General features: G+C 67.3%; 51 protein-coding genes and 1 pseudogene (1 of these 52 cut by a window edge). 29 read left to right on the top strand and 23 right to left on the bottom strand.

Annotated features, from left to right (window positions below):
• The 5 genes and pseudogenes from NFU08_RS20930 to NFU08_RS21050 all read right to left on the bottom strand — a co-directional run.
• Positions 1 to 416, bottom strand: the 5' portion of a protein-coding gene (locus tag NFU08_RS20930) for a hypothetical protein (RefSeq protein ID WP_309296845.1). The gene continues 55 nt to the left of window position 1, outside the view; 416 of the gene's 471 nt are visible here — the first part of the coding sequence; its start codon is at positions 414 to 416; its stop codon lies beyond the left edge, outside the window.
• A complete protein-coding gene (locus tag NFU08_RS18540) occupies positions 413 to 2395 on the bottom strand; it encodes an amino acid transporter (RefSeq protein WP_251425240.1) in 1983 nt (660 codons plus the stop codon). Before NFU08_RS18540 ends, NFU08_RS20930 begins: the two co-directional genes overlap by 4 nt.
• Before the next feature lie 152 nt (positions 2396 to 2547).
• Positions 2548 to 3219: a response regulator gene (locus NFU08_RS18535; RefSeq protein ID WP_251425238.1), complete on the bottom strand. Its 672-nt coding sequence runs from the start codon at positions 3217 to 3219 to the stop codon at positions 2548 to 2550.
• Positions 3204 to 4715: a DUF4118 domain-containing protein gene (locus NFU08_RS21055; RefSeq protein ID WP_397426177.1), complete on the bottom strand. Its 1512-nt coding sequence runs from the start codon at positions 4713 to 4715 to the stop codon at positions 3204 to 3206. The genes NFU08_RS18535 and NFU08_RS21055 overlap by 16 nt, the downstream gene beginning before the upstream one ends.
• A gap of 84 nt (positions 4716 to 4799) precedes the next feature.
• Positions 4800 to 5762, bottom strand: a pseudogene (locus tag NFU08_RS21050) (universal stress protein); the annotation flags it as partial.
• A 124-nt stretch (positions 5763 to 5886) separates the two neighbouring features.
• Here NFU08_RS21050 and NFU08_RS18520 point away from each other — a divergent pair.
• Complete coding sequence (locus NFU08_RS18520) at positions 5887 to 7695, top strand: hypothetical protein (RefSeq protein ID WP_251425235.1); 1809 nt, start codon at positions 5887 to 5889, stop codon at positions 7693 to 7695.
• A 92-nt stretch (positions 7696 to 7787) separates the two neighbouring features.
• Here the strand turns inward: NFU08_RS18520 and NFU08_RS18515 are convergent, their stop codons facing one another.
• Positions 7788 to 8132: a hypothetical protein gene (locus NFU08_RS18515; RefSeq protein WP_251425232.1), complete on the bottom strand. Its 345-nt coding sequence runs from the start codon at positions 8130 to 8132 to the stop codon at positions 7788 to 7790.
• Positions 8133 to 8328: 196 nt separating this feature from the next.
• Here NFU08_RS18515 and NFU08_RS18510 point away from each other — a divergent pair, with 196 nt between their 5' ends.
• The 4 genes from NFU08_RS18510 to NFU08_RS18495 all read left to right on the top strand — a co-directional run bounded on the left by NFU08_RS18510 (position 8329) and on the right by NFU08_RS18495 (position 11859).
• A complete protein-coding gene (locus tag NFU08_RS18510) occupies positions 8329 to 8763 on the top strand; it encodes a hypothetical protein (RefSeq protein ID WP_251425229.1) in 435 nt (144 codons plus the stop codon).
• A gap of 154 nt (positions 8764 to 8917) precedes the next feature.
• Positions 8918 to 10135: an MFS transporter gene (locus tag NFU08_RS18505; protein ID WP_251425226.1), complete on the top strand. Its 1218-nt coding sequence runs from the start codon at positions 8918 to 8920 to the stop codon at positions 10133 to 10135.
• A 15-nt stretch (positions 10136 to 10150) separates the two neighbouring features.
• Positions 10151 to 10855, top strand: a complete 705-nt coding sequence (locus NFU08_RS18500) for a triacylglycerol lipase (protein ID WP_251425223.1) — start codon at positions 10151 to 10153, stop codon at positions 10853 to 10855.
• The gene (locus NFU08_RS18495; protein WP_251425220.1) at positions 10852 to 11859 is read left to right on the top strand and encodes an LssY C-terminal domain-containing protein; all 1008 of its coding nucleotides are present in this window, start codon (positions 10852 to 10854) and stop codon (positions 11857 to 11859) included. Before NFU08_RS18500 ends, NFU08_RS18495 begins: the two co-directional genes overlap by 4 nt.
• On the opposite strand, the gene NFU08_RS18490 is transcribed toward NFU08_RS18495, so the two are convergent.
• Positions 11856 to 13274 carry a hypothetical protein gene (locus NFU08_RS18490; protein ID WP_251425217.1) on the bottom strand — a complete coding sequence of 473 codons (1419 nt, stop codon included), beginning with the start codon at positions 13272 to 13274 and terminating at the stop codon, positions 11856 to 11858. The two genes, NFU08_RS18495 and NFU08_RS18490, sit on opposite strands and share 4 nt — an antisense overlap.
• Before the next feature lie 102 nt (positions 13275 to 13376).
• Positions 13377 to 13850, bottom strand: a complete 474-nt coding sequence (locus NFU08_RS18485) for a hypothetical protein (RefSeq protein ID WP_251425214.1) — start codon at positions 13848 to 13850, stop codon at positions 13377 to 13379.
• A gap of 291 nt (positions 13851 to 14141) precedes the next feature.
• Here NFU08_RS18485 and NFU08_RS18480 point away from each other — a divergent pair, with 291 nt between their 5' ends.
• On the top strand, positions 14142 to 14585 hold the full coding sequence (locus tag NFU08_RS18480) for a DUF302 domain-containing protein (RefSeq protein WP_251425211.1): 444 nt from the start codon (positions 14142 to 14144) through the stop codon (positions 14583 to 14585).
• A gap of 5 nt (positions 14586 to 14590) precedes the next feature.
• Positions 14591 to 15283 (top strand): class I SAM-dependent methyltransferase, encoded by a 693-nt coding sequence (locus NFU08_RS18475; protein WP_251425208.1) that lies wholly within the window; start codon positions 14591 to 14593, stop codon positions 15281 to 15283.
• A gap of 334 nt (positions 15284 to 15617) precedes the next feature.
• On the opposite strand, the gene NFU08_RS18470 is transcribed toward NFU08_RS18475, so the two are convergent.
• On the bottom strand, positions 15618 to 16523 hold the full coding sequence (locus tag NFU08_RS18470; protein WP_174180145.1) for a phosphatase PAP2 family protein: 906 nt from the start codon (positions 16521 to 16523) through the stop codon (positions 15618 to 15620).
• Between the two features lie 183 nt (positions 16524 to 16706).
• Here NFU08_RS18470 and NFU08_RS18465 point away from each other — a divergent pair, with 183 nt between their 5' ends.
• The 3 genes from NFU08_RS18465 (at position 16707) to menD (ending at position 22145) form a co-directional block, all read left to right on the top strand.
• Positions 16707 to 17708: an o-succinylbenzoate synthase gene (locus tag NFU08_RS18465; RefSeq protein WP_251425205.1), complete on the top strand. Its 1002-nt coding sequence runs from the start codon at positions 16707 to 16709 to the stop codon at positions 17706 to 17708.
• 220 nt (positions 17709 to 17928) lie between these two features.
• Positions 17929 to 19998: a PhoX family phosphatase gene (locus NFU08_RS18460; RefSeq protein WP_251425202.1), complete on the top strand. Its 2070-nt coding sequence runs from the start codon at positions 17929 to 17931 to the stop codon at positions 19996 to 19998.
• A gap of 458 nt (positions 19999 to 20456) precedes the next feature.
• The gene (menD, locus tag NFU08_RS18455; protein WP_251425284.1) at positions 20457 to 22145 is read left to right on the top strand and encodes a 2-succinyl-5-enolpyruvyl-6-hydroxy-3-cyclohexene-1-carboxylic-acid synthase; all 1689 of its coding nucleotides are present in this window, start codon (positions 20457 to 20459) and stop codon (positions 22143 to 22145) included.
• Between the two features lie 19 nt (positions 22146 to 22164).
• On the opposite strand, the gene NFU08_RS18450 is transcribed toward menD, so the two are convergent.
• From NFU08_RS18450 to NFU08_RS18425, 6 genes are all read right to left on the bottom strand, one after another.
• Positions 22165 to 23013, bottom strand: a complete 849-nt coding sequence (locus NFU08_RS18450; RefSeq protein ID WP_251425199.1) for a VOC family protein — start codon at positions 23011 to 23013, stop codon at positions 22165 to 22167.
• The gene (locus NFU08_RS18445) at positions 23010 to 24224 is read right to left on the bottom strand and encodes an aminotransferase class I/II-fold pyridoxal phosphate-dependent enzyme (protein WP_251425196.1); all 1215 of its coding nucleotides are present in this window, start codon (positions 24222 to 24224) and stop codon (positions 23010 to 23012) included. The genes NFU08_RS18450 and NFU08_RS18445 overlap by 4 nt, the downstream gene beginning before the upstream one ends.
• Positions 24225 to 24467: 243 nt before the next feature.
• A complete protein-coding gene (locus tag NFU08_RS18440) occupies positions 24468 to 25268 on the bottom strand; it encodes an amino acid ABC transporter ATP-binding protein (protein WP_251425193.1) in 801 nt (266 codons plus the stop codon).
• A 12-nt stretch (positions 25269 to 25280) separates the two neighbouring features.
• The gene (locus tag NFU08_RS18435) at positions 25281 to 26072 is read right to left on the bottom strand and encodes an amino acid ABC transporter permease (RefSeq protein WP_251425190.1); all 792 of its coding nucleotides are present in this window, start codon (positions 26070 to 26072) and stop codon (positions 25281 to 25283) included.
• Positions 26073 to 26222: 150 nt separating this feature from the next.
• Positions 26223 to 27023 (bottom strand): ABC transporter substrate-binding protein, encoded by an 801-nt coding sequence (locus NFU08_RS18430; protein ID WP_174180129.1) that lies wholly within the window; start codon positions 27021 to 27023, stop codon positions 26223 to 26225.
• A 166-nt stretch (positions 27024 to 27189) separates the two neighbouring features.
• Positions 27190 to 28593 carry an isochorismate synthase MenF gene (locus NFU08_RS18425; RefSeq protein WP_251425187.1) on the bottom strand — a complete coding sequence of 468 codons (1404 nt, stop codon included), beginning with the start codon at positions 28591 to 28593 and terminating at the stop codon, positions 27190 to 27192.
• Between the two features lie 87 nt (positions 28594 to 28680).
• Between NFU08_RS18425 and NFU08_RS18420 the strand changes: the two genes are divergently transcribed.
• The 5 genes from NFU08_RS18420 (at position 28681) to NFU08_RS18400 (ending at position 33961) form a co-directional block, all read left to right on the top strand.
• Positions 28681 to 29493, top strand: coding sequence for an alpha/beta fold hydrolase (locus NFU08_RS18420; protein WP_251425184.1), 813 nt, complete (start codon positions 28681 to 28683; stop codon positions 29491 to 29493).
• Between the two features lie 20 nt (positions 29494 to 29513).
• Entirely contained in the window at positions 29514 to 30290 is a 777-nt protein-coding gene (locus tag NFU08_RS18415) for a demethylmenaquinone methyltransferase (RefSeq protein WP_251425281.1), read from the top strand.
• Positions 30291 to 30293: 3 nt separating this feature from the next.
• The gene (locus NFU08_RS18410; protein ID WP_174180122.1) at positions 30294 to 31625 is read left to right on the top strand and encodes a geranylgeranyl reductase family protein; all 1332 of its coding nucleotides are present in this window, start codon (positions 30294 to 30296) and stop codon (positions 31623 to 31625) included.
• On the top strand, positions 31622 to 32722 hold the full coding sequence (locus NFU08_RS18405) for a polyprenyl synthetase family protein (protein WP_174180120.1): 1101 nt from the start codon (positions 31622 to 31624) through the stop codon (positions 32720 to 32722). The genes NFU08_RS18410 and NFU08_RS18405 overlap by 4 nt, the downstream gene beginning before the upstream one ends.
• Before the next feature lie 417 nt (positions 32723 to 33139).
• Positions 33140 to 33961 carry an endonuclease domain-containing protein gene (locus tag NFU08_RS18400; RefSeq protein WP_251425180.1) on the top strand — a complete coding sequence of 274 codons (822 nt, stop codon included), beginning with the start codon at positions 33140 to 33142 and terminating at the stop codon, positions 33959 to 33961.
• A 140-nt stretch (positions 33962 to 34101) separates the two neighbouring features.
• On the opposite strand, the gene NFU08_RS18395 is transcribed toward NFU08_RS18400, so the two are convergent.
• Together NFU08_RS18395 and NFU08_RS18390 are read right to left on the bottom strand one after the other, a co-directional pair.
• A complete protein-coding gene (locus NFU08_RS18395) occupies positions 34102 to 34527 on the bottom strand; it encodes a hypothetical protein (protein ID WP_174180116.1) in 426 nt (141 codons plus the stop codon).
• Between the two features lie 63 nt (positions 34528 to 34590).
• The gene (locus NFU08_RS18390; RefSeq protein ID WP_174180114.1) at positions 34591 to 35247 is read right to left on the bottom strand and encodes a trimeric intracellular cation channel family protein; all 657 of its coding nucleotides are present in this window, start codon (positions 35245 to 35247) and stop codon (positions 34591 to 34593) included.
• A 61-nt stretch (positions 35248 to 35308) separates the two neighbouring features.
• Here NFU08_RS18390 and NFU08_RS18385 point away from each other — a divergent pair, with 61 nt between their 5' ends.
• From NFU08_RS18385 to NFU08_RS18325, 13 genes are all read left to right on the top strand, one after another.
• Complete coding sequence (locus tag NFU08_RS18385; RefSeq protein WP_251425176.1) at positions 35309 to 36190, top strand: sirohydrochlorin chelatase; 882 nt, start codon at positions 35309 to 35311, stop codon at positions 36188 to 36190.
• Positions 36191 to 36244: 54 nt separating this feature from the next.
• Positions 36245 to 37990: a nitrite/sulfite reductase gene (locus tag NFU08_RS18380; RefSeq protein ID WP_251425173.1), complete on the top strand. Its 1746-nt coding sequence runs from the start codon at positions 36245 to 36247 to the stop codon at positions 37988 to 37990.
• Positions 37991 to 38115: 125 nt separating this feature from the next.
• Positions 38116 to 38835, top strand: coding sequence for a phosphoadenylyl-sulfate reductase (locus NFU08_RS18375; RefSeq protein ID WP_251425278.1), 720 nt, complete (start codon positions 38116 to 38118; stop codon positions 38833 to 38835).
• A complete protein-coding gene (cysD, locus tag NFU08_RS18370) occupies positions 38832 to 39779 on the top strand; it encodes a sulfate adenylyltransferase subunit CysD (protein ID WP_174180110.1) in 948 nt (315 codons plus the stop codon). The genes NFU08_RS18375 and cysD overlap by 4 nt, the downstream gene beginning before the upstream one ends.
• Positions 39779 to 41200 (top strand): sulfate adenylyltransferase subunit 1, encoded by a 1422-nt coding sequence (locus NFU08_RS18365; RefSeq protein ID WP_174180108.1) that lies wholly within the window; start codon positions 39779 to 39781, stop codon positions 41198 to 41200. Before cysD ends, NFU08_RS18365 begins: the two co-directional genes overlap by 1 nt.
• A gap of 229 nt (positions 41201 to 41429) precedes the next feature.
• On the top strand, positions 41430 to 42209 hold the full coding sequence (locus tag NFU08_RS18360; RefSeq protein WP_251425170.1) for a hypothetical protein: 780 nt from the start codon (positions 41430 to 41432) through the stop codon (positions 42207 to 42209).
• A gap of 218 nt (positions 42210 to 42427) precedes the next feature.
• Complete coding sequence (locus NFU08_RS18355; protein WP_251425168.1) at positions 42428 to 43594, top strand: RtcB family protein; 1167 nt, start codon at positions 42428 to 42430, stop codon at positions 43592 to 43594.
• A gap of 146 nt (positions 43595 to 43740) precedes the next feature.
• Positions 43741 to 44895: an ABC transporter substrate-binding protein gene (locus NFU08_RS18350; RefSeq protein WP_251425275.1), complete on the top strand. Its 1155-nt coding sequence runs from the start codon at positions 43741 to 43743 to the stop codon at positions 44893 to 44895.
• Between the two features lie 28 nt (positions 44896 to 44923).
• Positions 44924 to 45649 carry an ABC transporter ATP-binding protein gene (locus NFU08_RS18345; protein WP_104184437.1) on the top strand — a complete coding sequence of 242 codons (726 nt, stop codon included), beginning with the start codon at positions 44924 to 44926 and terminating at the stop codon, positions 45647 to 45649.
• Positions 45639 to 46586: an ABC transporter permease gene (locus tag NFU08_RS18340; RefSeq protein WP_251425165.1), complete on the top strand. Its 948-nt coding sequence runs from the start codon at positions 45639 to 45641 to the stop codon at positions 46584 to 46586. The genes NFU08_RS18345 and NFU08_RS18340 overlap by 11 nt, the downstream gene beginning before the upstream one ends.
• 101 nt (positions 46587 to 46687) lie before the next feature.
• The gene (locus NFU08_RS18335; RefSeq protein WP_251425162.1) at positions 46688 to 47137 is read left to right on the top strand and encodes an SRPBCC family protein; all 450 of its coding nucleotides are present in this window, start codon (positions 46688 to 46690) and stop codon (positions 47135 to 47137) included.
• Between the two features lie 181 nt (positions 47138 to 47318).
• A complete protein-coding gene (gene cobA, locus NFU08_RS18330) occupies positions 47319 to 48590 on the top strand; it encodes a uroporphyrinogen-III C-methyltransferase (protein WP_251425159.1) in 1272 nt (423 codons plus the stop codon).
• Positions 48591 to 48689: 99 nt separating this feature from the next.
• Positions 48690 to 50156 carry an FAD-dependent oxidoreductase gene (locus NFU08_RS18325; protein WP_174180095.1) on the top strand — a complete coding sequence of 489 codons (1467 nt, stop codon included), beginning with the start codon at positions 48690 to 48692 and terminating at the stop codon, positions 50154 to 50156.
• 146 nt (positions 50157 to 50302) lie between these two features.
• Here the strand turns inward: NFU08_RS18325 and NFU08_RS18320 are convergent, their stop codons facing one another.
• Genes NFU08_RS18320 through NFU08_RS18310 form a run of 3 tightly spaced genes read right to left on the bottom strand, consistent with a single transcriptional unit; the run spans position 50303 to position 52714 of the window.
• Positions 50303 to 51562 carry an SRPBCC family protein gene (locus NFU08_RS18320; protein ID WP_251425157.1) on the bottom strand — a complete coding sequence of 420 codons (1260 nt, stop codon included), beginning with the start codon at positions 51560 to 51562 and terminating at the stop codon, positions 50303 to 50305.
• Positions 51563 to 51592: 30 nt separating this feature from the next.
• The gene (locus NFU08_RS18315) at positions 51593 to 52420 is read right to left on the bottom strand and encodes a DUF1206 domain-containing protein (RefSeq protein ID WP_174180093.1); all 828 of its coding nucleotides are present in this window, start codon (positions 52418 to 52420) and stop codon (positions 51593 to 51595) included.
• 3 nt (positions 52421 to 52423) lie between these two features.
• Positions 52424 to 52714 (bottom strand): hypothetical protein, encoded by a 291-nt coding sequence (locus NFU08_RS18310; RefSeq protein ID WP_174180091.1) that lies wholly within the window; start codon positions 52712 to 52714, stop codon positions 52424 to 52426.
• Positions 52715 to 52868: 154 nt separating this feature from the next.
• On the opposite strand from NFU08_RS18310, the gene NFU08_RS18305 reads away from it, so the two are divergent.
• Positions 52869 to 53405, top strand: coding sequence for a hypothetical protein (locus NFU08_RS18305; protein ID WP_174180089.1), 537 nt, complete (start codon positions 52869 to 52871; stop codon positions 53403 to 53405).
• Positions 53406 to 53503: 98 nt separating this feature from the next.
• Here the strand turns inward: NFU08_RS18305 and NFU08_RS18300 are convergent, their stop codons facing one another.
• From NFU08_RS18300 to NFU08_RS18290, 3 genes are all read right to left on the bottom strand, one after another.
• Entirely contained in the window at positions 53504 to 54736 is a 1233-nt protein-coding gene (locus NFU08_RS18300) for an AI-2E family transporter (RefSeq protein WP_174180087.1), read from the bottom strand.
• A 117-nt stretch (positions 54737 to 54853) separates the two neighbouring features.
• Positions 54854 to 55534: a FadR/GntR family transcriptional regulator gene (locus NFU08_RS18295; protein WP_174180086.1), complete on the bottom strand. Its 681-nt coding sequence runs from the start codon at positions 55532 to 55534 to the stop codon at positions 54854 to 54856.
• A 5-nt stretch (positions 55535 to 55539) separates the two neighbouring features.
• Positions 55540 to 56784, bottom strand: coding sequence for an MFS transporter (locus NFU08_RS18290; protein ID WP_251425272.1), 1245 nt, complete (start codon positions 56782 to 56784; stop codon positions 55540 to 55542).
• Positions 56785 to 56806: the final 22 nt, after the last annotated feature.

Below are 56806 nucleotides of genomic sequence, written 5' to 3'. Positions count from 1 at the left end.
AGCAGTGCCAGCAGCGTTGCCAAGGTCATGATGCCGAATCCGCCCACCTGGATGAGGCCCAGGATGATGCCCTGGCCGAAGGGAGTCCAGAACGTTGCAGTATCCACGGTGATGAGGCCCGTGACGCAGACGGCAGAGACGGACGTGAACGCAGCCGGCATGAACCCTTCGGCCCCGCCGTCTGTCCGGGCAGCGGGGAGCATCAGCAGCCCGGTGCCCACGATGATGACCATCAGGAACGCCACCGGCACCGCCCTGACCGGATGGGACATCAGCCGGCTGACGACGTTTTCCCTGCCGGTGCCTTTTCCGTTCCTGGCGTCGCGGAGCATCTTCTGGACGGCGGCAACACTCGCTGTGTCCTGGCCAGTCTTCGGGGTGCCCGGCGCCGGCGGGCCGCTCCTGCGCAGGCTCATCCCACGTGGATGCCCGGGCGGGCGTCCGGGCAGGGTTCGTTTTCGCGGATGATTTCGCGGACCACCGGGGCAGTGTCTCCGCGGCCCAGGAGGAGGTACCGCATCAGGTGGGCCAGGGGATTTCCCTCAGACCACTCGAAGTAGGCGTGCGGCCGCACGCCGGTGCCGTCCCGCAGGGCCAGGAGGATCGCTGCGATGGCGTTGGGTGCGGCCGGGCTGTTGGCCCGCAGGATTCTGTGGCCGTCCACTTCCACGCCACGGACTTCCAGGATGTCGCTGAACTCGGAGGGGTCCGTGATGTCGATTTCCAGGAAGATGACGTCAGCGGTGCCCGGGACGGGGTTGTTCTCCCGCTGCACCGCTTCCTTGTCCCTGTACTCGGCGCCATCACGGTCCTGCGGACGGTTGGCGATCAGGTTGATCCGGCCGTCGAATTCCAGGGTGTCGCTGATGAAGCGGCGCGCCCCGTCGTCGAACTCAATCTTTTCCACGCGAAGCTCCGTGGTGCGGCTGATGCGGGAGACGAGGGAGACGGCAATGATGCCGAGGATGAAGAACGCGGAGATCGTGATGCCGTCCGGTTTCTCTATCACGTTGGCAGCCAGGGCGTAGAGCATCACCAGCGTGAGGACAGTGAAACCGATGGATGCCGCGCGCTGCTTCCGGCGGATGGCGGAAATGGTGACGGCGATGGCTCCGGAGACCATCATGGCCAGGATTCCGGTGGCGTACGCGCCCGCCTGGGCGTTGACGTCCGCATTGAAGCCGATGGTGATCAGGATGCTGATGGACGTGTAGACCAGTACCACGGGGCGCACGGCGCGGGACCAGTCCGGGGCCATTCCGTAGGAGGGAAGGTAGCGCGGGACGATGTTGATCAGGCCGGCCATCGCCGAGGCGCCGGCGAACCAGAGGATGAGAATGCTGCTGATGTCATAGACGGAGCCGAAGCCGTTGCCGAGCTGTTCGTGGGCAAGGTACGCGAGCGCCCGGCCGTTGGCTTCGCCCCCGTCCTGGAACAGGTCCGCGGGGATCAGCACCGTGGTGACGAAGCTGCTGCCAATCAGGTAGACGCTCATGATCAGCGCGGCTGCGGTCAGGAGCTTGCGGGTGTTCCTGATCCGGCCGGCGAGCTTCTCCTCCGGAGTGGTGCCTTTGGAGGCCACCAGCGGCATCATGCTGACGCCGGTCTCGAAGCCCGACAGTCCCAGCACCAGCAGCGGGAAAGCCATCAGGGCCGGGCCGATGACCCCGCCCAGGCCTCCGCCGGAGGACGTGAGGGCGCCGGTCCAGCCGCTCAAAGCACCGGGGGTAGTGAAGATCTCCACGGCCCCTGCCCCGATGATCACCGCATTCATCAGCAGGAAGACCGCCACCAGCGGGATGGCCACGGCCACGGCTTCCGAGAAGCCCATCAGGAACACCCCGCCCAGGATCAGGAGCAGGACCACGGTGATCGTGACGGCCTGGCCTTCCAGGAAACGGGGCAGGTACGGGTTCTCCAGCAGGTGCACGGTGGCGTCGGCCGCTGACAGGGTGATGGTAATGATCCAGGACGTGGCCACGAAGCCGAGCAGGACCAGCACGAAGACCTTTCCCCGCCAGAACGGCAGGAGCCGTTCGAGCATGGCCACGGACCCCTGCCCGTGGGGGCTTTCCTTCGCCACGCGCCGATACATTGGCAGCATTCCGAGCAGTGTCAGCGCCACGATCAGCAGGGTGGCGAGCGGGGACAGCGCGCCGGCGGCCAGGGCCGCGATGCCCGGAAGGTAGGACAGGGTTGAGAAGTAGTCCACTCCGGTGAGGCACATGACCTTCCACCAGCTCTGCTGCGGGGCATGGGCCTCGGCGGCTTCCGGGCCGACCGGCTGGTGCACCCGGTGTTCAAGGAGCCAGCGGACGAACAGGTTGCCGGGCTCCAGCTCGCGTTCAGGGTTTGGAACGGTAGCGGGAAGGGAGAACTGGGCGGAAGCCGTCAAGGACGTGTCTTTCTTTACGGCCTGGAAACGGGGCACACCGGTCCCGTTTTCAGGCGCGGCACTGTGCTGATAACCACCGGAGCGTAGCACCGGGCCGGCCCTGTCCAGCGGGCGTTTCCGGGGATCTTAATGCTTTCTTAACGCCCGGCCCGTTACTCCCGGAAGCGGTATCCCAGGCCTGTTTCGGTCAGCAGGTGTCGCGGATTGGCGGGATCGTTCTCAAGCTTCCGCCGCAGTTGGGCGAGGTAGACACGCAGGTATGCGGTTTCGCCGGCGTAGCCCGGGCCCCACACATGGGTGAGGATCTCGTCGTGGGACACGAGGGCGCCGCTGTTCCTGACGAGCAGTTCAAGAATGTTCCACTCGGTGGGGGTCAGCCGGACGGCGACTCCCCGCCGGGTCACCTGCTTATCGGGCAGGTCAACGGTGAAGCCCTCGGTCCTGACCACCGGGAGGTCTCCGGGCGCTCCGCGGCGCAGGGCGGCGCGGAGGCGGGCGAGCAGTTCATCCATACCGAACGGCTTTGTCACGTAGTCATCCGCGCCCGCGTCCAGCGCCTCGATCTTGTCATCGGAGCCGTGCCGTGCCGAGAGGACCACAATGGGAACCCTGTTCCAGCGCCTGAGCCTGCGAATGACGTCGACGCCGTCCAGGTCCGGGAGCCCCAAGTCCAGGATGATGATGTCCACCGGATGCTGCGCTGCCTGCGCCAGTGCGTCATGCCCGGTGAGCGCGGTGACCGTGGAATAGCCCCTGGCATTCAAATTGATCTGCAGCGCCCGCAGGATCTGGACCTCGTCATCGACAATCAGGACTGCCGCCACGATGCACCTCCCATGCCTGGCTCCGGCGCGACGCCGGTGGACAGCGGCAGCCGGACCACCATGGTCAGGCCTCCGCCCGGCGTGGGTTCGGCCAGGAGAACCCCGCCCATTGCCTCGGTGAATCCTTTCGCCACGGCAAGACCGAGGCCTATGCCGGTTCCGGGGGTGGTGTCATCGGCGCGCTGGAACGGCCGGAACATGGCCAGGACGTCATCAGCCGGTATGCCGATGCCGTGGTCCACAATGGTGAGTTCGCTGGCTGGTACATCCCCAATCCTGGCGCTGCCTGCACCCCCTACTGCGCCGGCGATCACCACGTTGGAGTCAGGGGCATACTTGAGCGCGTTCTCCACAAGGTTCGCGATGACCCGCTCCAGCATTCCCGGATCGGCATCGACGGGAGGCATGTTGTCCGGTAACAACACCCGAAGGTGCTCCGATTCAACCGCCCGCAGGGCCTCGCCTACAACATCTGCCCAGTAGACCGGGCGGATGAGCGGTGCCACGGAATCGGCCGTGATCCTGGACATGTCCAGGAGGTTGCTGACCAGCCGGTCCAGCCTGTCCGCGCCATGCTCGATCGTCGCGAGGAGTTCCCCCTGCTCGCCCGGTCCGAGGGTAATGGTCTTATCCCGCAGGCTGCTGGAGGCGAGCTTGATACCGGCCAGGGGCGTGCGCAGATCGTGGGACACGGCCCGCAGGATGGATGTGCGCATGGTGTTGCCTTCCGCCAGGCGCAGGTTTTCACGCTGGCTTGCGGAGAGTTCTTCGCGCTGGACCAACGCCAGCAGGTGCGCCCCGAACGCCGGGAGCAGCCGCCTTTCGTCCTGCGACAGTTCCTTACCGGCCAGGGTCAACATCCTGTCGCCGTCCAACTGCTCCGCCGTGTCCGCTGCAGAGACGTCACCCGGCCGCACTTCGCCGGAGAACTCCTGGAGCTTCCACGCGGATCCCCTTCCTGGTCCGGGCCGGTGCCTCACCCACAGTCCTGCCCCCTTGGCCTGGAAATGCTCCCGGACCTGGTCCAGGAATGCGGGAATGCTGTTACCTTCGGCGACTGCACGCCGGCTCAGGTCACCCAGCACCGCGGCTTCCGCCCCGGCAATGTGCGCTTCCTTGCTGAGTTTGGCTGACCGGTCCACCACCAGCGACACAGCGACCGCTACGACAACAAATATCAGCAATGCCAGGACATTTTCCGGATCAATGACCGACAACGACCCCACGGGCCGGACGCTGAAGTAATTGACGATCAGCCCCGCAACAACCGCCGCCGCGACCGCAGGCCACAGGCCCCCAAGCAGCGCCACCCCCACAATTCCAGTGAGGTGGACCAGCATATCCGTGGAGAGCTGGTCGTGCGGGAGGAGATCGAGGATGAATTGCAGGATGGGGGGAAGCCCCAGGGCCAAGGCGAAGGCCGGGATTTCCCGCCGCCGTCCCAACCGCGGGCGCGACCGCCGTTGACTGTGGGACAGGCCAGGCGGGCGGTTCACCAGGTGCACGTCGGTGGCGCCGGCGTCCCGCAGTACTTCGGCTGCCACCCCACGGCGGCTGCTGAACCGGCGTCGGCGGGAGGGCGCTCCGAGCACAATCTGGGTGGAGTTGATGCTCCTGGCGAAGGCAGAAAGCGTCGAGCCCACGTCCTCTCCTCCAATGGCGTGGAAAACCCCTCCAAGCTCCGACGTGAGCCGGCGCAGCGATTCCAGTTCCAGGTCCTTGCCCGGCTCCGTCCCGTGTCCGTCGCTGCTGGTGCGGACGTGGACCACATGGAGCTCCCCGCCGGCGGCCGCTGCCAGCATTTTCGCGGCCCTGCGCACCAATTCCTGGTCCAGGGCCGTTCCACCCACCCCGACGGTGATCTTTTCCCGTGCAGGCCAGCTGTCGCCGGCTCTCTTCGACTGGTTGTAGCCGGCCAGGTCCGCGTCTACCTGCTGGGCAAGCCACAACAACGCCAGCTCCCGCAAAGATGCAAGGGTGCCGACGCGGAAAACACCGGCCAGGGCAGCATCGGCCTCCTCCTGACTCCCGAAGATCTTTCCGTCAGCCAGCCGCTGGCGCAGCAACTCCGGTGAAGCATCCACCAATTCGATCTGGTCGGCACGCCGCACCACGGCGTCCGGCACCGTGTGTGGTTCCCGCACGCCTGTGACCTCCGCGGCGGCGTCCGACAACGATGCCACGTTCCTGATATCCAACGTGGAGATGACATCCATGCCGGCCTCGAGCAGGGCGTCCACCTGCTTTCAGCGGGCCACGCCGGCCGGTGCTGCAGCGTAGTCGTCAACCAGGACGATTGCCGGTGCACGGACCTTCAGGGCCTGGACGTCCAGCCCGCCTTCCAGGTCCTGGCTTTCCGGTTTCGGGCACAGTTCAAGGCCTGCCAGAAGCTCTTCGTTATCCGTCCGGCCCCGCGGGGCAGCGGCACCGACAACAACATCTGCGCCTTCGCCGGCCAGCCTCCGGCCTTCTTCCAGCAGCGCAAACGTCTTTCCCGCCCCGGGACCCGCCCCAAGAAGAATACGCAGATTACCTCGTGCCATGGGTCCATTGTTCCTCCTGCCTGACGCGCGAGGGCCGCAGGATGATTCCGGCCTGCGGCCATGAATGCTCCGAGGGTGGAGTATCCCCTTCCTCCACCGGTCAGCCCGGGTGGATCATGTACCCATGGGCAAGCGCGCGAGCAGCGGCCTTGGCGGCGCTGACGGTTCCGGGTCCACTGGACGGCCGGAACCGGCTGGACCGCAGGGCCGGCCGGGGCCGCCGGGCCAGCCGGACCATGTGGTGGTGTTCGTCCACGGCATGGGCCGAGCCCTCAAAGGCGGGACCCTGCAGGAATGGGCCCAGCCACTGATGCTGAGCCTGCACGACCTCTCCCTGGACCTGGTCCCCGACAGCACGCACCCGCACCTGGTCATCACCAAGGCGAACGCGGTGGGTGACCCTCCGGAAGTGCTGGCCAAGGTCCTCCGCAGCGCTGCGGACGGTACTCCGGAATATCTCACCGTGCTCATGACAGAGGCGTCCTGGGGCAGGGACTTCGAACCGGCGTCGGCCGCGTCCACGTACTCCTGGGCACTGCGGACCGCCCTGCGCGTGTACCTGCGGTCCCTCCAGCTGATCAAGTGGAACCTGTATCCCGGGCGGCAAAAGAACATCCGGTGGTTCGGGGCCTGGCTGCGGCAACTCGTCCTGACCTCGCTGGCAGCCTTTGCCGGGTTCTTCATCCTGCTGGCGGTGCTGGTGGCGCTGCTGCTGATCATCGGCCTGGCATGGATCCCGGGTCCGGGCCGGTGGATCGGGAAGCTTGTGTCCCTGTTTGCCGACTTCCTGGGCGATCCGCAGGTGTGGAAGCGCAAGCCCCTGCAGGCGGCAGCGATGCGACAGCGGGTGGTGGACACGCTCCAGCGCTGGGACCACTGCCCGGAAACACAGGTCACCGTCGTGGCGCACAGCCAGGGTGCCGCCATCACGGGGCAGGTCCTGTTCCAGAACCAGGCCCGCGCCACCAACTTTGTCAGCGTGGGCAGCGGGCTGGACCTGCTGGGCTATGCGCAGTGGGGCGGGGGAGCGGGCGAGGACCCGGTGACGGACTGGCTGGCCAATCCCCAGCGGCCGCGCTGGATCAACGTCTGGGGGAAGTTCGACTTCGTGCCGGCCGGGCCCATCTCCACGCACGCCCACGGGCCGCGTCCCGTCTTCGGCAAGATCTACGCCCGGGACAGTGAGGGCGACGGCGGCCCCGGTCCCGAGGAACATCCGGTGTACAACAGGTCCGCCCTGATTTATGACCACATTGTCTACTCCAAGAACCGCGTAGAGGTGCTGGACCCGCTGGCGCGGCTGATCCTGGATCCGCCGCCGCCGGATTCCGGCGGGCTGGCCTTGAGGATGCTCGACGGCGACCGGCGGCTCCGCCCGCACCGCGTCATGGTGAAGAGCCTGGGAGTGACGCGGCTGCTCGCTGTCCTCACCTCGGGACTAAGCGCGCCGGCTGCGCTGGCCTGGCTCGGGTCGCAGGACTGGGCGCGGAACCTGGTCCGGTGCGGGCGGCCCGGGGAGGGGCCGGACCCGTGGTGGTCCGCCTGGCTGTGTTCCGGCCCCACCTACCATTGGGCGCACTTGCAGGACTGGGGCGTGCTGGTTGCGGCAACGGCAGTGTTTGCCGGCCTACTGGTGGCGCTCCTGAACGGGCCGGTGTGGGGAGTGCTGCACGACCGGCTCCAGCGGATGCGCCGCCCGTCCTTCACGCAATCGAGCGACCCCACCCGCAACCCGCCGGCCAACCCGTGGTGGTACGTGGCGTGGTACCTGCTGGTCGTGACGGCGGTGGCCGTGGCCGTGCCTTTCCTGCTGGCATGGCCGGACCTGCCGTGGGTGGTGGTTGTTGTACTGGTGGTGGCGCTGTGGGCGTTGTGCTTCACGCGCACCGGCATCACCGGCCTGCCGGCACGGACCGTCCTGCAGGAAGCGTAGCCTGTGGCACCCAAGCCAGTGGCACCCGGGGCGCCGGCCGCCGTCGAACGCAACTTGCCGCCCGCCGTCGAACGCGGCGGACAGCCAGATCCTCACCCCACTGCTTCGGAAAGCCTTCCGGCTGACACCGTGACCGGCGCGGCTGACCAGCGCTCGCGCTCCGGTTCGTAGGAGATGACGACGGCGGTGCTGCTGTCCTTCGCCTCGTCCATGGCAAGCAGCAGGGCGTCCTCCACGTGCCGGGCGTATTCCAGCCGCTCGGCCAGCGAGCCCTGGAGCTCGTCGTCGTCAATAAGCACATGGCCCTTGCCGTCCACGATGACCTTCAGCGAATAGCCCTGGTCCTCCTGGAGGGACCCGCGGGTGGATGAAATTTCGGTGACTCTGTCTGCCCGGACCAGCCCGTTGCCGAGCGTTCGGATCCACACTTCACCCATCGACTGACCTCCCCTTTGGTATGGGCGCGGATCAGCGCCCCATAAGGCGAACGCTACTCCTCCGCGGGGCGTTTGTGACCCCCGATTCGCTTCATTTGCGGGCCTTTCGGCCCTTCCGGACCGGAGTTGCCGCGGGGACGATGTTGGCAGGGGGCACGTCCAATGATTTTGCCGTTATCTGGCTCCGGGAGATGGCATGGCTGACAAGACGGTGACCAGCCGCGGCGGCAACGTTGTGTCTGTCCTGGTTAACGCCGCGATGATGTGGGGGATCAACATCTGGCCGGGCTGGCGGGTGGTGCCGTTCCTGACCCCGGATACGGACCGCGTGCTCGGCATCATCAACGCGTCACTGACCGCAGGCATCGTGGCGAACCTCGTCTTTGTGGTGATCCGCAACAGGGGCATCATGGCGCTGGGAAACCTGGTGGTCCTGGGAATAGGGCTCGCCGCCACGTTCCGCTTGTGGGAGGTCTTCCCTTTCGACTTCGGGGACAGCTGGCCGGGCTGGCCCGTGGTGGTGCGCGTGCTGCTGGGGCTGGGCATCGTGGGCTCCATCATCGGCATGGTGGTGGAAATCGTAGCCTTGTTCAGGTCGCTGGCAGGCTTCGGAGAGCGGGCCCGCCAGTAGTCTCCCGCCGCCGGGGAAATGCGGCTTGGGGTTGTACCGCGCTGCGCGCTGAAGCCCGGGTTCGGTGCGCACGGACAGTCCCTGCGTACTGACGCCGGCATTCGGTGCGCAGGCCGGGCGGCGGCGCCTCGCGGGCGGCCATAAAATAAATCTGATGACTTCCCCCGATGCCCCCCAGTCCTTCAGCCTGCGCGGCATCGCGGTGGCAGCTTTCGGGCCCACGCTGCTCTATGGGATCGGCACGGGCGCCATCCTGCCGGTGGTGGCCCTGACCGCACGGGATCTGGGTGCCTCGGTGGCTGTGGCCGCCCTGATCGTCACCCTGATCGGGCTGGGCTCCTGGTTCTTCAACCTGCCCGCCTCCCTGGTGACGCTCAAATTCGGTGAGCGCTGGTCAATCGTGGGCGCCGCCGTCGCAGCCGGCCTCGCGCTCGCGGCCGCCGGGCTGACGTCGCTGGTGCCCGACGGACTCTGGCTGCTCGCTGCGGCGATGGCCGTCGTCGGAATGTCAGGGGCGGTGTTTGGGCTGGCCCGGCAGAAGTACCTCACCGAGGCCGTGCCCGTGGAATTCCGGGCGCGGGCGCTGTCCACCCTGGGCGGCGTGAACCGGATCGGTGTGTTCATCGGGCCGTTCTTGGGCGCGGCCGTAATGCAGTTTTCCGGCATCGGCGGCGCGTACTGGGTGGGGGTGGTGGCCATGGCGGGCGCCGCGCTGCTGTCACTCACCATTCCGGACCTGGCCGTAGCTCCAGCGCCCGACGGCGGACACAAGGGTCCGGAGCCCACGCTGCGGAGCGTCGCGGTGTCCCACGCAGGTGTGTTCCTCAGCCTGGGCATGGGCATCCTGCTGCTCAGCGCGCTGCGCTCGTCCCGGCAGGTGGTCATCCCGCTGTGGGCGGACCACCTGGGCATGGACGCGACGTCGGCCTCCCTGATTTACGGGCTTTCCGGGGCCATCGACATGCTGGTGTTCTATCCCGCGGGCAAGCTCATGGACCGGAAAGGCCGGCAGTTTGTTGCCGTGCCCTCCACGCTGATCATGGGGACAGCGCTGCTGCTGATTCCTCTTACGGGATCGTTTGTAGGGCTCCTGCTGGCTGCGCTGCTGATCGGGTTTGGCAACGGGATCAGTTCCGGACTGGTGATGACCCTCGGGGCGGACTTTTCGCCGGACCGCGGCCGCGGGCAGTTCCTGGGGCTGTGGCGGTTCATGGCCGATGCCGGGTCTACCGCCGGTCCCGTGCTCCTTTCCGGGGTGACTGCCGTTGCCACCCTGGGCGCGGGGGTCTCAGCCACGGGCATCCTGGGCTTTGCGGCGGCGGCCGTGTTCGCCGTCGTGATTCCCCGCCTGAAGCACCGGCGCAACTACTAGGGATATCCTCGACAGATGAGTGAACGGGGCGTGAGCACTCGGATAAGTCCGTTGCGCAAAGCCATGTGGTGGCTGCAGGACTACCTTTATGCCGCGGGATGGCAGGTCCGGGGAGTGTTGTCGCGGGTCCAGCCAGGGTCCTTCCACCAGGGCCACCGGCGGCCCGTGGTGATCATTCCGGGCGTTTACGAAAACTGGCAGTTCATGATGCCGCTCATCCAGTGCATCCACGACGCCGGCCATCCCGTCCACGTGGTCACGGTGCTGCAGCGGAACAAGCTCGAGGTGCCCGTCGCCGCGCGGATGGTGGCCCAGCACATCGAGGAAGCGGGCCTGCAGGACGCTGCGATCGTGGCGCACAGCAAGGGCGGCCTGATCGGCAAGTACACCATGCTGATGCTCGACCCCGAGCAGCGGATCGACCGGATGATCACCGTGTGCACGCCGTTTTCGGGATCGCGCTATGCCAGGTACATGCTGCTGCCCACCCTGAGGATCTTCTCGCCGCGCAACGCCCTGACGCTGGAGCTCGCCCGCGAGGAAGCCATCAACAGCCGCATCACCTCCGTTTACGGACCGTTCGATCCGCACATTCCGGAGGGCAGCGTCCTTCCCGGTGCCACCAACATCGAGCTGCCCACAGCCGGGCATTTCAGGATTTTGGGTGACCCTGAGACGGCGCGGATCATCGTTGAGCAGCTGAACCCCGACGAGCCGTGACCCCCGATCTGGGCGACCCGGACGTGGGCGGCTCCGGCCCTGAACGCTGGCCCGGCCGCCGGCCCGACGGCGGCGCCGGCTCCCGTCCGGGGCCCGACAGCGGCGCCGACCACTCTGGCCAGGAGCGCGCCGTGCCGGCGGAGCCGGACCACTCACCCTCCAGCAACGCGGTGGAAAGGCGGCAAAGCAGGTGGGCCACCGTCCTGGCGGTGCTGCAGCGGGTGCTGTACCTGGCGGTGACTGTTGCCGTCGGCTGGGCGGTGTACTTCTTCCTGCTGTCGCGGCTTTCGCGCGGTCCCGAGCAGGCGTGGGTGTTCCTGCCGGTCTGGCTGATCCTGGCGTATGCGCTGCTGCCGCGTGTCCATAAAATCCTGAGCAGCCTCTACATCCCGGACTACTTTATTGGCAGGGCCAGGACGGGCGACGGCGTCCTGGGCGATCCCGTGAACCTCGCCGTGGTGGGGACGAGGGAGGAGCTCCGCCGGGCCATGCGCACCGCCGGCTGGATGGAGGCCGACCCCATTACCCCGGCCACGGCCTGGCACACCCTCACTTCCACGGTGCTGGGCCGCAGCTATCCGGCCGCGCCCGTCAGCTCGCTCTACGTGTTCGGCAACCGGCAGGACCTGGCATTCCAGCGCGAGATCGACGGGAATCCGCGCAAGCGGCACCACGTCCGGTTCTGGAAATGCCCGCCCGGATGGCTGCTGCCCGGCGGCCTGTCCGTCGACTGGGTGGGTGCCGGAACGTACGACCGCAGCGTGGGCCTGTCCTTGTTCACGTTCCAGATCACGCACAAGATTGCCGACCGCACCGACGAGGAACGCGACTTCATCATCGCCACGCTGCAGGCGGCCGATGCGGTGCAGTCAGTCCACGTCATCCTCAACTACTCCAGCGGCTACCACCACCGCAACGGCGGCGGCGACGCCATCCGTACCGACGGGCACCTGCCCATCATCGATTTGTACGAGCCGGGACGGCCGGGCGTGGTCGGGTCCTAGTGTGCGTTGAAGGGAGTGCTGGTTGCCGGAGCCAGGCTTCCGCTCGTAGCGGTCAGTGTGCAGGCGGTCGCCTTCCCTGCAATTTCGAGTTCGGGAAACGAAACAGCTCCCGGTGATACGAAGGGGAGCGTGCCTTTGATGCTGCAGTGGGACGCCAGCGTGACCCGGGCAAGGGCATCCGTTTGGTTATCGAAGGCGTCCAGGACGTGAACCGTTACTGCAGGAGTGATGGGTTTGTTTTTCTCAACGTCGGGGCTGATGGCCGTGAAGACGAGTTTCGCTGGCGCCGCTGCGCTTATGGTTGCGGTTATTGGTTCCGGACTTGCCAACCCCGGCGCGGAAAGCCTAAGGGTTGGTGTGCCTGCTTTGGTGTCCCCGTAGAAGAACGACGCCGACGCTGACCCGGCGGGGACAGTCGCAGTGTTGATCCGCGCGCCGTTAGCCGTGGCGGCAAAGATTCCCGTTGCTGTTGAGCTAGTGGACAGGCTTATGGAGAAGGATCCGGCCGTGACAGCATTTCCGTACGCGTCCTGGCGCTCCACTGTGATGGGGCCGAGGAGGGCAGCGGACGACGCTGGCCCCGCAGGATGGTTTCCAGCTGTGAGTACGAGTTTGACTGCAGCTGCGGGGATGACTGTGAAACTGCCGCTGACCGTACCTGCATACCCGGTACTGGACGCGACGAGCGTATAGCCGGCACCAGCCTTGTTGATCGAAAGCCCGTCGAAGGTGGCCGTGCCGGACCAGTCGGTCCTGGCCGTAACCGTTCCAGAGAGCGTCCCTCCCCCGGGGTTGGCACCGATGCCAATCGTGACTGGCACTCCGGATTCCCAGACCTCAAATCCGAAGATGGTCCGCAACTGGACCTTGACGGACGTCATGGGTGAGCCCGCCGTCACCGTGGCGGACGGTTGTGAGCTGAACGTCAGGTCACGCAAGCTGGATACGTTCACGGTGCCGCTTGTTGTACTGGCCGCGGTCCAGGATCGGTAGACGGCGGTGACCGTGTACTTGTGTGTGCCTTCGGGGACGGAGGTGTCCGTGCAAGTGCTGGCGGCGATAGGTGCAACGGGGCTGGAACCGCAGGCTGCGAATGCGGCCGTGCCGGAGACCCGAGTGACGAAGTAGCCGGCTGGGGTGACCGTCCCCGGCGACGGGGTCCAGCTGACAGTGACGTTGGAGTTACTGCTGGCAGGCACGGCTACGTTGGTGGGCGGAAGCAGCGTGGCGACTGACGCCGTCGTGCTTCCCGTTCCTGACGCTTCCCAGAAGGCGGAAGCGGGGACTGCGCCCAGCAAAGCGCCAATGACTACCGTGACGGCGATCGCCGCGCAGGAGTGCAGGACCCTGCAAAACGCCGCCAGCTCCCGTCGAAGCCGGGGGCGGGCTTCGGGGGAGCTGGCGGCGGTGGACATAGGACCTTCCGGACGTCGTCTTCGGGAGCAGTTAGGCGGGCTTTCTCACCATCGGGCCAGGACCCTGACCGTCTGTGTCAGTAATGCCAGTCCCTGCCCTCTTCAGCTTGCCGAGAAGTACAGGGGGACTGAGGCGTTCTTGCAGCCGTCCTGGTTGGTATCCCGGTTGATCATCTGCAGCGTTACTGTTCCTGTTGTGGTGCCGCCATTGGGGGCAATTTCGACGGGAGTGAAAGTGGGAGACACGATCTGGAAATCCGCCGCGGAGCAGCCGGAGGTGGGTGTCCAGGCGCTGTTGTTGTCGTCGGCGATAGTAACAACAACGTTTGAGAGCTTCTGGACGCCTGTGCCCGGGTTCGTCACCGTATACTCAACGGTCTGGATCGGGCCGCCAGGGGAGAGTGGTTCCCCCGTGATTTTGCTGGTGATGGTGAAGTTTTTTGACGTGTCAGCATTTGTGGTGGCACTCCCGGTTCCAGCGGCAGTCCAGTATGCGAAGGCGGCGCCGCCGCCGATGGCTACCAGTGCCACCGTGGTTCCGATGATGCGCTTCTTACGTCCAGCAACCTTGGCCATGTGAATCCCCTTGAAGAATTTGTGCGGTGTACGCAGAGACCTTGTGAGCCCTGAGCGGCTCCGATAGGAATACCTTCGCGGGGATTCATCAACTTACACCCGAGTAATTCCTCAATTTTAAGTCAAGAGTTCCGACGTTTCCGCAGGTCAAGGGCCTGCCAATTGCTTGTGGAGGGCTGCCCGCCGGATGCGACGATCCACTGACCGCGAAGAACTCCGTAGCCATAACACCCCCGGGGGTATACGATGGCGAGGTACCCACCAGCAGGAGCAACTGCCTGAGGAGGCACCATGAGCTACACGCACACCATCACCGTTCCGCTTGCCTGGGACGAGGCGCTGCAGCAGACCAAGGACGCCCTGGCCGAGCAGGGTTTCGGCATTCTTTCGGAGATCAACGTCCGGGCCACCTTTGAAGCCAAGCTGGGGCCAGAGGCGGCCGCATCCCTTGGCGACTACATCATCCTCGGCGCCTGCAACCCCAACCTGGCCAGCCGTGCCCTCGCAGCCGAGCCGGACATGGGTGCCCTGCTGCCCTGCAACGTTGTGGTCCGCCGCAGCACCGACGCCAGTGAAACCACCATCCAGGCGATCGATCCGCAGACCATGGTGCAGCTCAGCGACAATCCGGCGGTCAAGGACGTAGCGGACGACGCCGACACGCGTCTCCGCGCGGCCCTCGCCCGCCTGAATGGCAGCGTCAGCCCCGGCGGCAGCGCCGGCCCGGGGAGCTGAGACGCGTGACCGGCGGCGGCCAGGCCGGCGGCCCTTCGGGGGAGCATGGGCCGGCGGAACTGCAGCACCCGCGCTTCGCCCGGGCCTACGCCCGGGCGGTTGAGGAGATGAACCGCCGCGGCGCTACCGAACACCGCCGTGAGCTGCTCGCCGGACTGCATGGGTCCGTCGTCGAAATCGGCGCCGGGGACGGTTCCGCCTTCGCGCTGTACCCGCCGGCCGTTACTTGTGTGCTGGCCATCGAGCCGGACGACGACCTCAGGAGCATCGCCGCCGCCAAAGCAGCCTCCGCTCCGGTGCCTGTCACGGTCCGTGCCGGAGCTGCCGAACACATTCCCGCAGCCGACGCCAGCGTGGATGCCGTTGTGTCCAGCCTGGTTCGGTGCAGCGTCAGCGAGCAGGCCCCCGTGCTGGCCGAGATCCGGCGCGTCCTGCGTCCCGGGGGGATCCTTGCTTTCTACGAGCACGTACGCTCGGACAACCGGCTGTTCGCGGCAGTGGAGGACCTGTTGGCGCCTGCATGGCAGCGGTTCGCCGGCGGATGCCATCCAAACCGGGACACTGTGGCGGCCATCGGGGAGGCTGGCTTTGTTCCGGTAGGCAGCCGGCGCTTCAATTTCGCCGTCCTTCCGTTGTCGCCCGTCCTGGCCCATGTGCTGGGCACGGCCGTCAGTCCCGGGCCACCCGCCGGGGCCTGATTGCGGCAAACAGGGTGGAAATCCCGGCGCCGCCATTGGGGGGAAGGGCGGCGCCGGGATGTTTGAGGAGCACGACGTCCGCTTGCAGGGGGACAGACGTGCTCACCGTCTCACGGCTGCCAGGCGCCGGGCGAGTGGCCGTTGTTACCTGGCGGAGCCCACTTCAAGACGCCGCCAGGAGAGTGATGGGCCGCGAGGTCAATCCGGCTGGATGGCCTGCTGCCTGCGCTGCCGCTGCCCGTCTCCTGACAGCCACTACTATCCACCGGGCCCATCAAAATACTCACCAGTAATGCGTCAAGGTTCGGTCAAGGTTTCCCTGGCCTGCAGGGACTCAGCGCCTTGCCGGGACACGTCGTCGTGCGGCGTACGCGAACAGGGACGTCGTGGCAACCGTGGCCAGGTAGCCTGCGATCACAATCAGTGAGATTCCTGCCCAGAAATAGTGGGTGGTGCTGGTCTCCTGCCAGGGGCTCGGGGCAATGCGCGCCAGCGAGTACAGGGCCACCGCGGCCGACGCCAGTCCGATGAAAACCGGAAGCGTCAGCCAGATCCGGGCCGAACCGATGTGCCCGCCAAACCCGTCCCACGCATTCCACGACCCGCGGCGGATGATGAGCCAGCCGGCAGGAATCATGAACGCGCCCACCAGCAGGAACGCCGCCACCACGTCTGCCGGCCGGTGCCACTGATTGATCAGCGTGGAAACCCCGGACGCGATGGCAAACGTGCCGCCGACGAATCCGGCCATCGGACGCCAGCGGGGCGAAGCCATCAGGAACACCGCGGCCGCCGCCGACGCCGCCAGCGTGGTGTGGCCGGAGGGCAGCGAGTTCAGCTCCAGCGTGATCACTCCCTTGTCCGGGCGGGCCGGCAGAAGATCCTTCAGTACTTGCGTGGCGATGTTCGCGCCGACGCAGGCTGCCACCGCAATCCCCGCTTCTGCCCAGTGCTTGCGGATCACGGTGACGAACAGGACCACGACGGCGGCCATCACCAGCGAGACGGTGGGCAAGAGATCCAGGAACTTGGTGGTTGCCTTGCCGGCCGGCCCATGGAGCTCCACGGCCTCCACGAGTGCGGACTCGTCGATGAACTGGCCGGTGGTGGTCTGGACGAAGTAGTAGTAGGTGGCCACCAGCCCGGACACACAGGCAAGCGTGGCCAGCACGAACAGGAAGCCCGACCCCGTTGCGGGTCGGGCTGCGGTCCTGCTCGTTGCCTGCCGTTGAAAAGTCATCGCTTAAAGGGTGTCACAGAAAGCTGGGATCCCGCCGCACGTTGGACCTCGCCCACCGCGCCCTGCGACGGGAATGCGTAACTCTTGCCCTGGTGCCGGAACTGAACCCGCGTGAAGACGGCGGACCCGGGACGGGACGGCTCCAAAGGTCACGCATTTACGGACGCTTGTACAGTTGAATCCATGCCAACCGACCCGCCCCAGGTGCCCGCGCTCGAGGAACTGCTGGCCGGAGCGCACGTGGTGTCCCTGCCCATGCGCGTCAAGTTCCGCGGCATCATGGAGCGGGAGTCGCTGCTGCTGCGGGGCCCGGCCGGGTGGGGTGAGTTCTGCCCGTTTCCCGAGTACGGCGACGCCGAGGCGTCCCGCTGGCTTGCCGCCGCCATCGAGGCTGCCTGGGAGGGGTTCCCCGCGGCGCTGCGTTCCGTTATCCCGGTGAACGCCACCGTTCCTGCCGTGCCTGCCGCGCGGGTGCCGGAGGTACTGGCGCGGTTTGGCCGGGTGGACGCCGTGAAGGTCAAGGTTGCGGAGCGCGGCCACACCCTCGACGACGACACCGCCCGGGTTGCCGCCGTGCGGGCCGCGCTGCCGGACGCCGCCATCCGCGTGGATGCCAACGGGGGCTGGGACGTGCCCGGGGCGGTGGAGGCACTCACCCGGCTTGCCGGCGTCGGGCTTGAATACGCCGAGCAGCCCGTTCCCGCCATCGACGGACTGGCCGAGGTCCGCCGGCAGCTGCAGGCCGCGGGCACCCCCGTGCTAATCGCTGCGGACGAGAGCGTCCGCAAGGAGTCCGATCCCCTGCGCGTGGCGCGGGCCGGGGCTGCCGACCTCCTGGTGGTCAAGGTGGCGCCGCTCGGGGGAGTGCGGCGCGCGCTGGACATCGTGGCGCAGGCCGGGCTGCCCGCCGTCGTCAGCTCTGCGCTGGACACCTCCGTGGGCATCCGCGCGGGCCTCGCCCTGGCTGCCGCCCTGCCCGAGTTGCCGTATGCATGCGGGCTGGGGACGGTGTCCCTGTTTGAATCGGACATCACCACGGATCCTTTGGTGTCCGACGACGGCGCCATCCGCCTCCGCGATGCGGCCGCCGACGCCGGGCTGCTTGAGCGGTATGCGGCATCCGCGGAACGCCGGGACTGGTGGCTGGCCCGGCTGCGCCGCGTCCACGCGCTCCTGGCCGCCTGAGTCCCTCTCTCACTTGACGCAGGCTTTCCGGAGACCCTCTCTCACTTAATGTGGGTTTTTTTGAAACCCTCTTTCACATGACACGGCCTTTCCTGAACCCCTCCGGCACGTTTCTGCAGGTCACGTGCGGTTAACCGGAACTTCACCCGGCATACTACTGCGCGTAGAAACCGGCTGACAGGGTGGGCGGGACCTCGTAGAAATTCCTTGGAAGGCCCCCATGTCTGAAACGACTGCCCGCAAGTTCACCCTGCTGCCGATGCTCGGCCATACCAAGGGCAAGCGCAGCGCCGTCACCTGCGCGCTGAAGTGCGACAACGCCTGCGCCGGCGACGTCTGCAACACCAGCTCCAACAGCTACTTCCGTGACATCGTCTCCACCACAATGTCCCGCCGCGCCGCCCTGGGCTTCGGCGCCGCCGGCGCGCTCGCCGTCGTCCTCGGATCCGCCGCAACCTCCCCGGAATCCGCACATGCCGCAGGCCTGTCCAAGGCCGCGAAGGAAGGCTTCGGCAAGTCCAAGCTGCAGTTCACGGCCATCCCGTCGATCGATGCCGCCGTGGACGCCGTGACCGTCCCGGAAGGCTTCACCTGGCAACCGGTCATCCGCTGGGGTGACCCCATCTTCGACGGCGCGCCCGAGTTCGACCTGCACAACCAGACGGCCGCCGCGCAGGAAAAGCAGTTCGGCTACAACAATGACTACACGGACATCCTGGAAATCCCGGGCAGCAAGGGCCGCCGCGCGGTGCTGTTCTCCAACCACGAGTACACGAACGACGCCATCATGTTCCCGGCCACTATGCCGGCAGACCAGATGCGCGCTGTGGGGGCGGCCGCGCACGGCCTGTCCGTGGTGGAGTTGGAGCGCACGAACAAGAACAAGCCGTGGACCTACGTGAAGGGTGCTCCGCTTAACCGCCGCTTCCTGAACACAACGGTGTACGAACTGACCGGCCCGGCCGCCGGCTCGTCGCTCCTCAAAACTGTTGACGACCCTGCAGGCCGGTTCATCAAGGGCACCCTGGGCAACTGCGCCGGCGGCACCACCCCGTGGGGCACCATCCTGTCCGGCGAAGAAAACTTCCAGGGCTACTTCGTGGGCAACGGCACTTCCGCTGGCGACAAGCGCTACGGCATCACGTCCAAGCCCACCGCCCGCCAGTGGGAACTGGACGAGCCGCGCTGGGACACTCGCAACCCCGGCTACGAGAATGAGGCGAACCGCTTCGGCTGGATCGTGGAAGTTGACCCGTTCGACCCCACGTCCACGCCGAAGAAGCACTCCATGCTGGGCCGCTTCAAGCACGAAGGCGCCAACGTGATCATCGCGGAGTCCGGGCACGTGGTCGCCTACTCCGGCGACGATGAGCGCTTCGACTACCTGTACAAGTTCGTCTCGAAGGACAAGTACCGCGAGGGTGACCGCAAGCACAACATGACACTGCTGTCCGCGGGCAGCCTCTACGTTGCCAAGTTCACGGGCAACTCGCCGGCAGCTGAAATCACCGGAACCGGGGCCGTGCCCGCCGACGGCGCCTTCGACGGCATCGGCGAGTGGCTGCCGCTGGTGGTGGACGGGGCTTCCGCTGTTCCGGGCATGACCGTCGAGGAGGTCCTGGTCTACACCCGCCTTGCCGCCGACAAGGTAGGTCCCACCAAGATGGACCGCTGTGAGGACGTGGAGCCCAGCCTGCACACCGGCAAGGTCTACGTGGCCTGCACCAACAACTCCAACCGCGGCGTCGGGTCCAACGAGGGCGCCACCGAGGTCAATCCCCGCAACCAGAACCGCGACGGCCACATCGTGGAGATCACCGAAACCGGCGGACAGACCTCCGCCACCTTCGCCTGGAACCTGTTGATGGTCTGCGGCGATCCGGCCCAGGGTGACGTCACCTACTTCTCCGGCTTCCCGGTGGACAAGGTCTCGCCCATCTCCTGCCCGGACAACCTGGCCTTCGACTCCGTGGGCAACCTCTGGATCTCCACGGACGGCGCCCCCTCCGGCATCGGCCGCGCGGACGGGCTGTTCAAGGTCACCCTGGACGGCGCAGAACGCGGCAAGGTGGAGCAGTTCCTCGCCGTTCCCCGCGACGCCGAGACCTGCGGCCCCATCATCCACGACGAGGAGCGTTCGGTCTTCGTTGCCGTGCAGCACCCGGGCGAGGACGGCACCTTCGACGCGCAGGTTTCCTTCTTCCCGGACTACGTCGCGGAAGGCACGACGCCGGCACCCGGCCAGGCGCGCGCACCGCGTCCGTCCGTGATCCAGGTGTTCCGCGGCTAGCCTGCGACGCTCTCTCACTTAACGCAGGTTTTGCGCCAACGCTCTCTCACTCCCTGCTGCCTTTAGGCCAACGCTATATCACCTTGTCGTCCGGCTTTGGGCGGCAGGTGATAGAGCGTTCCGGTCTACCCCGCATCAGGTGATAGAGCGTTCCGGCTTACCCCGCATCAGGTGATAGAGCGTTCCGGTAAAACCAACATCAAGTGAGAGAGCGTCGGGGGTGGCAGACTGGTTTGGTGACTTCGCTGAACGAGCCTTCCCCGGACACCACGCCTGGCGCCAACCCGGACACCACGCCTGGCGCCAACCCGGACACCACGCCTGGCGCCAACCCGGACACCACGCCTGGCGCCAACCCGGACACCACGCCTGGCGCCAACCCCGACACGACGCCTGGCGCCAGGCCGGACACCACTCGTGACACAGCTTCCGGCGCCACACCTGGCGCCGGTGCTGGGCTGAGTGCGTTGGCGGCGGCGCGGATCGCTGTTGGGGTGTTGGTCGACGGCGGCGTGCAGCACGTGGTGGTCTCGCCGGGATCCCGGTCGGCCCCCATGGCGTACGCCCTTGCCGAGGCTTCCGCCGAGGGCAGGGTGGACCTGCTGGTCCGGATCGACGAGCGCTCGGCCGGGTTCACGGCACTGGGGCTGGCCCTGGCCACAGGATCGCCCGCCGCCGTGCTGACAACGTCCGGGACCGCCGTCGGGAACCTGATGCCCGCAGTGATGGAGGCCAACCACGCTGCGGTTCCCCTGGTGGTGCTGTCCGCCGACCGCCCCGACGAACTCCGCGGAACCGGCGCCAACCAGACCACCGTCCAGGCTGACCTCTTCGGCGAGCAGGTGCGCTTCGCCGTCGACATCGCCGCCGGCACCGACCCCCGGCGCGCCATCCAGACAGGCTTGTCCGCCGCCACCGGTGCGTTCCCCGACCTGCCGCCCGGCCCCGTCCAGCTGAACCTCGCGTTCCGCGATCCGCTGGTGCCGTCAAAGGGAGAGGGGCTGCAGCCCGCGGCCGAACGGCGGCGCTACCGGATCGGCACCGAGCCGCTCATCATGAACCTGCCGCCGGCGTCAGCCGACCTGCCTGAGCGGCGCACCGTCGTGCTCGCCGGGCACGACGCCGGGCCCGTCGCCGAGGCGTTCGCCCGGGCCCATGGCCTGCCGCTGCTGGCCGAGCCGTCCTCCAACGCCCGCTTCGGTCCCAACGCGGTTGGTCCCTACCGGCTGCTGCTGGAGCACTTCGGTCCCGGCTCGGGCATGCCGATTGAACGCGTGGTCCTGCTCGGACGGCCCACCCTGTCCCGCCCCGTCGCCGCGCTTCTGGCCAGGGCCGATGTCCAGGCTGCCCTCTACCAGCCCGTGCCGGTGGCCTGGTACGAGCCCGGCCGCCGCACCGAGCTGCCGCTGGAAAGCCTTGCCGACCTGGCCGACTTCGCCGGCCGCGGCACCCCGGAATGGCTGGATACCTGGCTGCTCACGGGATCAGCTGCCCAGCATTCCCTGGACGGAATACTTTCCGCAGAGGGTGCCGCGAGTGGTCCGGCAGTGGGCTCGCTGGTGTGGAAGCACGCCCGCGGGCAGCTCCTCCTGGGCTCGTCCAACGGCATCCGCGACGTGGACCTCGCCGGCCTGCCCGCCCCGGAACCCGCCGCCACCGTGTACGCCAACCGCGGCCTCGCCGGGATCGACGGCACCATTTCCACCGCCACGGGCATCGCCATTGGCGGCCGGCAGGACACCACAGTCCTGCTGGGGGACGTCACCTTCCTCCACGACGTCGGCGGCCTGCTCCTCGGCTCCGGCGAGGAGCAGCCGTCGTTGCGGATAGTCGTCCTCAACGACGCCGGCGGGGCCATCTTCGACCTGCTGGAACACGGGGCCGTGCGTGAGGCCGGAACCTACGGCGACGCCGTCGAACGGCTTTTCGGCACCCCGCACTCCGTGGACATTGCGGCACTCGCTGCAGCGTACGGCGTCGGGCATTGCACGGTAAGTACGACGGCGGCACTCGCCGAGGCGCTCGCGCGTCCGATCGAGGGGCGCAGCATTGTTGAAGTCCGCACGGACCGCCGTTCTCTGCGGCAGCTCCACAAACGCATCAGGGAAGCTGTGGCGGCCGCCGTCGGGGGAGTGCTGGTGCAGTAGGCCCCTGCGCCTTGGCGGGTCAGCCTGTTGGCGGAGTGAACTGGCTGGCGGTGAAGACCGCCCCCTCCGGGTCCCGGATCAGGGCCTCGCGGGTCCACCACGTGTCTGCTTGCCTCAGGACCCGCCCGCCAAGACGCTCGGCATCAAGGGCCGTCCGGTCCCGGTCGGCGACAGCGAACGTGACATGCCAGTGCGGCGTCCGGCCGGCTCCAATGGGCACGATCCAGGCGACGGCGTCCGCGAAGCCCGGCGGAGCCGCGAACTCGGACTGCCGTGCCCTGATCTCCGGATCGACGGTCGCTTCAAGATGGTCGCCATACCCGGGCAAGCGGACCATCATGCCGAAGCCGGCGTCGTCCGCCCCGAAGCCCACCTTGTCCACCTGCCAGCCGAACGCTCCCTGGTAGAAGCCGACGGCGTCCTCGGGGCTGCGTGTATGGAGGTCGCTGAAGTTCCAGGTCCCGGGCTGGTTGACAGACTGTGCCCCGCCCTGCCGCTTCGGCTGCCAGAGACGGAATTCCACGCCCTCCGGATCAGCCAGGGCCGCGCTGCGGCCGTCCTCGCCCGCATCCGTTGCCGGTGCCCTCAGCACGGCACCGGCAGCGACCAGCCGGTCCACCGCGGCGTCCGCGTCCTCGACGGCAATGTAGGTGCTCCAGGCCGTTGTATCTTCCCGGCCGCCGGCGATCCCTGCCACGTCCGCACCGTCCAGCTGGGCCACCAGGTAGCGGTCCGCGCCGCCGCCCGGGGCTGCGTCCCTGAACGTCCAGCCAAAGAGTCCGGCATAGAAGTTTGCTGCCGCGTCGATGTCAGGCTGGGTTGTGTCGATCCAGCACGGCACCCCCGGAGGGTACGTCCGTCCGTTCATGTTCCTTTCCTGCTTTCCTTGATGGCTGCTTCGAAGGTGGGCAGGCTCCGCTCGATCATGTCCTCGTTGGCTGTGAGGGAAATCCGGAAGAACCCGGGCGTCTCGAACAGCGTGCCCGGGAAAACGAAGACGCCGCGGCGGGCGAGGGACTCGGTAAAGGCGTCATCGTCCGGGCCGGGGGTACTGACGAACAGGTAGAACGTGCCCTCAGGCGGCACCATGCGGTAGCCCATACTGCCGAGCGCGTCCACCAGGCGGTCCCTGCGCCGCTCCAGCTGGCCGACGTCGATGGAGAACTTCTCCAGCTCGGGTAACGCGTGCTGCAGCAGGGCATTGGGGTAGACCCAGCCCATCGCCACCTGCAGGCCGCTGATGGCCGGCGCCATCTCCTCCTGGCGCGGCATGGACGGCGGCAGGGCCAGATACCCCACCCGCTGGCCGGGGGAAAGGTGGGTCTTGCCATAGGAGTACGCCAGCAGCGTGTACGGGTAGTGCTCCGCCGGGCTGTGGAACCGCGCGCCGTCGAACACAATGCGGTTGTAGGCCTCGTCCGAGATGAGGTAGATGCGCCGTCCAATCCTTGCAGACGCGGTTTCCAGCAGGCCGGCGAGCCGGATCAGCAGCTCCGGGGGATAGATCCGTCCGGTGGGGTTGTTGGGCGAATTGACGATCACAACCCGCGTCCGCTCCGTGATGGCCGCGTCGATTGCGGCGAGGTCCAGGTCGAACGTGGCTGTGTGGACCTTTACCTTCACCGGTACCAGGCCGGCTTCGAGGATCAGCGGCTCGTACAGGAACCACGGCGGCAGGCTGTAGATTACCTCGTCGCCGGGGTCCGCCACGGTCTTGAGCGCCAGCGCGATCGCGGCGAACCCCCCGGTGGTAAGGAAGATGTCCTCGGTCCTGAAGGGCACGTCCAGCAGCCGTTCAAGGGATTGCGCGGCCGCTTCCTGCGCCGTCCCGACGTTGGTTTTGTAGGCAAACCACTGGTCATCACGGGGAACCAGGGCATCCCGCAAAGTGGTGACGTAGCGGTCCGGCGGCATCTGGTGGGGGTTGCCGAACGTGAAGTCGCAGACGGTGCGCTGGTCCTGTCCCCCGTTGAGGTACCGCCGGATGAAGGAGTCAACCCGCTGGAACGAGGGTACTGATGCCAGCCGCGCGGCGCGTTCGGATACTGCCGCCTGCGGTGGTGGGGCCTGGAAATTCATCTCTGCGCTCCTGGGTGCGCCACCGCGCGGGACGGCGGCCGGACGGGCAGCGCGCTGCTGAGCCAGGGCTGTGATGGGACCTATTGTGTGCCCAGCCACCGCGGAAGTAAATGCTTGCACAGGAGGCGCCTGCCGCCGTCGTACGCCTCCTTCAAAAGCGAGGCGCAGATTGCCCCATGACGCACAAAATCCCCGGCGCGGCGGAGAATCCGTAGCGCCGGGGACTGTGAAAGCGAAGAGGCCCTACTCCTCGATGTCGATGTGCGTCGGATCCAGGACGCGGCGCAGGAACTCTTTGGTGCGGGCCTGCGTGGGGGAGGAGATGACCTGCTCGGCCGCGCCTTCCTCCACCACAACGCCGCCATCCATGAACACCACACGGTCCGCCACTTCGCGGGCGAAGCCCATCTCGTGGGTGACTACCAGCATGGTCATGCCCTCCTTGGCGAGGTTCCGCATAACGGAGAGGACATCACCCACGGTCTCGGGGTCAAGCGCGGAGGTGGGCTCGTCGAAGAGCATCAGCTCGGGGTCCATGCTGAGCGCGCGGGCGATGGCCACGCGCTGCTGCTGGCCGCCGGAGAGCTGGTCCGGGAACCGGTCCGCGAGGTGTCCTAGCCCCACACGTTCCAGGTTGTGCATGGACACCTTGTCCGCCTCGGCCTGCGAACGCTTGAGGACCTTGGTCTGGGCGATGGAGCAGTTGCGCTTGGCGTCCAGGTGCGGGAACAGGTTGAACTGCTGGAACACCATGCCCACCTTGCGGCGCATCTTGTCGATGTCCACATCGGGGTCCGTGGCCTCGAAGCCGCCCACGTGGATGCTGCCCTCGTTGGGCTGCTCCAGCAGGTTGACGCAGCGCAGCAGGGTGGACTTGCCGGAGCCGGACGGTCCGATCAGGCACACCACTTCACCGGGCGCCACGTCCAGGCTGATGCCCTTGAGGACCTCGTTGGAACCGTAGGACTTGCGCAGGTCCTTGATGGCCACGCCGGCGGCGTGGATGGTGCTGGTGCTGCCGGAGGAATTTACGACGTCGTTCATGGTCTTCCCTGCCTATCGATTGTTCCGCGCGGTGCGGCTTTCGAACTTCCGGGCCAGGAAGCTCAGCGGGATGGTGATCACCAGGTAGAAGGCGCCGGCCACCAGAAGGGGCGTAAGGCCCGCGCCGAGGCTGGAGATGCCGTCGCGGCCGAACTTGGTGAGCTCGTACTGCGAGGCGGTGAGGCCCAGGACGTAGATCAGCGAGGAGTCCTTGGTGAGCAGGATGACCTCGTTGGTCAGGGGCGGCAGGACGATCTTGAAGGCCTGGGGGATGACGATGGTGATCATGGCCCGCCACTGGGGCATGCCCAGCGAGCGGGCGGCTTCCAGCTGGCCCTTGGGCACGGCCTGCAGGCCTGCGCGGAGGGTTTCGGCGATGTAGGCCGAGGCCACCATGCCCAGGGAAACCATGACGATCACGGTGATGTTCCAGGAAACGCCGAAGGCCAGGGGCACGCCGTAGCCGAAGGCGATGAACACCAGCAGCGCCGGGATGCCGCGGAAGAACTCGATGTACCCGGAGGCGATCCAGCGGTACAGGGGGAAGCTGGAGAGTTTCATCAGGGCCAGCAGCAGGCCGCCGGAGAGGCCGACGATGAAGCCGAGGAACGTGTAGATCAGGGTGTTCGTCAGGCCGGTGACGAAGATGCCCGGGAACATGGGCCCGATCTTGCCGAAGTTGAAGACGCTGTTGCCGATGGTCTCCCAGTCGGTGGCCAGGATCAGTGCGGCGATAACTACCACAAAGATTCCGGCCTGGACGTACAGGCTTACTCTGGCTCGCTGACGTGCGGTCATTGCCATGGGTTGCTCACATTCGTTGTGCGTGGCAGAGGCCCCGGACGGACTGCGGTACAGCTCGTCCGGGGCCCCGGCTGCGTAGTTCTCAGGGCCGTGGCTTGGCCGGGACGGGGGAGCCCCAGGCCTGCACGGCGACTACTTGGCGGTTGCTGGCTACTTGGCGGTCTCGCCGAACCAGGTGGTCTTGAACTTCTCCAGGGAACCGTCCCCGGTCAGGCGCTCAAGCGTGCCGTTGACCTTCTCCAGCATTGCGGTGTTGCCCTTCTTGATGGAGATGCCCAGCTGCTCGCCGGTTGCGAAGTCCTCAACACTCTTGAACTTGGGCTGGTCCTTGATGGCGTAGCCGAGGACGGACTGGTTGCCCAGGGCGGCGTCGATGGTGCCGGCCTCAAGAGCCTGCACCAGGAGGCCGGTGTCCTCGAACTGCTGCGCGTCGATGCCCTGCTCCTGGGCGTAGTCGGCGCCGGTGGTGGCCTGCTGCACGCCGACCTTCTTGCCCTTGGCGTCCTCCAGGCCGGTGATGCCGGAGTCCTCGCTGGCCACCAGGGCCAGGTCGTCGTCGAGGTACGGGGCGGAGAAGTCCATGACGGACTTGCGGGTGTCCGTGATGGAGATCGAGGAGATGCCCAGGTCGCACTGGGTCAGGGCAGTGCCGGTCTCGATCGCTTCGAAGGAGCTGTCAACGATGCTCAGTTCGGCGCCGAAGTCCTTGGCGAGCTCCTTGGCGATGTCCACGTCGAAGCCGACCGTCTCGCCGTCCTTCTCGAACTCGAACGGCTCGTAGGGGATGTCCGAGCAGACCGTGAGCTTGCCGGCGTTGATGAGCTGGATGCCGCCTTCGGAGGCTGCCGGAGTGGAACTGCCGCCGCACGCCGTGAGGGTGAGGGCGCCGACGGCGAAGACTGCTGCTGCCTTGGCGGTCATTTTGGCCGTGGCCAGGGACTTGAGCTGCATGTTTTCTTACCTTTTGTTGCGGGGAGTATGCGGTACTAAATCGGTTCATAGTGTAGCGCCGATTATGAGATGTGCATCACAGGAAACTAAGTTTCACTATTGGATAACTAAATCACAGGGGAAAGCAAGCCCGCACGGGCACAACATGTCTCCTATACCGGACTGCCTAGCTGCTGATGCCCAGGGACTCCAGCATCGGGCGGAACTTGGCCCAGGTTTCCGCGAGCTCGGCCTCGGGCTGGGAGCCGTCGACTATTCCGCAGCCGGCATACAGCCGGACGGTGTCCGGGGATTCGATGACCGCTCCCCGCAGTGCGATGCCCCACTCGCCGTTGCCCGCTGCGTCCAGCCAGCCGACGGGGCCTGCATACGGCCCCCGGTCCAGGTGTTCCAGCTTCCGGATCAGGGCCCCGGCAACTTGGGTGGGGGTTCCGCAGACGGCGGCCGTGGGGTGCAGGGCGTTGATGAGCGCCAGGCAGGTGGGCACGTGGCCCTCGATTTCGGCCAGCTCCGCCTTGACGTCCGAAGCCAGGTGCCACACGTTCGGGAGTTCCAGGATGAACGGCTCGTCGTGCGCATTCATCGCCTCCGAGAACGGCGCCAGCTGGGTGGTCAGGGACTGGATGGCGATCTCGTGCTCGTGTCGCTGCTTTTCCGAGCCGGCCAGCACCCGGGTGGCGTAGTCCATCGGGAGGCCGTCCTCGCCGTGGGCGTCCCGGCGGTCCAGCGTTCCCGCAAGCACGCGCGCCTGGGCGGTGCGGCCTTCCACCTGGATCAGCATCTCCGGCGTGGCCCCCACCAGCCCGTCCACCCCGTACGTCCAGCACTCCCGGTAGCGCGCGGCAAGCTCGCGCAGTACGTCTGCGGCATGTACGCCGGATGGAATAGTCGCCACCACATCCCGTGCCAGCACCAGTTTCTCCAGCGCGCCGGTCCGGATCTCGGCGACGCCCGCTTCCACGGCCGCCATCCAGGCTTCCTCGCTCAGCGAGCCGGTATGCAGGGTTGCCCCGGCGGCGAGGGGGAGGGGGCGTACGACGGCGCCGCCCCCCTTCGTGGCCACGGCGTTCAGGGTGCCGTCCCCGGCAGGGTCCGGTGCCGCCGTCGTGCTTCCTGGGGGGATTGCCGCAGGAGCCGCAGCGCTCCTCAGCCAGCGGTCCAGTGCGGCGCGGGCGGTGTCCCCGGTGAGGGGGCCGTCGTCGAACGTCAGCTGGGTCAGCCAGACCTGCCCGTCCCGCACGCCCACCGCGATCTCCGGCACGATCAGCCGGGACTCGTGGGCGGAAGTCTTGGAAAAGGCGAAGGAGCCGAAGGCCACGGGTCCCGTGCCGGGGAGCTTAACGGAATCGGCAACGTCGGCCTCAAGGACAAGGTGCCGCCACCAGATGTCTGCCTCCAGGAACCGCTCGGGGCCGGTGGCCGTGAAGCGTGCAATCTCGCCGAAGCCGGCCAGCCCGGCTTCCCTCCGGGTCCAGCAGAGGACATCGTCCCGGACCAAAAACGCAGGAAGCCCCCCGGGGAAATCATTTCCATCCAGGGGGACTGTGAGGGTGCGGAACGTGCTCGTCATGATGAGACAACACTACTCCCGCGCGTGCACTGGCCCGTGAGCACCCTGGAGGTACCGCCGCCGGCAGGTCCGGCGTAGCCTCAGCGTATGGACTCGGAGGTCCGCCGGCTCAGCCTCAGCACCGGCATTGCGGTCCCGTGCCTGGTACAGGGTGATCCGTCCGCGCAGCCGTTGCTGCTTCTGCACGCCTGGGGGGAATCGCGGCGCAGCTTTGACCGCCTGATACCCCTGCTGGAGGGCTTGCAGATCCTTGCGCCCGACCTGCGGGGGCACGGCGAAGCCGACAAACCCCGCGGCGGCTATTCACTCACCGATCAGGCCAGGGACGTCGAGGCGATCCTCGACGCGCTGGGCCTGGAGTCCGCGGCCATCCTGGGTTCCTCAAGCGGCGGGTACGTCGCGCAGCAGGTTGCCGTCGCCCATCCAGGACGGGTGAGTGCACTGGTGCTGGTGGGCTCGCCCCTGAACCTTGCCGGCAGGCCGGCCTTTGCGGACGAAGTGGAGTCGCTGCGGGATCCCCTGGATGAGGGGTGGGTCCGGCAATCCCTGAAGTGGTTCACCTTCCACCGGCAGGTTCCCGCGTGGTTCGTGGAGGACCGTGTCCGGGACGGCATGAGGATGCCGGCGCACGTGTGGCGGACTGCACTCGAAGGGCTGTACCAGGCCGTCCCGCCCACTGATGCCGGACCCATCGGCGTCCCCGCCCTGATCCTGTGGGGGGAGGATGACGAGTTTTTGCCCCGCCGCGATGAGGAGGTCCTCGCCGGCCGCATCCCCGGTTCGGTCCTGAAGGTGTATTCCGGAACAGGCCACCTGATCCTGTGGGAGTGCCCGGAGCAGGTGGCAGCCGACACCAGGGCGTTCCTGGCCCCGAGCCGTGGCTGGTCGGGAGGCTCCTGAACATTTGAGACAATGACATGGTGAACCGAGCATCCTTGGATAAGCGTCCGGACGAAGTAGCCACGATGTTTGACGACGTCGCACCGAAATACGACGTCGTCAATGACGTCCTGTCCCTGTGGCAGACGCGCCGCTGGCGCAAGGTTGTGGTGGATGCCATGGAGGCCAGCAAGGGCCAGCGTGTCCTGGACCTGGCAGCGGGCACCGGCACCTCCAGCGAACCGTATGCCGATGCGGGCATCGACGTGGTGGCCTGCGACTTCTCCCTCGGAATGCTCAAGGTGGGCAAGCGCCGCCGCCCGGACATCAACTTTGTTGCCGGCGATGCCACCAACCTGCCGTTCGCCGACAACTCCTTCGACGCCACCACCATCTCCTTCGGCCTGCGGAACGTCAACGAGCCCAAAAAAGCACTGCAGGAGATGCTCCGCGTCACCAAGCCCGGCGGCCGGCTGGTTATTGCGGAGTTCTCGCAGCCCGTGGTTCCGCTCTGGCGGACCATGTACACCGAATACCTCATGCGGGCCCTGCCTGCCATTGCCACCAAGGTTGCCTCCAACCCCGACGCCTACGTCTACCTCGCCGAGTCCATCCGCGCGTGGCCGGACCAGGACCACCTTGCCGCCTGGCTGCAGGAATCCGGCTGGGAAAAGGTCACCTACCGCAACCTCACCGGCGGAATCGTGGCCGTGCACCGCGCGTTCAAAGCCGAAGAATCTACGCCGGACAGCGCCGCTGCCGCCATCGCCGCGCACAAGGGCCCCGTGGCCAAGCTGCGCCGCAACATCGTCCGCTGACCTGTGAAAGTACTGATTGTCGGCGCCGGCCCCGCCGGGTCCACCGCCGCGTACTACCTTGCCAGGGCCGGGCTGGACGTTACCGTCCTGGAAAAAACGAGCTTCCCGCGCGAAAAAGTGTGCGGCGATGGGCTCACTCCCCGGGCAGTCCGCGAGATCCAGAAGCTCGGCCTGCCGCATCCGGAGAACGACGGCTGGCGCCGCAACAAGGGCCTGCGCCTGATTGCCGGCGGGCGCACCATCGAACTGCCCTGGCCCGAGGTGTCCGACTTTCCCCAGTACGGGCTGATCCGCACCCGGCTTGGCTTCGACGAGGAACTGGCCCGGCACGCCGAATCCGCGGGTGCCGCCATCCTTGAGCGGCACAGCGTCACCGAGGCCATCCGCAACGACGACGGCCGCGTCACCGGGGTCCGCGCAGCGCTCCTCGACGAGTCGGGACGCAAGACGGGGGAGACGCGCGAGTTCAGCGCCGACGTCGTCCTCGCCGCCGACGGCAACTCCACGCGCACCGCCGTGTCCCTCGGCATGCATAAACGCGACGACCGCCCGCTTGGCGTCGCCGTCCGCACCTATTTCACCTCGCCCCGCACGGACGATGACTGGATGGAAGGCTGGCTGGAGCTCCCCGGCCGGGACGGCAAACTGCTCCCCGGCTACGGCTGGGTGTTCGGCGTGGGTGACGGCACCTCCAACGTGGGTTTGGGCATCCTGAACTCCTCAAAGGAATTCGGCAAGCTCGACTACAAGCAGGTCCTGCGCGAATGGACCGCCGGCATGCCCGCCGAATGGGGCTTCACGCCGGATAACCAGGTGGGCGAGATCCGCGGCGCGGCGCTGCCCATGGGCTTCAACCGCACGCCGCACTACTCGCCGGGCCTCCTGCTGCTGGGCGATGCCGGCGGAATGGTTTCCCCGTTCAACGGCGAGGGCATCTCCTACGCCATGGAGTCCGCGCGGTTCGCTGCCGAGTTCATCATCGACGCCTCCTCCCGCTCAGCGGCGGCCGGCGGAACGTACGACGCCGATGCGCATCTTGCGCGGTACGCGGACTATGTGCGCCAACAGTGGGGCTCCCACTTCACCCTTGGCCGGGCGTTTGCCGTGCTGATCGGGAAGCCTGCGGTCATGAAGCTCGCACTCCGCACCGGCATGCCCATCCCGGTGCTGATGCGGTTCGTGGTCCGTCTCCTGGCCAACCTCACGGACCCGTCCGCGAAGGGCTTTGAGGACCGGGTGATCCGTGTCCTGGAATCGCTGGTTCCGGCCACATCCAATACGCTGGCGGCCTCGAATCAGCGGTATCCGCAACAAAAAGTTAGGGTTAACCCGTGACCAACCCCGCAGACCACAGCTGGACGCACGCCGGACACGGCCTGCCGGACTCCGAACCCAGCCTCAATACCACCGCCATCGCAACGGGCCTGCAGCTGCCCGCGGGTTTTGCGGCCATCGCCGGAGATGCCGAACTGGGGCCGGCCATCACCAACAACCTGGCCCGGGTGGAGAAGAAGCTCCGCGAAGCCATCGCCAACTCGGATCCGCTCGCTGACGCCACGTCGCGCCACCTGGTGGAAGCCGGCGGCAAGCGCATCCGGCCGCTGCTGACCCTGCTCTGTGCACACCTTGGCGACGCGTCGCTGCCCGCCGTGGTGCAGGCCGCCGTCGTGGTGGAACTGACGCACCTCGCAACGCTTTATCACGATGACGTCATGGACTCGGCCCCGTTCCGCCGCGGTGCACCCACCGCCCACGAGGTCTGGGGCAACTCCGTGGCGGTCCTCACCGGCGACCTGATTTTCGCCCGCGCCTCAATTCTGGTGTCCGAGCTTGGGGGGCGTGCGCTGGGTATCCAGGCCCGCACCTTTGAGCGGCTCTGCCTGGGCCAGCTGCACGAAACCGTGGGGCCCCGCCCCGACGAGGATCCGGTGGAGCACTACCTGTCAGTGATCGCGGACAAGACCGGCTCGCTGGTGGCTGCTTCGGGCCAGTTTGGTGCCATCTTCTCCGGCGCCGACGAGGCGTTCGAGGACATCCTGGTGGAGTACGGAGAAAAGGTGGGCGTCGCGTTCCAGCTGGCCGACGACGTCATTGACGTGACCGGAGTGAAGGTGAAGTCCGGCAAGTCGCCCGGAACGGACCTGCGTGAAGGGGTTCCCACCCTGCCGGTGCTGCTGCTGCGCAAGGCGGCCGCTGATGGTGACCAGTCCGCCGTCGACCTTTTGACCCTGATTGACGGCGACCTGTCCTCGGACGAAGCCCTCGCTGCGGCTGTCGCCGGCCTGCGCGAGCATCCCGTCACGGCCGAATCCTGGGTGGTGGCACGCCGCTGGGCCGACGAGGCTATCGAGGCGCTCGCTCCGCTGCCCGAAGGTGTGGTCAAGGATTCGCTGTCCAGCTTCGCACTGGCTGTGGTGGACCGCGCCAGCTGACTCAACCGCTGTGAGGCCCGGCTCCATGACGGGGCCGGGCTTCGCCGCGTGTGCGGCAATGGAGCAACGATTGTTTAAACGGGACAGCCCCGGTCCGCAGCAACGATACGAGTCATACGTTGCTGTGAACCGGGGCTGTCTCTCCGTTCGCATCAGACCCGCCGGAGGCGTTTAGCGGATCCGTGAATAGTCTATGACAGGTTTGTCACAAGATGCAACTAGTAATTTACTTGGGGTGTCACGGACTTGTCGGCGCTGAGTTTCCCCACCTTTCTGCCGAGAACTGGTTGGAAACCCGGCGAGTTGCCGGGACCCGCCGAAAGGCAGCTCGAAAGCCGGGGAAGTTCAGCAGGAGTTTTGTCCACATAGGGCTGCCCGGCACTGCGTTCCGCGTCGAAGATTGGGTCTGCTGGCTCCATGGACCTCACCCGATTTCTCACGTACGCAGGCTCAGTGGCGCGCACCTCCACGCTCTTGCAGGCTGGATTCACAGACCGGAGCATTCGCAATGCGGTGGCGCTGGGTGACATCCGCCGGCTCCGGCACGGGGTGGTGGCGCTGCCCGGGGCCCCGGCGGACATGACTGCGGCTGTCCTGGGCAATGGCCTGCTGACTTGTGCTTCTGCCGCAGTACATCGCCGTCTTTGGCTGTTGAGGGAACCGTCGAGGGTTCACCTCCTGTGCCGGCACCGTGGGCCGGCGGACGCCGTCGTGCACCGAGGGTCCCTGGTTCCTCCGGATTCACCAAAACCGGTGGCGAGCACCACCGACGTGCTGATCCACAGCCTGCGCTGCCTTCCGGCCATGGAAGCTGCCGTTATGGTGGAGGGTGCAGCGCGGCAGGGACTAACCACCCTCGGCTACCTGCGGGGGCGGCTACCCGGTAAGCGGAACGGTGCAGCCAGGCGCGTGCTGGAACTCGTTGACGGGACCGCAGATTCGCCCATCGAGGTGGTCGCCCGGATTCTTTTCCGCGCGGCGGGCATTTTCACGGAGACACAGGTGGAGCTCCCCGGCATCGGCATCGTGGACTTCCTGCTGGAAGGATTCCTGATCGTCGAGCTCGACGGCGCCACCCACCTTGAGCCCCGCCAGGTGAAGAAGGACCGTGCCAGGAATAACGCCAGCACCCTCACCGGATATGCGGTACTACGCTACGGGTACGCCGATGTGGTCCATCACCCGGAAAGAATCATGGCGGAGGTGTGGCAGGTCCTCCCGGGCCGGGTTATCCGCTGAGATTCCCAAGGTTTTGCTGGCGAACCGGGGGAAACGCCGTCATCGGAGGAGGACACGCCGTCGCACACCCCAAAAGGTGGGGAAACCCAGCGGGCATCGCAGGAACTCGACGCCACGCTGAGACGGAAGAGCGGAAAGCCCTAGTTGTCGTCGTCCTCGAAGGCCCACTCGAACATGTCGAACACGAACTCCGAGAACGTCCCTTCTTCGGACTTCCACTGCCCGCGGGCGTTGTTGCGCCGGTACACAATGGGGTCGGGGACGCTGAGGTCGCCCACCCGGAAGCCCCACGTGTATTCCTCTTCCTCGTCCTCGAGGAACATCAGGAAGCCTTCGTCGTCAACCTCGAGCTCGTCGGGATCCCAGAAGTAGTGGTACGCCTCCATCAGGTCCTCGCAGCCGCCAAGGGCCAGGTAGAACTCGCGGAGCACCAGGGGAATCTGGAATTGGTGGTCGGCCAGGGCCTTGTCCAGCTCGTCCGGATCCAGCCCGTCCTCTGCCTGCCATTCGTCTTCGAGATACTTCGGAACAAGCGCACGGAATTTCTCGAGGAACATGTCAGTCATGCTTCATATCCTAGCTAATCCCGGGCCCTGCAAAGTGACGCGGGAGCGCCGCCGATGGGGTGGTCAGGCCGCGGGATTGCTGCCCCGCCGGTGCCACCCGTGAACGGCCAGCGGCGCCTGCCAGGAGCGCCGCCATGCCAGGATGCGGAAAGTGAAAACCACGGCTGCGATGGCCGTCGCCGTCAGCACGTTGAAGACACCCAGGACCCACAGCCCGGCGGTCATCGCGGCCCCCACGAAGGCCGGCAGCGCGTAGATGTCCTTGGGGTTGAAGAGTTCTGGAACCTCGTTGGCGGTGATGTCGCGCAGCAGCCCGCCGCCCACCGCCGTGGTGACCCCCAGCAGGACCGACGCCACCGGGTTCATGCCGGCGGCCAGCGCCTTGAGCGTGCCGGTCATGCAGAACAGGGCAAGGCCGCCGGCGTCGAACAGGGTCAGCAGCGACGTGTACCGCTGCACGCTGGGGAACAGGAAGTACACCAGAGCCGTGGCAACCAGCGGGGGCACTAGGTAGGCCGGATTGGTGAACGCCGCAGGTGGCCCGCTGTTCAGGATGATGTCCCGGATCACGCCGCCGCCGAGTCCCACCAGGGAAGCCAGCAGCAGGGACCCGACAATATCGATGTGCTTCCGGGCCGCCAGCAGGGACCCCGACACCGCGAAGAAAAAGACGCCCAGCAGATCCAGCCACACCGGCGAGTTGTCAAAGGCGAATGTCATGGAGCGTCCCGGCAATTCAAAAGAGGGCGGACAGGGCGGCTCCAACGTTACGCTAGCCCGTATGAACAGCCCCATCATGATCGCCTGCGCCCATGGGACGTCCAACACACAGGGAGCCGCGGAGGTCAACGCCCTGCGCGCCGCCATCGCCGGACTCCGCCCCGGTCTTGACGTCCGGGAGGCCTATGTGGACGTCCAGCAGCCTGACCTGGTGGACGTGGTGGCGGGCCTGCCCGAGGGGGAGGCCGCCGTGGTGGTGCCGCTGCTGCTCAGCGTGGGTTACCACGTGAAGGTGGACATCGCGCGGGCCGTGAAGAGCAGGCCGGGCAGTGCGGCAGCCGCGCCGCTGGGGCCCGATCCGCGCCTGGCCGCGCTGCTCGACCAGCGGCTGCGCGAAGCCGGCGTGACGGACAACGACGTAATCGTGCTGGCCGCGGCAGGCTCGTCCAACCCCAATGCCGCCGTCAGCGTCGAGGAGCTGCTGGGCCAGCTCCGGGAGCTGCGGTCCAACCGGATGGTGGCCGCCTATGGTGCCTCTGCCAAACCTTCCGTGCCCGACGCCGTCGCGATGCTTCGCGAGGAGCTGGAAGGCGGTGCCGGGGCGGGTGAGTCCGCCGGGGCGGTCGACGTCGGCGGACGCGTGGTGATTGCCTCCTACCTCCTGGCGCCGGGCTTCTTCCACGACCAGCTGGCCAAGGCCGGGGCCGACGTCGTGACCGAACCGCTGCTGCCGTCCCCGGTGCTCGCCGAGATTGCGCTGGACAGGTATGACGCCGCCGTCGCAAAAGCCCGCGAAGCCGCCGCCCACGCGCCACTTGAAAAAGCCGCGCACGCGCCCGCCCGGGCCCCCCAAGAGGCCCCTGCGGAACCGGCCGCAAATGCACAGCAGGGTGGCTTCTTCAAGGCTGTCCGGCGTTTCGTGACGAAATATTTCCCTAGGTGACTTAGCGTTTCCGGGCCTTTGTGACGCTCTTCGGGCGCGACCTACAGTCGATGCATGACTGATACAGCTCTAGCCGGAGCGTCGGCGGATTCCGCTGCCGCAAAGCGCCCGGCCCGCACGTCCCGTCCCGCCGCGAAGCCGCACGGGCAGTGGAAAGTGGACGGCAAAACGCCGCTGAACGCCAACGAAACCTGGAAACAGGAAGACGACGGCCTCAACGTGCGCGAGCGTATCGAGACCATTTACTCCAAGGAAGGCTTCGACGCCATCCCCGGCCAGGACCTGCATGGCCGGTTCCGCTGGTGGGGCCTCTACACCCAGCGCAAGCCCGGGATCGACGGCGGCAAGACGGCCACGCTTGAGCCGCACGAGCTCGAGGACAAGTACTTCATGCTCCGCGTCCGCATCGACGGCGGCGCCCTCACCACCGAACAGCTGCGCGTCATCGGCCAGATCTCCGTGGATTTCGCCCGCGACTCCGCCGACCTGACCGACCGCCAGAACATCCAGCTGCACTGGATCCGCGTGGAGGACATCCCCGAGATCTGGACCCGCCTGGAGGGTGTTGGCCTGTCCACCACCGAGGCCTGCGGCGACGTTCCGCGCGTGATCCTGGGCTCGCCCGTGGCCGGCATCGCCAAGGACGAGATCATCGACCCCACCCCGCTCATCGAGGAGCTGGGGGAGCGGTTCATCGGCAACCCGCTGCTGTCCAACCTGCCGCGCAAGTACAAGACCGCCATCACCGGCCACCCCAGCCAGGACGTGGTCCACGAGATCAACGACTTCGCCCTGGTGGGTGTCCGCCACCCCGAACTCGGCGTCGGCTACGACCTCTGGGCCGGCGGCGCGCTGTCCACCAACCCGATGCTCGGCAAGCGCCTCGGTGCGTTCGTGACGCCGGAGCAGGCCGCCGACGTGTGGCTTGGCGTGACCAGCATCTTCCGCGACTACGGCTACCGGCGCATGCGCACCAAGGCACGCCTGAAGTTCCTGATGGCCGACTGGGGTCCGGAGAAGTTCCGCCAGATCCTCGAGGACGAATACCTCGGCTACAAGCTGGCCGACGGCCCCGCTGCGCCCAAGCCCACCACCCCGGGCGACCACATCGGCGTGCACGAGCAGAAGGACGGCAAGTTCTTCATCGGCGCCACCCCGCTGGCCGGCCGCCTGTCCGGTGCCGCGCTGGTCAAGCTTGCGGACACCCTCGAGGCCCGCGGCTCCTTCCGGCTGCGCACCACCCCGCACCAGAAGCTCGTTGTCCTGGACGTCGAGAAGGACCAGGTGGAGCCCCTCGTGGCGGAGCTGGACGAGCTGGGCCTGTCCGCCCGCCCGTCCGTGTTCCGCCGCGGCACCATCGCCTGCACCGGCATCGAGTACTGCAAGCTGGCCATCGTGGAGACCAAGTACACCGCCGCCACGGCGGTGGCAGAGCTGGAACGCCGCCTGGCCGACCTCGCCGACAGCGGCCAGCTGCCCCACGCGCTGTCCCTGCACATCAACGGCTGCCCCAACTCCTGCGCCCGCATCCAGACCGCGGACATCGGCCTCAAAGGCATGATGCTGCCAACGCCCGACGGCGACCCCTCCCCGGGTTTCCAGGTCCACCTGGGCGGCGGGCTGGCTTCGAACGAGCGGGAGGAAGCAGGCCTGGGCCGCACCGTCCGCGGCCTCAAGGTCTACGTCGACGACCTCCCCGATTACGTGGAGCGCGTGGTCCGCACCTTCGTGGCCCAGCGGGCCGAAGGCCAGACCTTCGCCGAATGGGCCCACGCAGCAGATGAGGAGGCACTCCAGTGAGTCCCCAGCCGCACCCCAACCTCGCAAGCTCGGCCGGGGACCCCGGCGGCCGTGGGCCCAAGCATGCACTTGGCGTAAACCCCGTGGTTGCACCGGCTGAGGCCGCCGCGCAGGTTGAGGAGACGGTGGCAACCGCCGCTCCCAAGCTCCGCTCGCACGACGAGCTCAAGGCCATCGCCGAAGCCGGCGCGGCCGAGCTCGGCTGGGACGCCCCCGCCCGCGATGTTATCGCCTGGGTGGAGCGCAACTTCGAACTGCCGGCCGTCGCCGTCGCCTGCTCCATGGCCGACGCTGTCCTGCCGGCCCTCGTCGCTGACCAGATGCCCGGCGTCGACGTCCTGTTCCTGGAGACCGGCTACCACTTCCCGGAAACCTACGCCACGCGCGACGAGGTGGCCGCGAACCTCCGCGTCAACGTGGTGGACGTGCTCCCCGAGAACACCGTGGAACAGCAGGACCGGCTCCTGGGCAAGGACCTGTTCGCCCGCGACGCCGCCCAGTGCTGCGCCCTCCGCAAGGTGGCCCCGCTGCGCCGCACCCTGTCCGGCTACGAACTGTGGTTCACCGGCGTGCGCCGCGACGAGGCCCCCACCCGCACCAACACCCCGCTGGTCACCTGGGACGAGGCCAACGGCCTGGTCAAGGTCAACCCGGTGGCTGCGTGGACGTTCGACCAGCTGGTCCAGTACTCGGACGACAACCTCCTGCCCGTCAACCCGCTGCTTTCCCAGGGGTACCCCTCCATTGGCTGCCAGCCCTGCACCCGGAAGGTGGCGCCGGGCGACGACCCCCGCGCCGGCCGCTGGGCAGGGACCGACAAGACAGAATGCGGACTACACGTATGAGCACTTACCTAACCGAGGAGACCACCCAGGTGACTGACGCTGCCGTTTCCACGCGCCTGAGCAGCCTGGACACCCTTGAGTCCGAGGCCATCCACATCATCCGCGAGGTTGTTGCCGAGTTCGAAAAGCCCGCCCTGCTGTTCTCCGGCGGCAAGGACTCCGTGGTGATGCTGCACCTGGCCACCAAGGCCTTCTGGCCCGGCAAGGTCCCGTTCCCCGTGCTGCACGTGGACACCGGCCACAACTTCCCCGAGGTCATCGACTTCCGCGACCGCACCGTTGAGCGGCTCGGCCTGAAGCTCGTGGTGGGCTCCGTCCAGGAGTTCATTGACCGCGGCGAGCTCGCCGAGCGCGCCGACGGCACCCGCAACCCGCTGCAGACAGTTCCGCTGCTGGACGCCATCCAGCAGAACAAGTTCGACGCCGTCTTTGGCGGCGGCCGCCGTGACGAGGACAAGGCCCGCGCCAAGGAGCGCATCCTGAGCCTCCGTGACGAGTTCGGCCAGTGGGACCCGCGCAACCAGCGCCCCGAACTGTGGAACCTGTACAACGGCCGCCACACGGTGGGCCAGCACGTCCGTGCGTTCCCCATCAGCAACTGGACCGAGCTGGACATCTGGCGCTACATCGAGCGCGAGAACATCGAGCTGCCCGGCCTGTACTACGCCCACGAGCGCGAGGTCTTTGCCCGCGACGGCATGTGGCGCGCTGTGGGCGAAGTGTCCCAGCCGCTGCCGCACGAGGAAGTCATCACCAAGACCGTCCGCTACCGCACCGTGGGGGACATGTCCTGCACCGGGGCCGTCGAATCCGACGCGTACACGGTGGCCGACGTTGTGGTTGAAGTCGCTGCCTCCACCCTGACCGAACGTGGCGCCACCCGTGCAGATGACCGCATCTCCGAGGCTGCCATGGAAGACCGCAAGAAGGACGGGTATTTCTAATGAGCACCGACACCCTGGCAGTTCAGGGGCTGGAAACGGCCCTGCCAACAACGCTCTTCCGGTTTGCCACCGCGGGATCGGTCGACGACGGCAAGTCCACTTTGGTGGGCCGCCTCCTTCACGATTCCAAGGCCATCCTGGCTGACACGCTCGACGCCGTTGCCCGCACCTCCGCGGACCGCGGCTTCGGCGGGGAAAAGGGCGGCATAGACCTGGCCCTGCTGACCGACGGCCTGCGTGCCGAGCGCGAGCAGGGCATCACCATCGATGTGGCCTACCGCTACTTCGCCACCGACCGCCGCAGCTTCATCCTGGCGGACTGCCCCGGTCACGTTCAGTACACCAAGAACACGGTGACCGGCGCGTCCACCGCGGATGCCGTCGTCGTCCTCATCGACGCCCGCAAGGGCGTGCTGGAGCAGACCCGCCGCCACCTGTCAGTGCTGCAGCTGCTGCGCGTGGCGCACGTGATTGTGGCCGTCAACAAAATCGACCTGGTGGACTTCAGCGAGTCCGTGTTCCGCGACATCGAAGCCGACGTGCAGCAGGTGGGCCGCGAACTCGGTCTGGGCCGTGACGAATTGAATGCAGGCGGAATCACCGATCTGTCCGTCATTCCGGTGTCCGCCCTTGATGGGGACAACGTGGTGGAGCGCTCGGAGCGCACCCCCTGGTACACCGGGCCCGCGCTGCTGGAGGTCCTGGAGACCCTGCCCGCCGCCGATGAGCTGGAAAGCCACCTCGAGAGCTTCCGCTTTCCGGTGCAGCTGGTGGTCCGCCCTCAGGGTGCGCTGGCTCCCGACGCCGTGGCAGCCGGACTGGACGTGGAGGCCTACCGCGACTACCGCGCGTACGCCGGCCAGATCACCGAAGGCTCCGTGAAGGTGGGGGACCAGGTATCCGTGCTGACGCCGGGCCAGGCCCCGCGCACCACCACCGTGGTGGGCATCGACTTCGCCGGAAAGTCCCTGGAGGAAGCCGCCGCCCCGCAGTCCGTGGCTGTTCGCCTGGCTGACGAGTTCGACGTCGCCCGTGGTGACACCATCGCCGCCGCCGGCACCGTCCGCGAAGCCACCGCAGACCTGTACGCAGCGCTGTGCTGGCTGTCGCCGAAGCCCCTCCGTGAGGGCCAGAAGGTCCTGGTCAAGCATGGCACCCGCACCGTCCAGGCGCTGGTCCGCAGCGTTTCCGGGAAACTGGACCTGGCATCGTTCAAGCTTGAGGGCGCTTCCAGCCTGGAGCTCAACGACATCGGCCACGCGCAGCTCCGGCTCGCCGCGCCGCTGCCGCTGGAGAACTACCTGCACCATCGCCGCACCGGTGCCTTCCTGGTGATCGACCCGCTGGACGGCAACACGCTGGCAGCCGGACTGGTCAAGGACCACCCGGGCGACCACGAGGACGAGCGCTACAGCATCTGATGCCCCTGACACCGCGGCTTGTTCGCAGATCCTGGCCTTCATGGTTCGGATCCGCGAACAGGCCGCGGTTTTGTTGTCCCCGGCGGTGAGTACCGGCAACAGCCCTCAGTGCTGCCATGTTCAAATGCAAGTACTCGCTACTCGTGCGGGCTGCTGCACCACCAAGACTTAATGGTCAGCGGGGGCATGAGCTTCCTTTGGATCTGGACGCAACACCTGAGGAGGCATAATGCCGGCCATCAACGAGTGGAAAACCCGGGCGGCTGAGCATCTCCGGCGAGACTCCGAGGACTGGAGGATCGAACCCCGCCAGGCGCGGCTGCTCATCCTGATCCCGTTCATCATCGCCGTGGTTGCGGCGGCAGCCCTTCCGTTCAAGGACTTCTACCTGTGGCTGGTTAACGAGGATTCGCTGATCGAATGGCTGCAGTTCGCCTGCCTGCTGGCGGCAAGCATCTTCCTGCCCCTCATCACTGTGTACCTGATCCGCGCCAAACGCTGGGGCATCGCTGCGCTCTATGCGATTGTCACGCTGGGGGTCTGGTTCCTGACGGGCGAGGAGATTTCCTGGGGCCAGCGCATCTTCGGCTGGGCCACGCCCGAATCCCTGAACGAGGTCAACCGCCAGGGCGAGACCACAGTGCACAACATCCGCGGCGTGCAGGAACTGGTCCCCGCCGCCATGCTCCTCGCGAGCCTCTACGGCGCCTGTGCCCCGCTGGTCTGGGCTGCCGCTGGAAAACGCTGGGAGCAGCTGAAAAACAGGCGCCTGCTGATCCCGCCGCTGTGCCTGGTGCCGGCCTTCCTGCTGGCCGCCGGCTACCGCCTCTTCCGCCTGCTGATCTGGCCGGAGCCCACGTTCGTCATCTCGGAGTATGCCGAGGCGATGGAACTGTCCCTCTACCTGGGGCTCGCGATGTTCTGTTGGTACAACCTGCGACTGCTGCGTGAGCCGCAGCCAGGGCCTGGCCGGAACCAGACCCGGGGCCTTCACCGCAGGGCTGCGTAGGGTTCAAGGCCCCTCATGGCTCCAGGATGGTCTTGAGTTTCAGCAGGTCCTTGCGGGTTTCCCGGCGGATCATCGGTGCCATGAACAGCCCGGCCAGCTTCGAGAAACCCTTGGACCCCGTGCCCAGCAATCCGGTGGTCAGGCCCTGCGACCTCTGGATGTTGGCGTACCATGCGGGGGAACCACGTTAGTCCCCAGCCGTCCATGGGAGGCCCCGCATGGAAGCCATCAACAGCAAGCTGCTGAACTGGGCCTCGATCCTGGATGACAAGACGCGTGAGCAGGCGGTGAAGACCTCGCAGCTGCCGTTCATCTATCCGCACCTGGCCCTGATGCCCGATGCGCACCTGGGAAAGGGTGCCACCGTGGGCTCGGTGATCCCCACCCTGAACGCCATCATGCCGGCGGCGGTGGGGGTGGATATCGGCTGCGGCATGATCGCCGTCCGGACCCAGTACTCGCTGGAGGACCTGCCCAAGGACCGGAAGCGGCTGCGCGAGGACATCGAGCGTGCCATCCCGCTGTCCGCCGGCCACAACAACCGGACGGTGCAGGCCACGGCGGAGCCGCGGATTGCCGAGCTGAAGCAGTTGGCCGCGACAGCCGGCTTCAACCCGGCACAGTACGTGGAGAAGTGGGACCTCCAGCTGGGCTCGCTCGGATCCGGCAACCACTTCATTGAAGTCTGCGCGGACGAGGCCGACGCCGTGTGGCTGTTCCTGCATTCCGGTTCCCGGGGCGTCGGCAACAAGATCGCCCAGCATCACATCGGCGTCGCCCGGCACGTGGTGGCGAAGAAGCAGATCCACCTGCCGGACCCGGACCTCGCCTACCTTGAGGAGGGCACGCCGCAGTTCGACCGGTACATGGCAGAGCTGCACTGGGCCCAGCACTTCGCCCTCCTGAACCGCGAAGAGATGATGGACCGCGTCAGCGCCCAGTTCGGTCGGTGGGCGGGCGGGCCTGTGCAGGAACTCGAGCGTGTCAACTGCCACCACAACTTCACCCGGCAGGAGGTCCACTACGGCAAGTCCGTCTGGGTGTCCCGCAAGGGCGCCATCAAAGCCGCGCACGGCGATCCCGGACTTATTCCGGGGTCCATGGGGACGTCGTCGTACGTGGTGGAAGGACTCGGCAACGCGGCGGCGCTGAACTCCTCGCCGCACGGGGCAGGCCGGGAGTACTCCCGCAACGCCGCCCGGAAGACCTTCTCCCTCGACGAACTGAAAAAGGCCATGCGGGGGATCGAGTTCAGGGCGTCGGAGGCGTTCATCGACGAGATACCCGCAGCCTACAAACCCATCGACGTCGTCATGCAGGACGCGGCGGACCTGGTCACCGTCCGGCACAAGCTGCGGCAGCTGGTCAACGTCAAGGGAAACTGAGGCGGGCACGGGCACCGTTCAGGCGAGCCCGGCGAAGGGCGTCCGAATATGACGCTAGATGAACCTGCGTGACCCCCCGTTTCCGCGTCATTGAACGGGTTTGGGGCACTCCCTATGGTGAAACAATGACTAGTTCCAAGCCCGGGATGACCCGCATCGTGGCAGGCGAAAGCGCGGTACCCAAGCGCAAGCGTGCCATCGAGGCTGCCCTGGCCATCGGGCTGGTCCTGCTGATCGCCGTCGGCGCCGTGGTGGCCTCCACCGTCTCACGCAACACGGAGGCGCAGGCCGCTGAACCCACGCCCGCCGCCGAGCTCAAGCTTGGATACTTCGGCAACGTCACCCACGCCCCGGCACTGGTGGGCATCAAGCAGGGCTTCCTGTCCGAAGCCCTGGGCAGCACCGCGCTCAGCACCGAGACGTTCAATGCCGGGCCCGCGGCCATCGAGGCCCTGAACGCCGGTGCCATCGACGCCGCCTACATCGGCCCCAACCCGGCCATCAACTCGTTCGTCAAGAGCCAGGGCCAGTCCGTGCGCATCATCGCCGGCGCCGCCGCGGGCGGTGCGCAGCTGGTGGTCAAGCCTGAGATCAACTCCGCCGCGGACCTCAAGGGCAGGACCCTCGCCTCCCCGCAGCTCGGCGGCACCCAGGATGTGGCACTCCGCTCCTGGCTTGCCTCCGAGGGATACCAGACCAACGTGGACGGCAGCGGTGACGTGGCCATCAACCCCACGGAAAACGCGCAGACGCTCAAGCTGTTCCAGGACGGAAAGCTCGACGGCGCGTGGCTGCCTGAGCCATGGGCCTCGCGGCTGGTGCTCCAGGCCGGAGCGAAGGTGCTGGTGGACGAAAAGGACCTCTGGGACGGGACCGGTACCGGCAAGCCCGGCGAGTTCCCCACCACCGTCCTGATCGTGAACCAGAAGTTCGCCGCCGACCACCCGGACACCGTCAAGGCCCTCCTGGCCGGCCACGCGGAGTCGGTGGCCTGGCTGAACGAGGCTCCCGCCGCGGAAAAGGCAGGCGTCATCAACTCGGCACTGCAGGAATCGGCCGGGGCAGCCCTGGCCGACGACGTCCTGGCACGGTCCCTGGCCAACATCGCCTTCACCCTTGACCCGCTGGCCGGAAGCTACCCGCGGCTGCTGGAGGACGGCGTCGAGGCCGGCACCACCAAGCAGGCCGACATCACCGGCCTCTTCGACCTCCGGCCGCTCAACGAGGTTGCCGCCGGCGCAGACCTTGCCGGCGCAGGCACCAGCAGCAAGATTTCAGCAGCCGGCCTCGGCCAGGACTGATCCAACCCACCAACTTAAGGACGGCACCATGCCAGTCGTACTGGAACACCTGGGCAAGCGCTTCGGCGACGGCGCCCCGGTACTGGACGACGTCAACGCCACCATCGGGAAGGGCGAGTTCGTTGCCCTCCTCGGTGCCTCCGGCTGCGGCAAATCCACCCTGCTGAACATCATCGCGGGACTGGAGCCGCCGTCGTCGGGCGCCCTGGAGGTACCCAGCGACGGTGCCGCCTTTATGTTCCAGGACGCCGCGCTCTTCCCCTGGCTCACCGCCCGGGAGAACATCGAACTGGCCCTGAAACTCCGCGGCGTTGGCAAGGCAGACCGTAAGGCCAAGGCCCAGGAGCTGCTGGAGCTGGTGCACCTGGGTGCGGCGGGGGACAAGCGCCCGCACGAGCTCTCCGGAGGCATGCGGCAGCGCGTGTCCCTGGCGAGGTCGCTCGCGCAGGACCGGCAGCTGCTGCTCATGGACGAGCCTTTCGCCGCCCTCGACGCCATCACCCGCGACCTGCTGCACGATGAGCTGGAGCGGATCTGGAAGGAAACCGGCCGCACCATCGTCTTCGTGACCCACAACGTCCGCGAAGCCGTCCGGCTGGGCCAGCGCGTGCTGTTGCTGTCCTCCCGCCCCGGCCGCGTGGTCCAGGAATGGGCCGTCACCGAGGAACACCGCACCGACGCCGGGCTCGCCGGCCAGCTGACCGGGGTCATCACCGCCCGGCTCCGGGAGGAGATCCGCCGCCATGCCAAGTAACCCAACGCCCCTGGCTGAAGCTTCCGCCGACCCCGCCGAACCCCGGCACATCCACGCCGCACTCACGCGCACCTCCACCGGCAACGAGGATCTGCGCGAACTCGAGTCCGGGCTGGACTCCCTGCAGTCAGACGCCGCCCGCAAGAACCGCATCGACTGGAGCCGCATCCTGCTGCCCATCGCCGCCCTGGTGGTGCTGATGCTGGCATGGCAGTTCTACGTCTCGCTCGGCCTGAAACGCCGCGACCTGGTGCCCGGCCCGCTGGATGTCGCAGCGCAGGTGGGCGTCCTCTGGAACGAAGGCAAGCTCCAGGAAGCCGTGTGGACGTCACTGCAGCGCGGGCTGGTGGGCTTCCTGATTTCGGTTGCCATCGCCACGCCCTTGGGCCTCCTGTTGGCACAGGTCGCGCCGCTGCGCCGGGCCTTTGGTCCGCTGATTTCCGGGCTTCAGGTGCTGCCGTCGGTTGCCTGGGTCCCGGCGGCCATCATCTGGTTCGGCCTCACCGATGCCACTGTGTACTTCGTGGTGTTCATGGGCGCCATCCCGTCCATCATCAACGGCCTGATCTCCGGTGTGGACCAGATCCCGCCGCAGTACCGGCGCGTTGGTACCGTCCTGGGCGCGTCCCGGCTGGAGATGGCGCTGCAGATCATCCTTCCCGCCGCACTGCCCGGCTACCTGGGCGGCCTGAAGCAGGGCTGGGCCTTCTCCTGGCGGTCCCTCATGGCGGCGGAAATCATCGCCGTGGGCGGCACCATCGGCTTCGGCCTGGGTTCCTTGCTGGACCAGGGCCGGATCCTGTCCGACATGACGGTGGTGATGTCGGCGATCCTGCTGATCCTCGCCGTCGGCATCCTGATCGAACTGCTGGTCTTCGGGCCCATCGAGAAGCGACTCCTCCGCAGCCGCGGGCTCCTGGCCGGCAGCACCCGCTAAGCACCCCCACCTTCCGCACCCCGCGAAGCCCGACGGCGCCTCCCGCCGTCGGGCTTTGCCGTGTCCGCCGACCCACATCAGCAAGGTGGCAGACTGGCCCCATGACCGCCAGTTTTGTGTGCCGCACCGAGAGCTCCCTTCCGCCGGAACGGCTGTTTGACCTGGCCCGGAGCATCGACGTCCACGTGGAGTCCCAGAAGGGCTCGGGGGAGCGGGCGGTGGCCGGGGTGAGATCAGGGCTGATCGGCGAAGGGCAGGAAGTCACCTGGCGGGCGCGGCACTTCGGGATTCCACTCACCATGACCAGCCGCGTCACGCAGGTGGACTTCCCCCACAGCTTCACGGACGAGCAGGTCCGCGGCCCCTTCAGGTCCTTCCGCCACGTCCACGAATTCGAGGCCAGGCCCGGCGGCTGCATCATGACGGACCGGGTGGAGTTCGCGGCGCCGTTCGGGCTCCTGGGCCGCGCAGCCGGGAAGCTCGTCCTGCGGCCCTACCTGCAGCGGCTCATCCGGGACCGCGGGCGGTTCCTGGCCGGGATCGGCAGCTGAACCGGGGCACATCGGCGCGGGCTCGCCGGGGAACACGGTGCATAGAGTCCTGACACCCGCCGGTGTGCCCCAGGACCGCGGGCGACGGCGGTCCCAGGCCTTTGTGACGCAGCGTTACCTTACGTGAACTGGTGTTGCTGCGCCGTTGTTGGCACATGTGAGGCCGCCCTACCGTTGATTCATGGCAATTCAGGATATCTACCCCACGGCGCTGCGCCTCCTTGGCCGCCCCGTGCTGGTGGTGGGCGGCGGCCCTGTTGCAGCCCGCCGCGCCAAGGGGCTGCTCGACGCCGGTGCACGGGTCACCGTCGTGGCTCCCGTTGCCTCCGCAGCGCTCCAGGAACTGGCCGACGCCGGCCTCCTCACCTGGGAGCCGCGCGCCTACCTTTCCTCCGACGTCGACGGCGTGTGGTTCGTCCAGACGGCTACCGGCGATTCCGCCGTGGACGCAAAGGTATCGGCCGACGCCGAGGCGCAGCGCGTCTGGTGCGTCAACGCCTCCGACCACGAAGCCTCCGCAGCCTGGACCCCGGCTGTTGCCGAAGTGGACGACGTCAAGATCGCCGTGAACGCAGGGGGAGACCCGCGCCGCGCCATGGCCGTCCGCGACGCCGTTGCCACCGCACTCGAAACCGGCGACCTTCCGCTGCGCCGCCGCCGGGCCCACCGCGGTTCCGTGGCGCTGGTGGGCGGCGGACCCGGGGACACCGGCCTGATCACCGTCCGCGGCCGACGCCTCCTGGGCCAGGCCGACGTTGTGGTGGCAGACCGCCTGGGCCCCCGCGAACTCCTCAACGAACTCGCCCCGGACATCCGCGTCATCGAGGTGGGCAAGACCCCCGGCCACCACCCCGTGCCGCAGGCCGGGATCAACCGGATCCTGGTCGAGGAGGCCCTCAAAGGCCACCGCGTGGTCCGGCTGAAAGGCGGGGATCCCTACGTCCTGGGCCGCGGCGGCGAAGAGGCCGAATACTGCCGGCAGCACGGCGTCGAGGTCGAAGTGGTCTCCGGTGTCACATCCGCTATCTCCGTCCCGGCGGCCGCCGGAATCCCTGTCACGCACCGGGGCCTCGCCAAGGGCTTCAGCGTGGTGACCGGACACGAGGAGCTCTCCGAGGTTCCCGCCCGGGCCGACCACACCATCGTCCTGCTGATGGGCGTGGGCCAGCTGCGCGAATCCGCGTCCGCCCTGGGCAAAGCCGGCCTGCCGGCGGGGACGCCAGTTGGTATCGTGGAAAACGGCTATTTGCCGGACCAGCGCGTGACCATTGGCACTCTTGGTTCCATTGCGGACCAGGCGGAAGCCGCCGGCGTCGCAAATCCCGCAGTCATTGTCATCGGTGACGTTGTGCGCGTGAGCCCCTTCGCGCCGTCGCACTTCAAAACCGCTGACTACAGCACCACCACCCCGAACAAGCCCCGCACCAGCAAGCCCCGAGTCCTCACCACCTAGCCACCACCCAACTAGGTAGCAGCAGATGTCCTTATGAGCCCTCAAAACGACATCAACTGCTACTTAGTTGGGCCGGACCGAAGAAAAAGGAACACAGCCGTGTCATCAAGCACCACCGTAGGTTCTGCCGATCGTCCGCTGCGCGTCGCCGTCGTGGGCTCCGGCCCGGCAGGCGTCTACGCCGCCGACATCCTCACCAAGAGCGAAGCCGTCAAGAGCGGCGAGCTGACCGTGAGCATCGACCTCTTTGACCGCTACCCGGCACCCTATGGCCTGATCCGCTACGGCGTGGCCCCGGACCACCCCCGCATCAAGGGCATCGTCAACGCCCTGCACAAGGTCCTGGACCGCGGCGACATCCGGTTCTTCGGCAACGTGGACTACGGCACCGACCTCACCATCGAGGACCTCCGCACCCACTACGACGCCGTCATCTTCGCCACCGGCGCCATCAAGGACGCGGACCTGAACATTCCCGGCATCGAGCTGGAAGGCTCCTTCGGCGGCGCAGACTTCGTCTCCTGGTACGACGGCCACCCGGACGTGCCGCGCGAATGGCCGCTGGACGCCAAGGAAATCGCCGTAATCGGCAACGGCAACGTGGCCCTGGACGTGGCCCGCGTCCTCTCCAAGCACGCCGACGACCTGCTGGTCTCCGAAATCCCGGACAACGTCTACGCCGGCCTGAAGGCTTCCCCGGTCACGGACGTGCATGTGTTCGGCCGCCGCGGCCCTGCCCAGGTGAAGTTCACCCCGCTGGAGCTGCGCGAGCTGTCCCACTCCAAGGACGTGGACATCATCCTGTACCCGGAGGACTTCGAGTTCGACGAGGAATCGGACCGGCAGATCCAGAGCAACAACCAGACCAAGACCATGGTGGGCACGCTCACCAACTGGATCGCCGAGCAGCCCGAGGACGTCTCCGAGCTGAAGGCTTCCCGCCGCCTGCACCTGCACTTCCTGCACAGCCCGGTGGAGATCTACGACGACGCCGAGACCCCGGGCAAGGTGGCCGGCATGCGGTTTGAGCGCACCGAGCTGGACGGCACGGGCAACGCCCGCGGCACCGGCGAGTTCGTGGACTACCCGGTCCAGGCCGTCTACCGCGCCATTGGCTACTTCGGTTCCGCCCTGCCGGAGATCGAGTTCGACCACACCAAGGGAGTCATCCCGAACGACGGCGGCCGCGTCCTGGACGCTGCCGGCACCCACGTGCCGGGCATCTACGCCACCGGCTGGATCAAGCGCGGCCCCGTGGGCCTGATCGGCCACACCAAGGGCGACGCCCTCGAGACGGTCACCTACCTGCTGGAGGACCGCGAAAACCTGCCCGTTGCCGCTGTTCCCGAAGCCGATGCCGTGGTTGAACTCCTCGACGCCCGCGGCGTGCAGTTCACCAGCTGGGAAGGCTGGCTGGCGCTGGACGCGCACGAACTGGCCCTCGGCGCAGCCGCCACCGAGGCCGGCGGCTCGCACGGTGTTGAGGTCAAGCGTGAGCGCATCAAGGTGGTGCCGCGCGAGGACATGGTGAACATCTCCCGCGACGGCGTGGCCGCGCAGGTCTAGGCAGTTTCACCACCCCGGGGCCCTGCGTGCCGGTCCTTTGATGGACCGGCACGCAGGGCCCCGGGTGCTTTAAAGCTGGGTGCTTTAAAGCTGGGTGCTTTAAAGCTGGGTGCTTTAACGCCGGGGAGTGCTTTAACCCTGCCCGGCTATTTCCCGGCCCCGCCTGCTGCCATCAGCTCCAGCCGCCGCAGGGTTTCCCGGTTCCGGACAGCGATCAGGGGGGCGCGCAGGAACTTGGGCATCAGCTTTCCCGGACCGCGGACGGCGTCCTCCGATATGGTGACCTGGCATTGCCCGCCACGGTCCTCCAGCGTGATGACGACCTTCGCTTCGCCCATGGGCCAGCCCCGGGCGACCACCTCCAGCCGGCGGCCGGGCTCGACGGCGGTCACCTGGGAGCTGTCGTCGATCACCAGCGGCCAGCCGCCCACGGAATGGTGGAGGCGTGCGCCTGCTTCCGGCCACCGGTCGTCCACGGCACGGATCCGGGAGGTGCCCACCACCCAGCCGGAGTAGAGCCAGCCATCGGCGATGACCCTCCACACATCGGCGGCGGGGGAGTTGAACAGCTGGGACACGGTGGACATGGTGTTCCTTTCTGTGGCGGCGGATAGTGTGCTTGTCCCGCCCGGCGTATGGCCTGCGGGTGCGGATGATGCCAGTGCGGAAGGTGCGACGGCGGGAGGTGCCGGCCGCTGCGCCGCCCGGTAGGAGTGTTCCCTCAGGCGGCGGGTCCAGGCGTAGGTCTGGGCTCCCGGCGGCTGGTTCTCGAGGGGATTGAAGCGCAGGGGAGTATCCGCCGGTTCCGGTTCTGCCCTCAGGCGGAGTTCACCGCATTCGCGCCACGGCCCCGTGGGTTTGGCCCAATAGAGGTGCAGCACCCATTCCCCGGATGCCAGCGGCCCGTCAGGGAGCCCGCTGGTCCGGAGCCCCAGCAGCACCGGCCCTTTGCTGCCCCGGTACGGCATGAGTGTTGTGAACGTGGCGCCGGCAACGTCCAGTTTCGGCTGGAGCAGGAACCTGCCGGGAAGCCGCCAGCCCGTGGTGGCGAAGAGTACGTCCGTGATGCCGCCCGGGGATGGCGTGACGCGGAGGGCCAGGCCCAGGATGTCCGGAAGCTGCTGCGGCAGCCCCAGGGATCGGGAGAACCGGGCCCTGACGGAATCGACGCCGGGCGTATCGAGCCACTCCAGCCCGCTCGTTGCCCCGGTGCTGCCGGTCCTGGCCAGGTGTCCTGCCAGCCCGATGCCCTCCGGGTGGATGGGCCGGTCCGGCCGGGCCAGCTTTAGCACCCGGAACATGCCGGCGAAGGCGCGGCCGGCCGCCTCCGTGACGGCAGGGGTTGCATCTCCCGCTCCGGCACCGTGGCCGCCGGGGGTCTGGTCTTTCGCTGCGGAGTGCGTCATGGTTCCTTCGTACCCCGAAACAGGCCGGAACTACATTCGGCCGAACCGGGACCGGACCAGGGCGAAGATTCCGTAGGCGATGAATCCGGCGCCGATGGCCACCAGCAGGGTCGGGCCGAACGGGTGGTCCCGCAAAGCCTTGAGGCTGCCGTCCAGCCCGGTGGACTCCTGGGCGTTGTGCTTGGCGGCGGCGATCACGAAGAGCAGCCCGGTGAGGAACAGCGCTATCCCTTTGGCTATGTGGCCGGCAACGCCCAGCGAGTCGATCAGCCTGCCGCGCCGTGTGCCGTCAAAGTGGAAGAGCTCTTCCTTGAATCCGCGCCGGACCCCCTTGACCACGAAGTAGATCCCGATGCCGATGATCGTCAGGCCCAGGGCCACGAGTGTCCAGAGCCCCACCGGCGTCGCCATCAACGTGGCGCTGAAATCACGGGTGCTTTCGCTGGAGTCCCCGCCCATCCCCACGGCGAAGCCCGCGAAGCTGAGCCCCACGCTGGTGTACGCGATGGCCAGGAAGCCCGAGGAGACCAGCTTGGAGAGCCGCTCCTTCCGCGGCAGGGGGCGTGCCCGCAGCGTTGCCTCGCTCGCCTGCCACAACCCCAGGCCGAAGCATGCCAGCACGCAGGACCACATGACGGCCGGGCCCCACGGGTTCGCGGCCAGCTGCTCGATGGCGCCCGTAGGTTCCGCTTCCCCGGGCTGTCCAAACGCCACGGCGATGGCGATGGCCCCGATGATCACGTGCAGCAGGGCCATGACGGCGAAGCCGGCCCGGGCCAGGACGTCCAGGGCGGGGTGGTTGGAGGCCTGCTCGACGGCGTCGGCGGCCTGGCTGATGGTGGAATCCCCGTCCGACATGCGTCAGCCGTTCATCGGCCCTTCGGCACGCAGCTTCTCAGCACCCGGCCCCTCAACGTGCACGGTGCAGCGGACCACAAGCTTGCCCGGGGCGTTGTCCAGCTCCACGAGGGAGTCGTCGGCACTGAGGACCGTAAACACCTGGGAGTCGGCCACGACGGAAACCCCTTTGGCCTTTGCGGTCTCCCGGGCATTGGCCAGGGCCTCGTCCTGCAGGTTTCCTACGTATGCGTCCTCTTGTTCCCGCGCCGGATCACCAAATGCCCAGCCGAACAGCGTCCCTGTGTTTCCCATGGCCACGATATTACGCGTTCCGCCCGGAGAAGACGGGCTTTCGTAACATTAGTAAGTGTGCTTACCATGGGCGGACCATGACCTTGATGGGACACGGCACGTGAAGTCCGCAGGCGCGGCATCTTAACCAGCTCAACGACAGGAAATGCACACCATGGCAGGAAATCTTATTGCCCGTTCAGTCCACGACCTCACGGCAGCAGCGTGGTTCGGCGGTTCCCTCATGGGCGCCATCGGCTTGAACGGTGCGGCAGCGGAGGCCAAGGACCCGTCCGAGCGGACGCGGCTCTCCAGCGCCGGCTGGATGAAGTGGGCGCCGTTCCAGACGGCGGCATTCGCCTCCCACCTGGTGGCGGACCTCGCCATTGCCTGGGAGAACAAGGGGCGCATTGCCAAGCAGGAAGGCGTCGCCAGGGACACGGTCATCAAGACCGCGGTCACCGTGGTGGGCGCGGCGGTGACCCTGTACTCCGGCCTCCTGGGCAAGAAGGTGGAGAAGCTGGCCGGTGAAGGCGCCGAGGGTGCCACTGAGCCCCGTCCGGACGCCTCCGACGAGCTGAAGGCCGCCCAGCAGCAGCTGAAGATGCTGCAGTGGGCCATCCCGGCCTTCGCTGGCGCCGTGATCGTCCTTGGCGCCAAGCACGGCGAGATGCAGCGGCCCAAGAACGTGTTCGCGGGCCTCCGCTCCTAGCGAGGCGGGGCTGTCCCGCAGCTCAGGCAGTAAACGCACGACGACGGTCCGGCACCCAGGTGCCCGACCGTCGTCGTGTCCTGTTTTTGTCCAAGGGGTTAGATCGGGTTGGTGCCGGCCGGCGGGAGGTCCGGGTTCATGTCCTCCAGGTGTGGGTCTTCAGCCGTCCAGACCTGGATGATGGCCCAGGCGACGGCCGCCAGCGGGACGGACAGGACCGCGCCGACGATGCCCGCCAGGATGGTGCCGGCCGTCAGGGCCATCAGGATCACCAGTGCGTGGAGCTGCAGCGACTTGCCCATGACCACCGGCTGCAGGAGGTCGCCCTCCAGCTGGTTGACCGCAATCACCACGGCCACCACGATCAGGGCAACCACCGGCCCGTTCGCCACCAGGGCCACGAGCGCGGCGAGGATTCCGGCCACCGTTGCACCCACCAGCGGAATGAAGGCGCCGAGGAAAACGATGATGGCCAGCGGGAAGGCCAGCGGCACCTGCATGATCAGCAGTGCCGCGCCAATGGCCACGGTGTCCACCAGGGCCACGATGGCGGTGCCGCGGACGTAGCCGCCGAGAACCTCAAGGGTCCGGCTGCCCACCCGGCGCAGCTTCGCCTCCCGGGCACCGCTGAAGGGGCGGAGGAAGAAGTTCCAGATCTTGGCCCCGTCCTTGAGGAAGAAGAACAGGATGATGACCATGAGGCTGGCGCCGGCAATGAACTCGGTGACCATCGAGAGCCCGGTGATGGCGCCGGAACGCACCTGGCTGCTGGTGGCAAAGTCGATGATTCCCTGCCGGGCCTGGTTGAGCTGCTCCTGATCGATGGGAACCGGGCCGGTCAGCAGGAACTGCTCCAGCTCGTCCAGACCTGAGGAGGCCTGCTGGGCCAGTTCACCCCATTGGCTGCGGACTGAGAAATAGATCACTGTGCCAACACCGCCAAGGAGCAGCAGCAGCCCAATGAACGCGATGCCCGTGGCCAGTCCGCCGCGCATTCCCCGGCGCCGGAGCATGTTCACGAACGGGCCGATCGCGGCGGCCAGGATCAGCGCTATCAGGATGGGGATCACCAGGAGCTTGATCTGCATCAGCGCATAGACGGACACCACCGCCACGGTGAGGATCAGCAGTATCTGGGCGGACCGGATGCCCACGCGGCCCAGGCCGTCACCCCACAGCTGGGAGGGGGACTTGATGTCCCGGGGAACCCTGGCGGCCCGCCGCTGCGCGTGCGGCGCCGCTGGCAAGTCCGTCCCGGTTGAAGCCGTCCCTGCCGGCTGCGCAGGCTCTTTGCCCAGCTCGTGGCCGGTCAGGCGTGATGATCGCGCCATGGAAACTCCTCGTCGTCAGCGGTGCCTGCCCCGCCGTGGTGGGAGGCGGACAGGACTACCTTCCTCAGATAGTAAGCATACTGACCGATTAAGCGGTGAAGAAACCCCACGGCCGCACTATCCTGCCAGCCACTCCGCGCAGGAGTTCAGGTTCCGGTCAACGGTGGCGACGGCGGCGTCCTCGTCCCGCGCTTCGATGGCCACCACCAGCAGGTCGTGGCCTTCGTGCGGGCGGCCGTCGAAGCCGGGCCGGCGCTGCTGCTTGAGGAGGTCCTGGTGGAAGGCGCTGCCGAAACTGAGGTACAGCTCGTGCAGCAGGGGATTCCCGGAGGCTTGTGCCACCCGTTCGTGGAAGCCCCAGTCCGCCCGCGCCCACGCCTCATAGTCTCCCCGTGTCCAGGCCTGGTCCCGGGCGGTGAGCAGGGCACGCAGGGCCGTGACGTCGTCGGCCGTGGCATGGCGGGCCGCCAGGCGGGCAGCCTGGGTGTCCAGGCCCAGCCGGACTTCCAGGATGTGCTGCTCGGTGTGGTCCTGGTACATGCGCCGGGCGGCGCCGGACAGTTCGCTGGTGGCGCGGACATAGGTGCCGTCGCCGCGCCGCACCTCCAGCATGCCGCTGTGGGCAAGGGCCTTGATGCCCTCGCGGAGGGTGCCGCGCGAGACCCCCAGGCCGGCCATCAGCTCCGGTTCGGACGGGATGCGCTGGTGGAGGGGCCATTCGCCGGACTGCACCATGGCGCGCAGTTTGGCAGTGACCTCGTCGGCCAGCGGCGGGCGGGCGGAAGGACTCAGTGCCATGGCTGCTACTTCCTTCCCACGGCGTTGGTCATGGCCTTGCCCGTGATCAGGTGCGCCACCACGATCTGGGCCAGCGCCAGGGCAAGGAGGAGCAGGAGGGGAAGGGTCCACCCGCCGGTGGCACTGTGCAACAGCCCCATGCCGAATGGCCCCAGGGTGGCCACCAGATAGCCCGTGGACTGCGCCAGCGTTGACAGCGCCGTGGTTTCGGCGGTGCTCGCCCCGCTGCGGCTGATCATCACCATCACCAGCGGGAAGATCCCCAGGCCAAACCCGAGCAGGGCGGCAGGCACGGCGGCCAGCCCCACCGGCAGGACCAGCAGCGATACCAGCCCGGCAACCATGGTGACGCTAACCAGGTAGAACGCCGGCCGCAGCATCCGCGGACGGGAACCGATGGCGATCAGCACCATGCCGGCCGGGACGGAGACAAGCTGCATCAGCCCGAACATCAGTCCGCTGTCCGCGGCGCTCAGGCCCATGGTGGTCAGCATGTACGGGAACCAGCTCAGCAGGGCGTAGGCGAGCAGGGCCTGGAGCGTGAAGATCGCGGTGAGGAGCAGCCCCTTGCGGGTCCGCAGCAGCGGCCAGGGGGAGATCCGCCCTCCGGCCGCCCGGGGACTGTGCCGGTGCGCATGCAGCGCCACGGGAAGGAAGCCCAGGAATGCCGCCACGGCAGTGATGCCAATGGCGCCGACGGCGGCCGAAGGCGAGCCGAGTGCCTGCGCCAGCGGTACCACCGCGACGGCGGTGACGGTGGCCCCCGTGGTCATGGTCACCGTGTAGACGGCGGTCATCAGGGACGTCCGGTGGGCAAAGTGTTCGCGGATGAAGGAGGGCATGGCCACGTTGCACACCGCCAGGCCGGACATGCCCAGGACACTTCCGGCCACCAGCATGCCGGTGGCGGGGATGCCGCGCAGGAGGAGTCCGCCCGCCAGCATGGACAGGGCCACAAGGATCGCCTTCTCCACGCCCAGCCGGCCCGTCAGCCAGGACGTGCCCGCCCCTGCCAGCGCGAAGCACAGCGTGGGAATGGACGGGATGATGGCCGCCACCAGCGCGCCGTAGCCCAGCACCAACTGAAGGTCGTGCAGCAGTGCCGACGCGCCGGTGATGCCCGCCCGCAGGTTCAGTCCGATGAGCACCAGGGCTATGACACCGAACACGACGGCGGACCGGGGCTTGGCCTGGCCCGTTGCGGTTGCCGGGGCCGCTGCCCTTCCCGATGTCGGCGCCGGGGCGGGCACGGGGGCTGCGGCGGCCTGGGCG

The organism is Pseudarthrobacter sp. NCCP-2145, from assembly GCF_023708005.1.
Taxonomy (GTDB): domain Bacteria; phylum Actinomycetota; class Actinomycetes; order Actinomycetales; family Micrococcaceae; genus Arthrobacter; species Arthrobacter oxydans.
This window is presented reverse-complemented; position numbering and strand designations above follow the sequence as displayed.

Bases quoted from the DNA above. Each gene is read 5' to 3' on its own strand.
- NFU08_RS18365 (WP_174180108.1), top strand. From the start codon at position 39,779: ATGAGCACCGACACCCTGGCAGTTCAGGGGCTGGAAACGGCCCTGCCA.
- NFU08_RS18360 (WP_251425170.1), top strand. From the start codon at position 41,430: ATGCCGGCCATCAACGAGTGGAAAACCCGGGCGGCTGAGCATCTCCGG.
- NFU08_RS18500 (WP_251425223.1), top strand. From the start codon at position 10,151: ATGAGTGAACGGGGCGTGAGCACTCGGATAAGTCCGTTGCGCAAAGCC.
- NFU08_RS18300 (WP_174180087.1), bottom strand. From the start codon at position 54,736: ATGGCGCGATCATCACGCCTGACCGGCCACGAGCTGGGCAAAGAGCCT.
- NFU08_RS18355 (WP_251425168.1), top strand. From the start codon at position 42,428: ATGGAAGCCATCAACAGCAAGCTGCTGAACTGGGCCTCGATCCTGGAT.
- NFU08_RS18390 (WP_174180114.1), bottom strand. From the start codon at position 35,247: ATGACATTCGCCTTTGACAACTCGCCGGTGTGGCTGGATCTGCTGGGC.
- NFU08_RS18470 (WP_174180145.1), bottom strand. From the start codon at position 16,523: ATGACTTTTCAACGGCAGGCAACGAGCAGGACCGCAGCCCGACCCGCA.
- NFU08_RS18435 (WP_251425190.1), bottom strand. From the start codon at position 26,072: ATGGCAATGACCGCACGTCAGCGAGCCAGAGTAAGCCTGTACGTCCAG.
- NFU08_RS18520 (WP_251425235.1), top strand. From the start codon at position 5,887: ATGGGCAAGCGCGCGAGCAGCGGCCTTGGCGGCGCTGACGGTTCCGGG.
- cobA (WP_251425159.1), top strand. From the start codon at position 47,319: ATGGCAATTCAGGATATCTACCCCACGGCGCTGCGCCTCCTTGGCCGC.
- NFU08_RS18385 (WP_251425176.1), top strand. From the start codon at position 35,309: ATGAACAGCCCCATCATGATCGCCTGCGCCCATGGGACGTCCAACACA.
- NFU08_RS18425 (WP_251425187.1), bottom strand. From the start codon at position 28,593: ATGACGAGCACGTTCCGCACCCTCACAGTCCCCCTGGATGGAAATGAT.
- NFU08_RS18335 (WP_251425162.1), top strand. From the start codon at position 46,688: ATGACCGCCAGTTTTGTGTGCCGCACCGAGAGCTCCCTTCCGCCGGAA.
- NFU08_RS18440 (WP_251425193.1), bottom strand. From the start codon at position 25,268: ATGAACGACGTCGTAAATTCCTCCGGCAGCACCAGCACCATCCACGCC.
- NFU08_RS18485 (WP_251425214.1), bottom strand. From the start codon at position 13,850: ATGGCCAAGGTTGCTGGACGTAAGAAGCGCATCATCGGAACCACGGTG.
- NFU08_RS18310 (WP_174180091.1), bottom strand. From the start codon at position 52,714: ATGGGAAACACAGGGACGCTGTTCGGCTGGGCATTTGGTGATCCGGCG.
- NFU08_RS18510 (WP_251425229.1), top strand. From the start codon at position 8,329: ATGGCTGACAAGACGGTGACCAGCCGCGGCGGCAACGTTGTGTCTGTC.
- NFU08_RS18450 (WP_251425199.1), bottom strand. From the start codon at position 23,013: ATGAACGGACGGACGTACCCTCCGGGGGTGCCGTGCTGGATCGACACA.
- NFU08_RS18515 (WP_251425232.1), bottom strand. From the start codon at position 8,132: ATGGGTGAAGTGTGGATCCGAACGCTCGGCAACGGGCTGGTCCGGGCA.
- NFU08_RS18480 (WP_251425211.1), top strand. From the start codon at position 14,142: ATGAGCTACACGCACACCATCACCGTTCCGCTTGCCTGGGACGAGGCG.
- NFU08_RS18320 (WP_251425157.1), bottom strand. From the start codon at position 51,562: ATGACGCACTCCGCAGCGAAAGACCAGACCCCCGGCGGCCACGGTGCC.
- NFU08_RS18400 (WP_251425180.1), top strand. From the start codon at position 33,140: ATGGACCTCACCCGATTTCTCACGTACGCAGGCTCAGTGGCGCGCACC.
- NFU08_RS18460 (WP_251425202.1), top strand. From the start codon at position 17,929: ATGTCTGAAACGACTGCCCGCAAGTTCACCCTGCTGCCGATGCTCGGC.
- NFU08_RS18315 (WP_174180093.1), bottom strand. From the start codon at position 52,420: ATGTCGGACGGGGATTCCACCATCAGCCAGGCCGCCGACGCCGTCGAG.
- NFU08_RS18350 (WP_251425275.1), top strand. From the start codon at position 43,741: ATGACCCGCATCGTGGCAGGCGAAAGCGCGGTACCCAAGCGCAAGCGT.
- NFU08_RS18445 (WP_251425196.1), bottom strand. From the start codon at position 24,224: ATGAATTTCCAGGCCCCACCACCGCAGGCGGCAGTATCCGAACGCGCC.
- NFU08_RS18340 (WP_251425165.1), top strand. From the start codon at position 45,639: ATGCCAAGTAACCCAACGCCCCTGGCTGAAGCTTCCGCCGACCCCGCC.
- NFU08_RS18430 (WP_174180129.1), bottom strand. From the start codon at position 27,023: ATGCAGCTCAAGTCCCTGGCCACGGCCAAAATGACCGCCAAGGCAGCA.
- NFU08_RS18305 (WP_174180089.1), top strand. From the start codon at position 52,869: ATGGCAGGAAATCTTATTGCCCGTTCAGTCCACGACCTCACGGCAGCA.
- NFU08_RS18345 (WP_104184437.1), top strand. From the start codon at position 44,924: ATGCCAGTCGTACTGGAACACCTGGGCAAGCGCTTCGGCGACGGCGCC.
- NFU08_RS18420 (WP_251425184.1), top strand. From the start codon at position 28,681: ATGGACTCGGAGGTCCGCCGGCTCAGCCTCAGCACCGGCATTGCGGTC.
- NFU08_RS18505 (WP_251425226.1), top strand. From the start codon at position 8,918: ATGACTTCCCCCGATGCCCCCCAGTCCTTCAGCCTGCGCGGCATCGCG.
- NFU08_RS18490 (WP_251425217.1), bottom strand. From the start codon at position 13,274: ATGTCCACCGCCGCCAGCTCCCCCGAAGCCCGCCCCCGGCTTCGACGG.
- NFU08_RS18380 (WP_251425173.1), top strand. From the start codon at position 36,245: ATGACTGATACAGCTCTAGCCGGAGCGTCGGCGGATTCCGCTGCCGCA.
- cysD (WP_174180110.1), top strand. From the start codon at position 38,832: ATGAGCACTTACCTAACCGAGGAGACCACCCAGGTGACTGACGCTGCC.
- NFU08_RS18395 (WP_174180116.1), bottom strand. From the start codon at position 34,527: ATGACTGACATGTTCCTCGAGAAATTCCGTGCGCTTGTTCCGAAGTAT.
- NFU08_RS18295 (WP_174180086.1), bottom strand. From the start codon at position 55,534: ATGGCACTGAGTCCTTCCGCCCGCCCGCCGCTGGCCGACGAGGTCACT.
- NFU08_RS18465 (WP_251425205.1), top strand. From the start codon at position 16,707: ATGCCAACCGACCCGCCCCAGGTGCCCGCGCTCGAGGAACTGCTGGCC.